The organism is Vibrio sp. R12-SG2-ISO1 (assembly GCF_059834045.1).
Window position 1 is genome coordinate 1 of sequence record NZ_JCBDGO010000021.1, and the last position, 57671, is coordinate 57671.

At 47.7% G+C, this 57671-nt stretch carries 50 protein-coding genes, 1 tRNA gene, 3 pseudogenes and 1 riboswitch (1 of these 55 running past the window's edge); of the genes and pseudogenes, 25 read left to right on the plus strand and 29 right to left on the minus strand.

From position 1 onward, the window contains the following. Positions 1–1119, minus strand: a 1119-nt coding sequence (locus tag AC6R10_RS14825; protein WP_500672710.1) for an ABC transporter substrate-binding protein, incomplete at its 3' end; no start/stop codon positions are given. A 402-nt stretch (positions 1120–1521) separates the two neighbouring features. Between AC6R10_RS14825 and AC6R10_RS14830 the strand changes: the two genes are divergently transcribed. Together AC6R10_RS14830 and AC6R10_RS14835 are read left to right on the plus strand one after the other, a co-directional pair. Then, positions 1522–2559: a LacI family DNA-binding transcriptional regulator gene (locus tag AC6R10_RS14830; RefSeq protein ID WP_487903481.1), complete on the plus strand. Its 1038-nt coding sequence runs from the start codon at positions 1522–1524 to the stop codon at positions 2557–2559. Positions 2560–2577: 18 nt separating this feature from the next. Further along, positions 2578–4278 carry a glycoside hydrolase family 13 protein gene (locus AC6R10_RS14835; protein ID WP_500672711.1) on the plus strand — a complete coding sequence of 567 codons (1701 nt, stop codon included), beginning with the start codon at positions 2578–2580 and terminating at the stop codon, positions 4276–4278. 79 nt (positions 4279–4357) lie between these two features. Here the strand turns inward: AC6R10_RS14835 and AC6R10_RS14840 are convergent, their stop codons facing one another. The 3 genes from AC6R10_RS14840 to AC6R10_RS14850 all read right to left on the minus strand — a co-directional run bounded on the left by AC6R10_RS14840 (position 4358) and on the right by AC6R10_RS14850 (position 8204). Then, a complete protein-coding gene (locus tag AC6R10_RS14840; RefSeq protein WP_500672712.1) occupies positions 4358–6067 on the minus strand; it encodes an RluA family pseudouridine synthase in 1710 nt (569 codons plus the stop codon). Between the two features lie 73 nt (positions 6068–6140). Continuing rightward, on the minus strand, positions 6141–6989 hold the full coding sequence (fghA, locus tag AC6R10_RS14845; RefSeq protein ID WP_500633554.1) for an S-formylglutathione hydrolase: 849 nt from the start codon (positions 6987–6989) through the stop codon (positions 6141–6143). Between the two features lie 66 nt (positions 6990–7055). Next, on the minus strand, positions 7056–8204 hold the full coding sequence (locus AC6R10_RS14850) for an S-(hydroxymethyl)glutathione dehydrogenase/class III alcohol dehydrogenase (protein WP_500672713.1): 1149 nt from the start codon (positions 8202–8204) through the stop codon (positions 7056–7058). Between the two features lie 179 nt (positions 8205–8383). Between AC6R10_RS14850 and AC6R10_RS14855 the strand changes: the two genes are divergently transcribed. Beyond that, on the plus strand, positions 8384–9274 hold the full coding sequence (locus AC6R10_RS14855) for a LysR family transcriptional regulator (protein WP_500672714.1): 891 nt from the start codon (positions 8384–8386) through the stop codon (positions 9272–9274). On the opposite strand, the gene AC6R10_RS14860 is transcribed toward AC6R10_RS14855, so the two are convergent. Beyond that, a complete protein-coding gene (locus AC6R10_RS14860; RefSeq protein WP_500672715.1) occupies positions 9275–10042 on the minus strand; it encodes a siderophore-interacting protein in 768 nt (255 codons plus the stop codon). Between the two features lie 172 nt (positions 10043–10214). Beyond that, complete coding sequence (locus AC6R10_RS14865; RefSeq protein ID WP_487903488.1) at positions 10215–10799, minus strand: LysE family translocator; 585 nt, start codon at positions 10797–10799, stop codon at positions 10215–10217. A 106-nt stretch (positions 10800–10905) separates the two neighbouring features. Here AC6R10_RS14865 and AC6R10_RS14870 point away from each other — a divergent pair, with 106 nt between their 5' ends. The 3 genes from AC6R10_RS14870 to AC6R10_RS14880 all read left to right on the plus strand — a co-directional run bounded on the left by AC6R10_RS14870 (position 10906) and on the right by AC6R10_RS14880 (position 14030). Then, positions 10906–11346 (plus strand): Lrp/AsnC family transcriptional regulator, encoded by a 441-nt coding sequence (locus AC6R10_RS14870; protein ID WP_487903489.1) that lies wholly within the window; start codon positions 10906–10908, stop codon positions 11344–11346. Positions 11347–11552: 206 nt separating this feature from the next. Further along, positions 11553–12530 carry a porin gene (locus AC6R10_RS14875; protein ID WP_500633558.1) on the plus strand — a complete coding sequence of 326 codons (978 nt, stop codon included), beginning with the start codon at positions 11553–11555 and terminating at the stop codon, positions 12528–12530. Positions 12531–12986: 456 nt separating this feature from the next. After that, complete coding sequence (locus AC6R10_RS14880) at positions 12987–14030, plus strand: GMP reductase (RefSeq protein ID WP_334551741.1); 1044 nt, start codon at positions 12987–12989, stop codon at positions 14028–14030. An 84-nt stretch (positions 14031–14114) separates the two neighbouring features. Here AC6R10_RS14880 and AC6R10_RS14885 read toward each other — a convergent pair. From AC6R10_RS14885 to AC6R10_RS14900, 4 genes and pseudogenes are all read right to left on the minus strand, one after another. Beyond that, positions 14115–14393 (minus strand): annotated as a pseudogene (locus tag AC6R10_RS14885) (tyrosine-type recombinase/integrase); the annotation flags it as partial. Positions 14394–14634: 241 nt separating this feature from the next. Next, positions 14635–16089, minus strand: a complete 1455-nt coding sequence (locus tag AC6R10_RS14890) for an ATP-dependent nuclease (RefSeq protein WP_500672716.1) — start codon at positions 16087–16089, stop codon at positions 14635–14637. Continuing rightward, positions 16076–17257, minus strand: a complete 1182-nt coding sequence (locus AC6R10_RS14895) for a GmrSD restriction endonuclease domain-containing protein (protein ID WP_500672717.1) — start codon at positions 17255–17257, stop codon at positions 16076–16078. Before AC6R10_RS14895 ends, AC6R10_RS14890 begins: the two co-directional genes overlap by 14 nt. Positions 17258–17305: 48 nt before the next feature. After that, complete coding sequence (locus AC6R10_RS14900) at positions 17306–17932, minus strand: phage repressor protein CI (protein WP_500672718.1); 627 nt, start codon at positions 17930–17932, stop codon at positions 17306–17308. 89 nt (positions 17933–18021) lie between these two features. Between AC6R10_RS14900 and AC6R10_RS14905 the strand changes: the two genes are divergently transcribed. The 3 genes and pseudogenes from AC6R10_RS14905 (at position 18022) to AC6R10_RS14915 (ending at position 20021) form a co-directional block, all read left to right on the plus strand. Next, positions 18022–18234 carry a hypothetical protein gene (locus tag AC6R10_RS14905; protein ID WP_500672719.1) on the plus strand — a complete coding sequence of 71 codons (213 nt, stop codon included), beginning with the start codon at positions 18022–18024 and terminating at the stop codon, positions 18232–18234. Positions 18235–18348: 114 nt separating this feature from the next. After that, positions 18349–18621, plus strand: a pseudogene (locus AC6R10_RS14910) (phage regulatory CII family protein); the annotation flags it as partial. Positions 18622–18833: 212 nt separating this feature from the next. Further along, positions 18834–20021 carry an MFS transporter gene (locus AC6R10_RS14915; RefSeq protein ID WP_500672720.1) on the plus strand — a complete coding sequence of 396 codons (1188 nt, stop codon included), beginning with the start codon at positions 18834–18836 and terminating at the stop codon, positions 20019–20021. Positions 20022–20151: 130 nt separating this feature from the next. On the opposite strand, the gene AC6R10_RS14920 is transcribed toward AC6R10_RS14915, so the two are convergent. From AC6R10_RS14920 to AC6R10_RS14945, 6 genes are all read right to left on the minus strand, one after another. Then, positions 20152–21219, minus strand: coding sequence for an SO_0444 family Cu/Zn efflux transporter (locus AC6R10_RS14920; RefSeq protein ID WP_500672721.1), 1068 nt, complete (start codon positions 21217–21219; stop codon positions 20152–20154). 1 nt (position 21220) lies between these two features. Beyond that, positions 21221–21640, minus strand: a complete 420-nt coding sequence (gene zntR / locus AC6R10_RS14925) for a Zn(2+)-responsive transcriptional regulator (RefSeq protein WP_334551744.1) — start codon at positions 21638–21640, stop codon at positions 21221–21223. A 131-nt stretch (positions 21641–21771) separates the two neighbouring features. Further along, the gene (locus AC6R10_RS14930) at positions 21772–22764 is read right to left on the minus strand and encodes a CobW family GTP-binding protein (RefSeq protein ID WP_500672722.1); all 993 of its coding nucleotides are present in this window, start codon (positions 22762–22764) and stop codon (positions 21772–21774) included. A gap of 14 nt (positions 22765–22778) precedes the next feature. Further along, complete coding sequence (gene ylqF, locus AC6R10_RS14935) at positions 22779–23723, minus strand: ribosome biogenesis GTPase YlqF (RefSeq protein ID WP_487903378.1); 945 nt, start codon at positions 23721–23723, stop codon at positions 22779–22781. Between the two features lie 390 nt (positions 23724–24113). Further along, the gene (locus AC6R10_RS14940; protein WP_500633563.1) at positions 24114–24305 is read right to left on the minus strand and encodes a hypothetical protein; all 192 of its coding nucleotides are present in this window, start codon (positions 24303–24305) and stop codon (positions 24114–24116) included. 297 nt (positions 24306–24602) lie between these two features. Then, positions 24603–24920 carry a DUF1289 domain-containing protein gene (locus AC6R10_RS14945; protein ID WP_500672723.1) on the minus strand — a complete coding sequence of 106 codons (318 nt, stop codon included), beginning with the start codon at positions 24918–24920 and terminating at the stop codon, positions 24603–24605. Between the two features lie 124 nt (positions 24921–25044). Between AC6R10_RS14945 and AC6R10_RS14950 the strand changes: the two genes are divergently transcribed. Next, positions 25045–25302 carry a hypothetical protein gene (locus tag AC6R10_RS14950; RefSeq protein WP_500672724.1) on the plus strand — a complete coding sequence of 86 codons (258 nt, stop codon included), beginning with the start codon at positions 25045–25047 and terminating at the stop codon, positions 25300–25302. A 20-nt stretch (positions 25303–25322) separates the two neighbouring features. On the opposite strand, the gene AC6R10_RS14955 is transcribed toward AC6R10_RS14950, so the two are convergent. Then, positions 25323–26276, minus strand: a complete 954-nt coding sequence (locus AC6R10_RS14955) for a DMT family transporter (RefSeq protein ID WP_500672725.1) — start codon at positions 26274–26276, stop codon at positions 25323–25325. Positions 26277–26418: 142 nt separating this feature from the next. Here AC6R10_RS14955 and AC6R10_RS14960 point away from each other — a divergent pair, with 142 nt between their 5' ends. Continuing rightward, a complete protein-coding gene (locus AC6R10_RS14960) occupies positions 26419–26874 on the plus strand; it encodes an Lrp/AsnC family transcriptional regulator (RefSeq protein ID WP_500672726.1) in 456 nt (151 codons plus the stop codon). 35 nt (positions 26875–26909) lie between these two features. Here AC6R10_RS14960 and AC6R10_RS14965 read toward each other — a convergent pair whose 3' ends face one another. Continuing rightward, a complete protein-coding gene (locus AC6R10_RS14965; protein ID WP_500628347.1) occupies positions 26910–27386 on the minus strand; it encodes a MarR family winged helix-turn-helix transcriptional regulator in 477 nt (158 codons plus the stop codon). 426 nt (positions 27387–27812) lie between these two features. Here AC6R10_RS14965 and AC6R10_RS14970 point away from each other — a divergent pair, with 426 nt between their 5' ends. Further along, on the plus strand, positions 27813–29390 hold the full coding sequence (locus AC6R10_RS14970) for a BCCT family transporter (RefSeq protein WP_500625245.1): 1578 nt from the start codon (positions 27813–27815) through the stop codon (positions 29388–29390). Between the two features lie 94 nt (positions 29391–29484). Here AC6R10_RS14970 and AC6R10_RS14975 read toward each other — a convergent pair whose 3' ends face one another. The 7 genes from AC6R10_RS14975 to AC6R10_RS15005 all read right to left on the minus strand — a co-directional run bounded on the left by AC6R10_RS14975 (position 29485) and on the right by AC6R10_RS15005 (position 39859). After that, entirely contained in the window at positions 29485–30204 is a 720-nt protein-coding gene (locus AC6R10_RS14975; protein ID WP_500625246.1) for a 3'-5' exonuclease, read from the minus strand. An 8-nt stretch (positions 30205–30212) separates the two neighbouring features. After that, positions 30213–32102, minus strand: a complete 1890-nt coding sequence (locus tag AC6R10_RS14980; protein WP_500672727.1) for a putative nucleotidyltransferase substrate binding domain-containing protein — start codon at positions 32100–32102, stop codon at positions 30213–30215. Between the two features lie 129 nt (positions 32103–32231). Further along, on the minus strand, positions 32232–33980 hold the full coding sequence (locus tag AC6R10_RS14985) for a formate--tetrahydrofolate ligase (RefSeq protein WP_500672728.1): 1749 nt from the start codon (positions 33978–33980) through the stop codon (positions 32232–32234). 259 nt (positions 33981–34239) lie between these two features. Next, positions 34240–34428: a hypothetical protein gene (locus AC6R10_RS14990; RefSeq protein ID WP_500672729.1), complete on the minus strand. Its 189-nt coding sequence runs from the start codon at positions 34426–34428 to the stop codon at positions 34240–34242. Between the two features lie 38 nt (positions 34429–34466). Further along, the gene (locus tag AC6R10_RS14995) at positions 34467–36824 is read right to left on the minus strand and encodes a fatty acid cis/trans isomerase (protein WP_500672935.1); all 2358 of its coding nucleotides are present in this window, start codon (positions 36822–36824) and stop codon (positions 34467–34469) included. Between the two features lie 64 nt (positions 36825–36888). Beyond that, positions 36889–38526, minus strand: a complete 1638-nt coding sequence (locus tag AC6R10_RS15000; RefSeq protein ID WP_500672730.1) for a VRR-NUC domain-containing protein — start codon at positions 38524–38526, stop codon at positions 36889–36891. 100 nt (positions 38527–38626) lie between these two features. After that, positions 38627–39859: an L-lactate MFS transporter gene (locus AC6R10_RS15005; RefSeq protein ID WP_487903392.1), complete on the minus strand. Its 1233-nt coding sequence runs from the start codon at positions 39857–39859 to the stop codon at positions 38627–38629. Positions 39860–40288: 429 nt separating this feature from the next. Between AC6R10_RS15005 and AC6R10_RS15010 the strand changes: the two genes are divergently transcribed. From AC6R10_RS15010 to AC6R10_RS15020, 3 genes are all read left to right on the plus strand, one after another. Continuing rightward, positions 40289–40828 (plus strand): DUF3332 domain-containing protein, encoded by a 540-nt coding sequence (locus tag AC6R10_RS15010; protein ID WP_500672731.1) that lies wholly within the window; start codon positions 40289–40291, stop codon positions 40826–40828. Between the two features lie 227 nt (positions 40829–41055). Then, positions 41056–43056 (plus strand): methyl-accepting chemotaxis protein, encoded by a 2001-nt coding sequence (locus tag AC6R10_RS15015; protein ID WP_500672732.1) that lies wholly within the window; start codon positions 41056–41058, stop codon positions 43054–43056. A 207-nt stretch (positions 43057–43263) separates the two neighbouring features. Continuing rightward, positions 43264–44637: a transporter substrate-binding domain-containing diguanylate cyclase gene (locus tag AC6R10_RS15020; RefSeq protein ID WP_500672733.1), complete on the plus strand. Its 1374-nt coding sequence runs from the start codon at positions 43264–43266 to the stop codon at positions 44635–44637. A gap of 42 nt (positions 44638–44679) precedes the next feature. Here AC6R10_RS15020 and AC6R10_RS15025 read toward each other — a convergent pair whose 3' ends face one another. Further along, positions 44680–45201: a DUF2058 domain-containing protein gene (locus tag AC6R10_RS15025; protein ID WP_487903396.1), complete on the minus strand. Its 522-nt coding sequence runs from the start codon at positions 45199–45201 to the stop codon at positions 44680–44682. A 238-nt stretch (positions 45202–45439) separates the two neighbouring features. On the opposite strand from AC6R10_RS15025, the gene AC6R10_RS15030 reads away from it, so the two are divergent. Further along, positions 45440–45514 (plus strand) — tRNA-Gly (locus AC6R10_RS15030). A gap of 217 nt (positions 45515–45731) precedes the next feature. Here the strand turns inward: AC6R10_RS15030 and AC6R10_RS15035 are convergent. Together AC6R10_RS15035 and AC6R10_RS15040 are read right to left on the minus strand one after the other, a co-directional pair. Next, a complete protein-coding gene (locus AC6R10_RS15035) occupies positions 45732–45806 on the minus strand; it encodes a helix-turn-helix domain-containing protein (protein ID WP_500672936.1) in 75 nt (24 codons plus the stop codon). A gap of 185 nt (positions 45807–45991) precedes the next feature. Continuing rightward, positions 45992–46987, minus strand: coding sequence for a LacI family DNA-binding transcriptional regulator (locus tag AC6R10_RS15040; RefSeq protein WP_500672734.1), 996 nt, complete (start codon positions 46985–46987; stop codon positions 45992–45994). 280 nt (positions 46988–47267) lie between these two features. Between AC6R10_RS15040 and AC6R10_RS15045 the strand changes: the two genes are divergently transcribed. After that, positions 47268–49046, plus strand: a complete 1779-nt coding sequence (locus AC6R10_RS15045; RefSeq protein WP_500672735.1) for an FAD-dependent oxidoreductase — start codon at positions 47268–47270, stop codon at positions 49044–49046. Positions 49047–49067: 21 nt separating this feature from the next. Beyond that, positions 49068–50531 carry a sodium:solute symporter family transporter gene (locus AC6R10_RS15050; RefSeq protein ID WP_500672736.1) on the plus strand — a complete coding sequence of 488 codons (1464 nt, stop codon included), beginning with the start codon at positions 49068–49070 and terminating at the stop codon, positions 50529–50531. Positions 50532–51038: 507 nt separating this feature from the next. Here the strand turns inward: AC6R10_RS15050 and AC6R10_RS15055 are convergent. Further along, positions 51039–52179 (minus strand): IS3 family transposase gene (locus tag AC6R10_RS15055; protein ID WP_500672737.1). Its coding sequence is split into 2 segments (ribosomal slippage): positions 51039–51927 and positions 51926–52179, totalling 1143 coding nucleotides; the frame shifts between segments, so codons are not numbered across the junction. A gap of 79 nt (positions 52180–52258) precedes the next feature. Between AC6R10_RS15055 and AC6R10_RS15060 the strand changes: the two are divergent. The 7 genes and pseudogenes from AC6R10_RS15060 to uca all read left to right on the plus strand — a co-directional run. Further along, positions 52259–52489 (plus strand): annotated as a pseudogene (locus AC6R10_RS15060) (P-loop nucleotide/nucleoside kinase family protein); the annotation flags it as partial. Between the two features lie 209 nt (positions 52490–52698). Beyond that, positions 52699–52796: riboswitch (guanidine-I (ykkC/yxkD leader) on the plus strand. Positions 52797–52860: 64 nt separating this feature from the next. Beyond that, positions 52861–53934, plus strand: a complete 1074-nt coding sequence (locus AC6R10_RS15065) for a putative urea ABC transporter substrate-binding protein (RefSeq protein ID WP_500672738.1) — start codon at positions 52861–52863, stop codon at positions 53932–53934. Between the two features lie 33 nt (positions 53935–53967). After that, positions 53968–54798, plus strand: a complete 831-nt coding sequence (locus tag AC6R10_RS15070; protein WP_500672739.1) for an ABC transporter permease — start codon at positions 53968–53970, stop codon at positions 54796–54798. Further along, positions 54791–55597 (plus strand): ABC transporter ATP-binding protein, encoded by an 807-nt coding sequence (locus AC6R10_RS15075; protein WP_500672740.1) that lies wholly within the window; start codon positions 54791–54793, stop codon positions 55595–55597. The genes AC6R10_RS15070 and AC6R10_RS15075 overlap by 8 nt, the downstream gene beginning before the upstream one ends. A gap of 10 nt (positions 55598–55607) precedes the next feature. Beyond that, on the plus strand, positions 55608–56372 hold the full coding sequence (locus AC6R10_RS15080) for an urea amidolyase associated protein UAAP1 (RefSeq protein WP_500672741.1): 765 nt from the start codon (positions 55608–55610) through the stop codon (positions 56370–56372). An 11-nt stretch (positions 56373–56383) separates the two neighbouring features. Next, entirely contained in the window at positions 56384–57022 is a 639-nt protein-coding gene (locus tag AC6R10_RS15085) for an urea amidolyase associated protein UAAP2 (RefSeq protein WP_500628335.1), read from the plus strand. Between the two features lie 108 nt (positions 57023–57130). Further along, positions 57131–57671, plus strand: the 5' portion of a protein-coding gene (gene uca / locus AC6R10_RS15090) for an urea carboxylase (protein WP_500672742.1). Its footprint extends 3050 nt past the window's final position; 541 of the gene's 3591 nt are visible here — the first part of the coding sequence; the start codon lies at positions 57131–57133; its stop codon lies beyond the right edge, outside the window.

Genomic DNA, 57671 nt, shown 5'->3' on the forward strand with positions numbered 1-57671 from the left:
AGACTGAGCCATCCAAATTTCATGCGCAATCGGCGATTGGAGGAACTCCATGAACGCGCGAGCCGCTTTGGAATCTTTGGTGATGCTCCACATGGTGCCGGCACCCAGTACCGGTTTACCTAAGTCTTTCGACTCATAAGCAGGGAAGTAAAAGAAGTCCGCATCCGCGCCCAGTTCCGTTCCTTCAGGGAAGAAGCTTGGAATGAATGACGCTTGACGGTGCATGTAACATTTGGCCGGAGAGGTAAAGAGACCTTTTGGTGAATCCCTAAAGTCAGTCGCAGCGACCGCACGCGCGCCGCCATCTACGTAGGCGTCGTTACGAACAAACCAGCCGAACTCTTCAATTGCGCCGACCACTTTCGCGTCGTTGAATTTCAGCTCGTTGCTAACCCATTTGTCGTAATCTGCGGGAGATTGGGTGCGCAGCATCATGTCTTCTACCCAGTCAGTGGCTGGCCAGCCGGTTGCGCCGCCAGAACCTAGACCGACACACCAAGGTGTTTCACCATCTTTGACGATTTGATCGGTAAGCGCTTTAAGCTCTTCCATGGTTTCTGGTACTTCGTAGCCTGCGTCTTCAAAGTTTTCAGGCACATACCAAACCAGTGATTTCAAATCGACTTTATAGAAGAAGCCGTAGAGCGCTTCTTTGCCATCTTTGCCGGTAAATGTGCCCAGGTCGACCCAGGATGAGCCTGCCGCATAGTTATCATTAATCCAGTCGGCCATGGAGGGCTCAAGTGGCGTGAGGAAGCCTTTTGAGGCCAAATCAGCCGCAAGACCTGGCTGCGGGAAGATCGCAATGTTTGGCGCACTACCTGCTTGTACATCGATGGCGATTTGCTGCTCAAACGAGTCTGAGCCAGAGTATTTCACCACGGCGCCTGTTGCCGCTTCGAAGTAGGCGATAACGCTTTCCACCAGCTCCTTATCTTCGGTCAACCAAGGGCCGAATACGGTGACGGTTTCACCTTTTAAATCCATATTTTTGAGTGCTTCGTAGCTCTGCCAATTAAAGCGAGCGTCTTCACCCGGTGCGTACTTCAGTTCGGCGGCAAACGCGGAGGTAGCAGAAATCGCGACCGCGATTGCACCAGCAAGTAGAGAGGTTTTCATCAGTAAGACTCCATGTATTCGCTACCCTTTACCTTCAATGGGTTAGGGTGGGTTCAGATACTTTGTTTCATTGTTATAATTGATGTTATTCCCTAGACTTAACCCATCAAGATTCTATAACTTCTATAAAGACCAGAAATTTCTTAATCGATTAAGCTATCAATAAACAACATAAGACGTTATTTCAAATTCGCCTGTTTTTCTGCTCAATCTTGTGGTTTTGATCAAATTTTTCTCTGGTTTGCTGCTCACTCTATGACCGCTGTCAAACTAATCAATTTTTAGTGATTAAGTGAGTTCCTTATTTCTTCTTAATCGATTTAGAATTGTGACATATAACCCTGATCTATCGACGCCGTTGGTGTGGTTCACTCAGGGAGTCAGTGAAGGAGTGGTAGTGCGATGAGCAGTGAAAGGCGAAAACCGACGTTGAAAACCGTGGCGGCCCATCTTGGGGTCTCGACCGCGACGGTGTCGAACGCTTTCAATCGTCCCAACCAACTCTCCCAGTCTCTGCGTGAGAAAATTTTGGCGGAGTGTGAAACGCTCGGTTACACGGGGCCAAGCATTACGGCGCGCAGTTTAAGAACGGGGAAAACGGGCGTGATTGGTGTATTGCTGGCAGACAGCCTGGCGTACAATTTTACCGATCCGGTGGCGACCGAATTTCTCGCGGGAATATCAAAAACCTTGGACGCAGCACACGTCAATATGCTGCTGCTGCCCTCCAATCACGAGAACTACCAAAATACGCAGGTGGAAACCATACCGGATAGCTTTATCGTCTATGGTAAGCCGATGGACCCGAGCGTGATCAATCTGATTTTGCGTCAACACAAGCCGGTGGTGTCGGTGGATTTTTCCCTCCCTGATATTCCTTCCGTGAACGTAGATAACTTCACCGCGTGCTATGAGATCGCTAAACACGCCATTCGTAGCCCGGATGACAATGTGTTGATTCTCGGCCTGCGTCTAGAGCCGTCGACGTCAATGTCGCTGGCGAACCTGAGCTCACTTTATACCAGTGAAGAGTCCGTCTCGCGTTGTCGTTTTGAAGGTTATAAAAAAGCTTTGGCAGAAAGCGGGATTGATTTGGCCTACGAGAACGTCTGGCAGATTCACGACCTTGACGAAACCAGCCTGAAAACCATGCTGCGCGGCGCGTTGGCCAACCCGAAAAAAGTCGATGTGCTGCTCTGTATGAGTGACAAAATCGCGCTTGCCGCGCTGGATGTGGCCAATGAACTTAGTCTTTCTATGCCCGATACACTGCGCGTTGTCGGCTTTGATGGCATTCCGAAAGCGGCGCAAGCGGGCCTGACAACGATTGCTCAACCGATTATGAAAAAGGGCCAAGTGGCCGCGCAAATGGCGCTTGGACACATCCCTTACGAAACCGTCCAACTGGACACAGAGCTGGTGGTTGGCACCAGCAGTTAACTTGCTAAGGAGTCTCCCATGACGACGGGACAACTGGAAAAACGCTGGTGGCACGATGCCGTGGTGTACCAAATCTACCCAAGAAGCTTTAATGATTCTAATGGGGACGGTATTGGCGATATTCCGGGCATCATCGACAAACTGGATTACATTCAAGAGCTCGGAGCCAATGTGATTTGGCTCAGTCCTGTCTACAAGTCACCGATGGATGACAACGGATACGACATTTCAGACTATCAGCAGATCGCACCAGAATTTGGCACCATGGCGGACATGGACAGGTTGTTGGCAGAAGCGGACAAACGCGGCATCAAGATTGTGATGGATCTGGTGGTGAACCACACCTCTGATGAACATCCTTGGTTCATTGAATCGAAAAGCAGCAAGGATAACCCTAAGCGCGATTGGTACATCTGGAAAGATCCCAAACCCGATGGCAGTGAGCCCAACAACTGGGAGTCTTTCTTTAAGCCCAAAGCGTGGACACTGGATGAGAATAGTGGCCAGTATTACTTGCACCTGTTTAGCAATCGCCAGCCGGATCTCAACTGGGCTAATCCAGAAGTGCGTGAAGCCGTGTATGAGATGATGCATTTTTGGCTCAAAAAGGGGCTTGGCGGGTTTCGCATGGATGTGATCAACATGATTGGTAAGCCGTCTGATTTTCCCGATGCGACCATTTTTGATGCCGGTGTCGCAGGCTGGGAACATTGGTCCAATAACCTGTTGGTGCACCAGTATTTACGTGAAATGCATGAGAAGGTACTTCAGCATTACGATGTGTTGACGGTAGGAGAAACGCCCTTCACGACGACCTTAGATGGCCGCTACTATTCGCACCCTGATCGCAAAGAGATCAGCATGATTTTCCAATTTGAGCACGTCAGCATTGATCGCGAAGAGCATAACGCAGTGAAAAAGCCGTTCGATCTGGTGCAGTACAAGGAGATCATGGCACGTTGGCAAGACGATTTGTACCAAAAAGGCTGGAACAGCGTCTATTGGAGCAATCATGATCAACCGCGTACTGTCTCTCGCTACGGTTGTGATTCGCCGCAATATCGAGTCATCAGTGCGAAAATGCTCGGTACGGTGCTGCACATGATGAGCGGTACGCCCTACATCTATCAAGGCGAAGAAATTGGTATGACCAACAAGCATTTTGCCAGTATCGAGGAATTCAACGATTTGATGGCCAAGTTCCATTATCAAAAAATGATGGAGCGTGGCATGACCGAGCAAGACGCATTGGCGTTTCTCAATGACTTCTCACGCGACCATGCCCGAGTTCCTGTGCAGTGGGAAGATGCGGCCAATGCGGGATTCACCACCGGGACACCGTGGTTGCCGGTCAATGACAACTATCCAGAGATCAATGCGGCGCAAGCGGTGCTTGATCCTAACTCGATTTACCATCACTACCGCGCCTTGATTGCGCTGCGTAAAAGTGAAGAGTTTGGTGATGTGGTGGTGTATGGCCGTCACACATTGCTCGACCCGCAAGACAGTGAAGTGTACGCCTATGTGAGGCAAGATGAGCAAAGCGGTCGCGCTCTGTTGGTTGTGGCGAACTTTACTGATCAAACCTTAGAGCGCCGCTATCCTTATCAAGCCAAACAAGTGCTGATCAACAACTATCCGCAAGCGGAATTTAACCTTGATGGATTAACCTTAGCGCCGTATCAAGCAGTGGTGATGGAGATTACGCCAAGCGTTTAAGTGGGTGTTTAGCGCCCTCATTCTCACTGCCATAGCATGAGTTCATAAGCCGCATAGCATCAACACTATGCGGCTTTTTTTAAAACTCACACGGCGCTTCGAAGATGAGCGGCTCTTTAGTGTAAGGATGCTCAAACTCCAATCGCTCAGCATGCAAATGTAGGCGATCAGCTTTATGGCCGTAGAGCGCATCACCGACAATCGGGATGGCGAGGCCAAGGTGATGGGCACAGTGAACGCGCAATTGATGGGTGCGTCCTGTTCTTGGGTAAAGCCGTAACTTGCTGCGCCCATCGCGTTGTTCAATCAATTGCCAATGGGTTAACGCCGGTTTTCCGTGTTCAAAGCAAACCAGTTGGCGCGGTCTATCTTCTGGGTCGCCTCGCAGCGGCAGCGAAATCTCCCCTTCATTGCCAGGCACTTGGCCATCGATTAGCGCGATGTAGCGTTTTTGTACTTGGCGAGAGATAAACTGTTTTTGCAGGCTTTTGTTCGCACGGCGCGTGAGAGCGAACACCAAAAGCCCAGAGGTCGCCATATCTAATCGATGAATAACAAACGGCCCTTCACGCTCAGGGTAGCGCTCAATCAAACGCGTATAGGCGGAATCTGTGATGGTTTTACCCGGGACTGAAAGTAGGCCAGAAGGCTTATTGACCACCACCATGGCGTCATCTTCATAGATAATGTCGAGGGGCAGGTTTTCGGCCCAGTTTTGCTCAAGTGGATTGTCATCCACCTCTAGCCCTTGCAGCATGTGGCCGAGAATCGGTTGACACTTACTGTTGCACGATGGATAAAAATGTCGGTGCTGGCGAATTTCCGATTTGGGTGACACTCCCCACCAAAACTCCGCCATAGCCAGTGGCGTATAACCATGCTGATACGCGTAGTGGAGCAGTTTCGGCGCAGCGCATTCGCCTGCGCCAGCAGGAGGCGTCGGGGTGGTGGTTGGGGCGAAAATTGCATTGAGTGAGCGCGATTCACCGCGTGCATTGAGAAACTGATAGTGGTCAAACAACTTGTGTTGCAGTTGGTTTGAGAGCGTTTTGCGCTTTTGTTTTAACGCGTCTAACTGCGCTTGTTGTTCGTCAATGCGTCGCTGTAATGCGGTCGTTTTCTCTTCCCACTCCAGTTTTAGATACTTGAGGCGGTTTTTATCCGCGACACTCTGTTTTGCTAATTCATCGAGGCGCGCTTGCTGCTCAGCGCTGTGTGGCTCGCTTTGTAGGGTTTGACGCTCTGCTTTACGCTCAGCACGGCGCGAGATCATGGTTTGTCTCAGAGCGTGCTCCTCTTTGGCGAACGTTTGATTGAGCGTGGTGAGCGCCTCGATGAGCGGTGTCAGATCGTGGTTTTGCTGCCAAGTGGTGACTTGCGCATTAATGTCGGTGATTTGCGCTAATTCTCGGCGGAAAAAGCTCTCTTCCGCGAGCATATCAAAGACGGGCGGGACAAAACCGGGCAGAAGGTTTTGGTCAGCAATTTTGCCTGAAAAAGCAGAAAAGAAACCAATCTCACCTTGCGGTGAGCGCACTAACAGCACACCAAACATTTTTCCACTAGAGTGTTGCACGGCCGCAGAATCCCTCTTCAGAGCGCCGTTTGGCGAAACACCAAAGTCATGCTGCCACTGGGTTTGGCTCATCAAGTGTTGCTGCAACTGCGCAGCTGCTGCCACGCACAGCGGATGCGGCTGGTAGTAGAAGGGGAACGTGAACTTCTCAGGTAGTGTGCGGGTATCTATCGCTGGTTCAAAGCGAGTAAACAGCGAGTCCGGTTGGTGCATGGCTGGCATTCATTCTTGATTCAATCTGGCGCCGATTGTACCGAATTAACGTTTGAATGCCAGCGAGAGCGTGTTACGCATCAATCAAAGCGAGGTGCTTGGCGTGAAACTCGAGATGTTCATCAATAAAGCTCGAGATGAAGAAGTAGCTGTGGTCGTAGCCACTTTGCATGCGCAGTTCCAAATGGCTGTCATGGGCTTTTGCCGCGGCAAACAGCATCTCTGGTTTGAGTTGATCGTTTAAAAAGTTGTCCGCATCACCTTGGTCGACAAGGATAGGCAAAGGTGATGGCCCAGATTTCAATAGCTCACACGCATCGTATGGCTTCCATGTTTCGACATCTGAACCGAGATACGCCTGAAACGCTTTTTGTCCCCAAGGGACATGAATCGGATGACAAATCGGACTAAAAGCGGAAATCGACTGGTACAGGTGCGGATTTTTCAGGCCAATCGTCAACGCGCCGTGTCCGCCCATGCTGTGGCCAGAGATGGAGCGCAGCGAGGAGATAGGGAAGTGCGATTCAATCAGGGTCGGCAACTCTTCGGTGATGTAGCTGTACATCTGATAGTGCTTTTTCCACGGTGGCTGTGTGGCGTTGAGGTAGAATCCGGCGCCTTTGCCTAGGTCGTACTCCGGGTCATCGGCGACCTCGTCACCTCTCGGGCTGGTATCGGGTGCGATGATTGCTAGGCCAAGTTCGGCCGCTTTTTTGAACGCACCGGCTTTTTGCATGAAGTTTTCGTCAGTACAGGTGAGGCCAGATAGCCAATACAAAGCGGGGACAGGCGAGGTGGCACTGGCATTGGGCGGCAAAAACAGCGCAAAACGCATGGTGCAGTTTAGCACCTCAGAGTCATGGCTATATTGCTTGTGCCAGCCTTGGGCCACTTTGGCTTGCGATAGGTTAGTTAAGGTCATCGTGTGCTCCTAACGTTGGCTGCCGCCACAGTGTGACGGCAGACGAATGATGAGTGTGCGGGCGGGTTATTTGTCCATGTGGATGACAGAGCGAATGCTCTTACCTTCATGCATCAGATCAAACGCGTGGTTGACCTCATCCAGGCCCATGGTGTGCGTGATGAACTCTTGCAAGCCAAATTCACCCGCTAGGTAGCGCTCAACAATGTCGGGCAGCTCAGAACGGCCTTTAACGCCGCCAAAGGCACTGCCGCGCCATATACGACCTGTCACCAATTGGAATGGACGGGTTGAGATCTCTTGGCCTGCACCAGCCACACCAATGATCACTGACTCGCCCCAACCTTTGTGGCAACACTCGAGCGCAGAGCGCATCACATTGACGTTACCAATACACTCAAAAGAGAAATCGACACCGCCGTCCGTCATTTCGACGATCACTTCCTGAATGGGGCGATCAAAGGATTGTGGATTGATGACATCGGTCGCACCCAGTTGCTTGGCCAAATCAAATTTGCTCTCGTTGATGTCGATACCGATAATACGACCCGCACCCGCCATACGTGCACCGATGATCGCCGATAGACCAATACCACCGAGGCCAAAAATCGCGACGGTATCGCCTTTTTGTACTTTCGCCGTATTTAAAACCGCGCCCATACCTGTGGTGACGCCACAGCCGAGTAAGCACACCTCTTCAAGCGGCGCTTCTTTGTTGACTTTCGCCAGTGAAATCTCTGGAAGCACAGTGTATTCTGAGAAGGTTGAGCAGCCCATGTAGTGGAAAATAGGCTCGCCATCTTTGTAAAAGCGCGTGGTGCCATCAGGCATCAAACCTTTGCCTTGTGTTTCACGTACCGCTTGGCACAAGTTGGTTTTACCCGAGGTACAGAACTTACACTCACCACATTCTGCGGTGTAGAGTGGAATGACGTGATCGCCGACGGAAACACTCGTTACGCCTTCGCCAACCATTTCGACAATGCCGCCGCCTTCATGACCGAGAATCGCGGGGAATACCCCCTCTGGATCGTCACCTGAGAGCGTGTAAGCATCGGTGTGGCATACGCCCGTCGCCACGATACGCACCAACACTTCGCCTTTTTTCGGCAGTTGGACGTCCACTTCTTCCATTTTCAGTGGCTCGCCAGCCGCCCAAGCCACAGCGGCTTTAGACTTAATGAATTCCTGACCGGGTTTAATATCAAGTGCCATCGGGTATTCCTCTTTTTTAGCAGTGGGCAGACGCTCTAAGCCTAGCAACAATAGCGAAAGCTGCAGCGTCCTATTTCATTACTACCTTATACTGTTTCGCTTTTGTTGATAATGAGGTGGATTTGCAAATGATTTTTACGTATATGTAATAATTGGCAAGTTTAAATGAGGAGAGAGTCATGGCGAATTGGGAAGGGGTGAACGAGTTTGTCGCAGTGGGTCATCATCAATCGTTTACTGTCGCGGCGAAAAAATTGAATACCTCTGTGGCGCAAGTCAGCCGTAAGGTCGCTGCGCTTGAAGAGCGGCTAGCGGTTAAACTGCTTAACCGCACTACGCGTAAAGTCTCGCTCACCGAAGCGGGTCAAGTGTACTTTCAGCGCTGCAAACATCTGGTCGAAGGGCTTGAGTTGGCAGAGCTCTCTGTGACGCAAATGCAATCGAGCCCCAAAGGTATGGTGAAAATCACTGCGCCAGTGGCTTATGGTGAGTCGCATGTCGCGCCGATCCTCAATGAGTTTTTGGAGCACTACCCGCAAGTGGATCTGGACTTAAATCTCACCAATCAAACGTTGGATTTGATTGAATCAGGCGTTGATATCGCCGTGCGTCTTGGTCGCTTACAAGACTCCAGTTTGATTGCCAAGCGGCTGTCATCTCGGCAAATTCATGTTTGTGCCTCGCCGGCTTATTTGGCGCGTTATGGCGAGCCACATACCTTGTCTGAACTGGTGAATCACAGCTGCTTGGTTGGATCACTGGATCATTGGCGGTTTGTCGAAGGGACGCGAGAGCGAGCGATTAAAGTCTCGGGTCGCGTGCGCTGTAACTCTGGTTTTGCGCTGCGCAGTGCGGCAAAGCGCGGCCTTGGTTTGATTCAACTGCCCGACTACTACGTCAAACAGGATTTAGAATCTGGCCAATTGGTTGAAGTGCTCACCGATTATCGCGTTGACCGAGAAGGCATTTGGGCGCTGTATCCCCACAATCGAAATTTGTCGCCCAAGGTTCGCCTTGTGATTGATTTTCTGGCAGAGAGGCTCGCACAGCGCGAGCCGGTTAGTGAGTAACTAGGCGAGGCTATCGGCGTCTTGCTTTTTAATTTGCTTGTGGCCATCTTCTGAGACACCTTGCTTCCAATAACTGCTGATGTAGATGAAGTCGCGGTCCACCTCTTTCTCATTTCTAAAATACTGGCGCAGTTGGCGCATCGAGTCAAACTCACAGGCACACCAAATGGACGCTTGACCTGCTAACCAAGGTTGCGCTTTGACATGCTCAGCCAAAGGCTTGCCTTCGGTGACCCAAAGTACATTAAAGTGACTGGGTATCGTTAAGGCTTGTTTATCTTGCTCGGATTGAACCTGAATCACCGCATAACCGCGTGCGTCCTCAGGCAGTTGTTTGATTTTGGCCGACAGAGCAGGGAGCGCAGTCATATCGGCGACCATAAAGAACCAATCGGCATCTGAGTTGATGGGCGCAATGGTGCCAGGGCCGGCAATTGAGATGGTATCGCCCACCTGAGCGGACATCGCCCAACGAGCCGCAAAGCCGCAACTTAAGTCGCGAGTTTCGTGACGAACAAAATCCACCTCAAGAGTGCGTGAAGCCGGGTCAAAGTGACGAATGGTGTAAGTACGCATGATGGGGCGCTGACCTTCTTGTTGTGTGAGATCGGTGCCACCTTCTGCGTTAAACAGTAGTTTAATGTAACCGCCATCGCAGTCATGGGGAAAGTCACTTAAGGCGTCACCGTGTAATACGATGCGCTGCATATTGGGCGTGATGGTCTCTGTTGATACAACAGTAAGCAGTTTTGGTGAAGGCTTCTTCATAATGAGGACTCTTACAATCAGGTTGAGCTCGACAGTTGTTGTCGATAATTATTCTTTTTCGCATTTAAGATTAACAGCTCAACCTCGTTAATGTCAGTCTCTTTAACTAAATTTACATTCGAAAGATGTAAATTAGCCAAAAGCACATCCGCACCAACAGCGTTGAGATGAATCACAGCATCGGTAAGGTAGAGGCCACCAACAGCAGTGCCATCGTGATGTTAAACATGCGCACGCGCGTGGTGCTGGTTAACCAGCGTTGCATCTCTTTGCCTGCCAATACCCAGAAGGAGCAAGAGGGGAAATTCACGAGCATAAATGCGCTGGAGATCACCAACAGTTCCCATACACCTCCTCCATTACTATAGAGGGTGACCGCCGTCAGTGACATTGACCAGCCTTTGGGATTGACCCACTGAAACCCGGCGGCATTGAGAAAAGTCAGCGGTTTATACGCCTCTTGACTGGAGACTTGTCCGCTCAATGCAATTTTTACCGCGAGGTAACCAAGGTAGATTAAGCTGAGCCACTTTAACCCTTGATGAAGCGCTGGATAGGTGATGAAAACTTGCGTCAACCCGAGCCCAACTAGTAGCACCATAAACGCAAAGCCGAACACCACACCTGCGATATGCGGCAGCGTTCTTAGATAGCCGACGTTGGCGCCACTGGTCATTAACATGACGTTGTTGGGCCCCGGGGTAAAGGTAGAAACGAACGCGAACAGAGTCAGCGCAACCACTTGATCCAGTAACATGAAGCAATCCTTAATCGAGAAATGAATCCTTATCGTATGTTGTCGTACGAGCAATTGTGTGTTTTTATTTGTGTAAATTCGCCACCAAAAGACATAAATTATCAAGATGGATAAATACGACGACAGAATATTGCGTGAGTTAAAAAATGACGGAAGAATATCCAATGTAGAGCTATCTGAGCGAATTGGGCTCTCAGCCTCAGCAACCTTGCGACGTGTGCAAGAGTTGGAAAAAAGAGGGGTGATCAAAGGGTATCGCGCGGTGCTCGATAATGGGCAGTTGGGTGTTGGCTTTGTCGCCTACGTGTCGATTGGGCTAGCCAGTCATCGCAAGCAAGCCCAGTTGGAATTTGAAGATCATGTCAGGTTTGTTGATGAAGTGGTGGAGTGCCACAACATCACAGGATCGAACGAATATCTGCTTAGAGTCGAGACGAAAGATCTGCCCAGTTACAAAAAATTTCACGCGGATGTACTGGGTGAGTGCCGACAAGTCAACTCCATATCCACCATGGTGGTGATGGACTCTCCAAAAGATGAACGATAGCGGCTATTTTTTAATCTAAGCCTGCGTTTTTCTATTCAATCTAAATTAATTGACTGATTTTAAATAAGGTTTTGTCATTATCATTACATAGAACTGCCACTAAAGTGTCATCAACGAGCCATGAAACCTTCATAGAGTCTGACTAACTTAGTCGCCATTGAATTGGTTTGAGCAATGAAGCTCTTTGATTAAAAAAGGTAAGTAAGATGAATAAAGCAGTTCTAGCATCAGCAGTGTTGGCGGTTCTCACTTCAGGTTCCGCATTGGCGGCAACAGTTTACAAAGCTGACGGTACTGAATTTAAAGTGGGTGGTCGTGTTGAGTTTCGTGGTGATTTCATTGGCAACGACGACGGTGAAGAGATTCCGGGTACTATGGAAGATTCTTCACGTGCTCGCCTTAATCTTAAAGGTAAAAGTGAAATTCAAGACGGCATGACGGCGTTTGCTGTCTACGAAGCAGAACAAAAAGTAGATTCTGACTTCAAAAATCGCTACATGTACGCTGGTGTCGACTTTGATGGGCAAGCTTTCTCCGTAGGTAAGCAAGACATGGCATCAGTCATCGTATCTGATATGACGGATATCACTGAGTTTTCTGGCGTACAACAAGCGATTGATGCGTCTAGCGATAAAGCGAGCAGTGTGATCGCCTACCGTGGTGGCTTTGATTCACTACAACTTGAAGTCACCTACCAAGCGAACAGCGAAAAAGACGCAGACGGCTACAGCCTAGCAGGTTTGTATTCTGCACCTATGGGTCTAGACATCGGTTTAGCGTACTCGGCGGCGGAAAGCGGCAATCTAGATGATTCGCAAGTGCTTGTTGGTTTGGGTTACACCTTAGATAACCTGTATTTAGCGGGCACCTATTCAAAAGGTGACAACGAAATTGATGAAGGTGCTGGCTCTGAATTCACGGCCTACGAACTCGCGGCGCAATACAAGTTTACCAAGCAATTCTCAGCGGCGGTTCTGTACACTTATCAAGAGAACGAAGCGTCTGACGGTACAAAAGCCGACGCGACCGATGGCGTAGAAATTGCGGGCTACTACAAATTTAACAGCAACTTCCGCACTTACGTTTCTTACTTCATCAATGGCATCAGCGAAGAGAAAAACGCAGACGGTCTAGTTACCGCGGGTGAAGATACACTTCGTCTAGGCGCGCGTTACGATTTCTAATCACAAAACAACGTCAGTTTTGTCTACCCATTTGGTCAAGCTTCGTGCTTGGCCATTTTTTTTGCCTGAAATTTGAGCGGAAAACGCCGTCTGTTTTGAATACCCGTCGCTCAGGGTGTGAGTGGATAAGGTGAAATAACCCAGATGAGTGCGCTGTAAATGAGCGAGCGATAAAAGCAAACGTTTGGCTGGGTGTTGGTAACTGTCTGATTAATGATGAAAAGTTAAGAGGAAATTTGAAGGGTAGGGAATTTAGGTATGCAACTTAACCGAACTGTATCACAAAAAATCTAACAATATCAGTCTTGCAGGAAACAAATCACAACCTATAATGCTGAAAACCGGAGCGTCTGCCAACGCTCCGGTTTTTTTGTGTCCGAAACTCAGTCACGCTTCTGCCAAAGCGTACCGAAAACGCACCGACACTCCGATTTGAAGAGAAAGGAATGGTAATCCATGCGTATCGAACAAGAACTTAAGCTAGGCTTTAAAGATGTCCTGTTTCGCCCGAAACGTTCTACCCTAAAAAGTCGTTCTCAAGTAAATTTAACCCGCGATTTTACATTCAAGCATAGTGGCCGTCAATGGTCCGGCGTGCCTGTGATCGCTGCCAATATGGACTCTGTCGGCAGCTTTGAAATGGCAACCGCACTTGCTGAGCACGGCGTGATGACGGCAATGCACAAGCACTACTCTGTTGAGCAGTGGGCAGAGTTTGTCGCCAATGCCACACCAGAAACGCTCAATAAAGTGTTTGTTTCAACGGGTACTTCACAGCGTGATTTCGAAAAGACGCAGCAAATTCTAGCCCTCAGCGATGATTTGGAATTTATCTGTATTGACATCGCAAATGGCTACTCTGAGCATTTGGTGGAGTTTGTCCAGCAAGTGCGCCAAGCATTCCCAACGAAAACCATCTCTGCGGGTAACGTCGTCACAGGCGACATGTGTGAAGAGTTGATTCTAGCCGGTGCTGACATCGTCAAAGTGGGCATTGGCCCGGGTTCGGTGTGCACCACTCGCGTGAAAACCGGTGTCGGCTACCCGCAGCTTTCCGCCATCATCGAATGTGCGGATGCAGCGCACGGTCTTGGCGGCATGATCATCGGTGACGGTGGCTGTTCTTGCGCTGGTGACGTAGCCAAAGCGTTCGGTGGCGGTGCCGATTTTGTCATGCTCGGCGGTATGCTCGCGGGTCATGAAGAATCAGGCGGTGAGCTGGTAGAAAAAGACGGCAAAACCTTCATGAAGTTCTACGGCATGTCTTCTCAGTCAGCCATGGACAAGCACTCAGGCGGCGTTGCACAGTACCGCGCAGCGGAAGGAAAAACCGTGCTTCTACCATTCCGCGGCAGTGTTCACGGCACCATCTCTGACATCCTAGGCGGTGTCCGATCGACGTGTACCTACGTAGGCGCAGCAAAGCTTAAAGAGTTAACTAAGCGTACGACGTTTATTCGTGTACAAGAACAAGAAAACAACGTATTCGGGAAAGAGTAATCTGGCGATTATTCGGAAAATACGAATTATTGAGGGCCGCATTTTGCGGCTTTTTTTGCCTGAAAATTGTCAAGTAGCGACAAACTACAGATTATTGATTGGATTATGAGTGGTTGCTTCTGAAAGGTGATCAAGTGTGAAGTGTGCATAACGCATCGTCACGCTGATATTGGCATGGCCTAGAATGTCTCTCAGCACAAGAATGTTGCCAACATTCATCATCAAGTGGCTAGCGAACGTGTGGCGCAACACACGAGAGGCTTACCCTGAAGGCAACTCGATACCCAATTTGTTCTTCAGAATGTAGCAGAACGGCGTATAGCACTCTTCAAATAGTTTTCCTGATATTGGTTTATAGATTTTGATGGTACTAATCTCGGGGAAAGGTCACGTCGATTCAATGTATGAGTTAACCCTTCTATTCAATTTCTGATATTCACTTATAGCGTCGGTGATATGAGAGCGAGTAAGGTGTTTTGAGGTAGTAAGAAGCTGAGTTATTCTTCCGTTTTTATTTAAGCCTAATGCTATAGGTTTTATCTTTTTCATATCAAGCAATACTCAATGAATATTGCTTGAGTTCTGTTTTTTCTAGAAGTAATTTTTAATTTGTACCAATGCCATCAATAACTTTAATACATTCTTTAATCGCTTTGGTATTTTGATGTTCTTGAAGATAATGTTCAACCAATAGGTCAAAGGCCGTCGTAACCTCTATTTGAATTGATGAGAAGAACTGGGTAAGGTAGTCATGAGCTTCAAGCCCTTGAATATGGTCTACAGCTAGTTCAATTCGAGATTCGCTTCTTGCAAAAACCGAGGACTTTACTTCAGTACTTAGGCTATCAAAGTATGGGATTAGTAGCTCTTCAGGTGACCCACTTCCTGGCAAATACCCATACTTTTTATCAGAAAAAGCACTTTTATTTCTCTCTCTACAATCACCGTCGAACAACCCAAAGAACTGAAACCTTTCAATATCTTTTGGTAGGAATTTCAGGATATTTTCTATGTCACCATTAGAACCAGAAATATGGTAGTAAAAATTATCTACTACATGACTATTTGAAAGAGAAACCAAATGTTTGGCAAAAGCTAAAGCTGCATTATCTTCGCAAAAAATAATGCCTTTTTTTGTTGCTACTAACCCTAGAGATTGGAGCGATTGAAAGTCGGAGTTCGCGTTAAATGGCTTCAAACTATTCCCAACTCTTCTAACACTAATAACTTGACTTCGATCTATACGACTAATTATTGCATCAGAATGAGTGCAAACAATTGGTTGAATAGCATATTTATCTGCTAGGAATGCTACGATATTTATCAGCCTATTTTGTATAGAAGGCGGTAAATAGCTTTCTGGTTCTTCCAGGACAATTAACTTACATCCATCAGAAATAGCCCTCTGAATTAGCCAGTCAAAATAGAATAACGAAAATTCTCCAAGCCCCATAGATTTAGAATCGTATGTCACTCCATGGCGATTTGTTACTGTGAAGAACGGCATCTTTGATAAAGGAAATGTTGAAAACTCATCGTCTACGTCTGTACATGTAACTTGTTGATAGGAGTGGTTGGTTAAATAATTTAACCTCGCAAGGCGATCTCCTTCATAGTTGTAGCTACCATGTGCCGTTAGAACATCATCTAAGTCTGCTAGGTCTTGATAGAACCGCTGTAACAAAGGGGCTATGGTGCAAGGGTCAAATAGAGATATATCAAGATCATGTTCTGTGTCATGTCTAACTTTTAGCTCTTGGCCGTTATGGGTAAGTGTAACCTCTAGATTTTCATTCGTTACATGCTCTAAATTAAATGCAGCTCTTCCGCCCGTATTTTCTTCTTTATTGCGTAAGCTATTAAATAGCATTTTGACCAAAGAACTCTTACCAATACCATTTGCTCCGCATATTGCTAGCACCCCTTTATCTAGTTCTATAGATAGATCCATTAATGTAGGACAATTATCAAATTTAATCTTCTTTATTTGAGTGGGAAACCGTCTATTGTTAGCCGCTCGCCAGTAGTCACTAATAGTAGCTAATCTAAATGAAGTCATAGTTAGCTCCCCAGTTCAAATTCTTTATTATTTGATTTAGCTCGGCTTCATAGTCAGGGAATTTTCCTGATGATAAGTAATACAGACTGTCTCTAACTCGAGCATTATTAGGTGCAGATGCTTCGAATGACTTTGGTGTTGTGGTGAATATGGCCCAAAGTATAAAATCTCGAAGTTTTACGCTACTGATATCTGCTACTCTAGAGCTAGCTCGATCATGGTAGATCTTCAACAAGGAAGTAATGGTGTGTTTTGTCATCTTCGGGGGAATAGAAATCGCATCTTCCGAAACTCTAATGCTTTCAAAGTAGGTAATGAACGAGGTGATTGCTCTTTCATTCAATTTATGCTGTTTTAGTCCAGTACACACGAAGAACAACCATGAATATAGGGTTGACTTGTTTAGTTTTACTCTACCTAAACTTTCTTCAATTGCATGTATTACTATATGCAAAGCGCGTTCTAACAACCGAGTGTTCTCTGGTGAAAAACCATTTGAATCACGGTATCGTTGAGTAACTAAATTGGCCGTGATTTTTTGGTTTAGTGTTTCACTTTCCAGAGACAGAAGAACTTTTGCAATGATGTCGTCATAGGCCATCCTTGAGTTACTAAATCCAATAGTGTCATTGGCGTAACCAAGTTCTTCCATCAAGTCAGATAGATCTTTTACTTGTTGGCGGGCTTCACCAAAGTACGCATTTCTTTGCTCAGCTGAAGTCAGGTTTGTCGGTTGGTTTAGGCGGTAAAAGAGTTCACCAGGCTCTCCTGGATTGTAATCCGAAATAGTGATGATTCTTATCGTAAAATCATCAATTTGACTTTGTAATTCATCACTTAGTTGTTCGTACAATAGACCTTCGATTGGTTCAAAAGCGGGATTTTTCGGCTCGAAGCTAGAGTTGAAAGCAAACTTACCATTTACAAAATCTCTAATAGCGGCAAGTCTTTGCTGGCCATCAAGTACTTCCTGTTTGGGAGAGTTAGGGACTTGAATCACATGAATTGGAGGGATGTGCCATCCCCTTAAAATTGAGTCAATTAGCCGTTGCTTTTTTTGTAACCCCCAAACTTCACCTCTTTGGAAGTTAGGTTGCAAATCTAGTCGCTTTTTCTCAATTTTTTTTACTAGAGTAGATAAATCAGGATCTGACGGTGATAAATGCATGATTTCTGTACCTGTAATAATAGGTTTTTTAATTTATTAGGAAGTGAATTATTGGTTATTCATCGTTAATGCAACTCTACCAACGACCCTTACTTCATCTTCCTCAACAGTCAGAGTTGAGCCATTAAAGCTGATCGCCAGTTTCTTACCTGGTAGGTGTTGGATTTCGTTGAGCGATAGTAGGCCGTCCATATTGACAAGGTATGTGCCGCTAACTGCTTGACGAGATTCTTTGTTTATCAGGAATGTGCTTGACTCGCCTTTTAATACCATCACGTTAATAATGCTGAGTTCTTTAAGAAGGGACTTATCCAAGGCGAGTGTTCCTTGATTCACTAACTTACCTTCCTCAATGCGAAAGACGTCAGCATCAAAGATCTGTTTGGGTTCGTTCTTTTTTGAAATATGGGTGAGCTCACTTGGGCTCTCGTAAGGCTCGCCTTGACCGAGAGTTAACCACATTATGGATATCCCCGTTTCCAAATGCAATCGAATTACAATTTCGTACGGGACTAAGTTTCTATGTCGCCATGTGCCAACGGTTGATTTAGGTAAACCAAAGGCATCGGCTAACGCTTGGTTGGAGCTGGTATTTGTGTTCTGCATCAACCTTTCGATAACTTCTTTCCCGCCAACGTACTCGGGCGGTCGAATTGGGAACTGGCAGGATTCCATGTGCGATCAATAATTCCAAATGAAATAGGGCGCGAGCTGCAACTCAATCACCCGAATCTAAACAATCAACAACTTACAAGGATAGCATTATGCTTTCATATCAAGTAGTCCTAAATACCCCTTTCATGACGTATGACCAATATTCCCAGATCCCTGCTATGTTTAAGCGCACCATCATGGATTGGGTGGCCGATGGTCGCTTACCTATTAAAACTAAAGCAAAAGGTAAAGAAACACCGCTGATCAACATGGTGGCGTTACTTGAAATTGCTACGCGTGAAGCGATGGAAAACTTGGGGTAGGTGATCATGCGCTTATCTTCCTTAATTCCAACCAAAGAGCGTTGCCCGTTGTGGCTTAACATCCTTGGTTGGGGTTTCGTTTTCGTACCGTTTTTCTTCAATTGAGTATTCGCTATGAACGATAATGACTCAATGTGCGAATTCCGTGGCTCTAAACAAAAGGCATTTAACGAAGCGTGTTGTGCATTTGCGAACTCGGAGAACATGACCAAGTTAGCAAAAGCCGTAGGAATGAATGCCACCATGCTGCGCAATAAGCTCAACCCGGAGCAGCCGCACATCCTAACTAACGTAGAGCTTGTGCTGATCACCGAAGCGAGTGGCAACTACACCATTCTTAATAGCCTTTTGCGTGGTCTCGGCGTGGTGACGGCGCATATCCCAAGTGCCCCGAAAATATATCTACCAGTTAATCGGCCGCACTTTAGATCATTACCACTAGTTATCATTTTCAAAGACCCATCTATCCGGCTTGAGGTTTTATCTAGGATACGCTGCCATTCTCAATGCGCATTTTGTTCGTCTTCTGGCTATTGCCAGTTAAAAGCGTAAGATAAGACATTTCAACGTTACCTCTCCTGCTAAAAAGTTTGAAACCGATGTTCAAATCAAAAACTACGACTTTGTTGATGATTAGCGTGCTGCTGCTGTCTATCAATTTACGCGCACCGTTTACCAGCTTAGCTCCGCTCATTTCGCAAATTATGGACTCGTTACAGATTTCAGCGGTCAGTATGGGTGTGATTACGTCAACGCCGCTGATCATGTTTGCGTTGGCGTCTCCTTGGTGCCCCAAGCTTGGCAGCAAGTTGGGTTTAGAGAAGTCGATTTGTTTTGCGTTAGTTTTGATCGCGGTTGGGGTAGTATCCCGCTCTTTTGGGCACTTTTATTGGTTGTTTATTGGAACAACGCTGATCGGCCTTGGTATTGCAATCGGCAATGTGTTGGCACCGGCAATCATCAAGGCGTCGTTTCCCGGCCGAATTGCGACAGTGACTGCGTTGTATGGTATATCGATGGGTATTGGCTCAACACTGAGCGCTTCGGTCATGGTACCTGTCACCAACGTTATTGATGACGCCTCTATCGGTTGGCGAGTCGCATTGGCGGGGAATTTGATTTTTCCTGTGCTCGCTTTGGCTTTTTGGTTGCCAAGGTTAGCGGAAAGCAAAACTCGCAGCACTGCGAGTAGCAAAGAGTATTACCCGTTAAACAAGCTGATGCGCCAGCCTATTGCTTGGTACTTCACGTTTGCGCTTGGCTTGAACTCTTTTATTTTTTACACGTTTGCAGGCTGGCTACCAAAAATTCTCGCGGCTCTAGGCTATAGCGAGTTAGAAGCGGGGTATGTGTATGGCTTTTTGCAGTTTTCGACTATGGTTCCGGGGTTGCTGCTCATTCCTATCATGGCTAGAAGCAAAAGTATTGCTCCTTTATTTGTCGGTGCTGCGCTTTTAAACGGGGTAGGTGTGACAGGTCTAATGCTATTTCCTCAGTGGGCTATCTTCTGGGTTGGTGTGTTTGGTTTGGGCAACTGTTCTACCTTTATTCTCGCTTTATCGATTTTGGGGCAGATATCCGGGACCTCAGCACAAGCGGCGACGTTGTCAGGTATGGCCCAATCAATAGGTTATGCTCTTGCGGCGGTTGGCCCCGCTATTGTTGGCATGATTTACTCTCAGACTCAAACCTGGTCATTGTCACTCACCATTATCGCTTTTGCGGCCTTTTTATGTGCGCTATTTGCTCTTCTAACGACCCGCAAAGGATGTTTGGTTGTGGATTAAGTGAGCGTGCTTGTTTGAATAACAGAATTAAGAAAGAGAGCCACACTACAGCGGCCCTCTTTTCGGTCACGGTATGAGTCTAAAAAACTGACTCTAAATCTATCGTCACAAAGACCCACAGGATGAATCTTCAGCCAGCGGTTTGTTTGTTTAACGGCTGAAATCGCTTGTAGATGTCTCTGAAGATCGCAATCAACAATACGATGGCGCTTAACCAAACGAGGCTCTCTGGGATAAGCTGACTGCTGCTGTCGAGTTGCGCTTGGATGTCGATAGCGAGTGTATTCACTAACGCGTTCGTCATATATCCAAAAACCATTGCCACGCCCACAACACCAATCAGGTAGCTCACTAGAACGCGCTTGCCTAGCTGGTGATAAACCACACCCAATGTCGCCATGTTGGTGGCAGGGCCTGCAAGTAAAAAGACAAGCACGGCGCCAGGGGAGACACCCGCAAGCATAAAGCCTGCTGCGAGAGGTGTTGAGGCTGACGCGCAGATATACATAGGGACGCCAATCAGAGCCATAACCAGCATCGCCCAAGGGCCGCGACTAAGTTCACCGAGAGATTCAGGAGGAATAAAGGTCACGACTAACGCGGACATCGTTAGCCCTATGATTAACCAGATAGAGAGATCGGCAATCAAGTCGGTAAAGGCAAATCGCTGACCTTGCCAAAACCGCGTTGTCCATGAGGCAGGGGTTTTCTCCATTGGCTTACTGCTACAGCAGCTTGATGAGCAATGATTGTTGCTTGGCTGAGAGGGTGTCACGGGTTGCGTTTCTTTGTCTGTCACTAGCACGAGTATCGCTGCGACTAACGCAGAACTCATTGCGGCAATAGGGCGGATAATGGCTATAAATGGCCCAAGTAACGCGTAAGAGATGGAGATGGAGTCAACACCCGTTTCTGGTGTCGAGATCAAAAAGGCGACGGTCGAGCTTTTGGAGGCGCCAGCGCGTCGAAGGCCCAAAGCCGCGGGGATCACGCCGCATGAGCACAGAGGCAATGGCGCGCCTAATACTGTCGCTTTTACCGCAGGCCACAAGCCAGAACCTCTGAATAGCAGCCCCAACTTGTCTGTGTTCATCAAGCTTTTTAGGATGCCCGCGACGATGAGGCCGACAATAATCCAAAAGGCGGAGTCGAGCCATAAATCAAGCAACGTCATGAAAAAGGTATCAAGTCGGCTCATGCTATCTCTCCTCGGGCTTTGTATGCGCAAGCGCTGTGAGTATGGTGCAGTGTGTTGCCGCATGGGCGCCGCCACAACAACGCTGATTGATCACTTGCAGCGCATCGTGCATGTGTTGCAGGCGCTGTATCTTTTGTTCAATATCGTCCAGCTTAGCTTCCGTAATACTCTTTACCTCTTGGCAGGTATGTTGCTCAGGCTTGATATGGATGGAGAGCAGCTCTTGGATGTCCTCTAGTGTGAACCCCAACTCTTTTGCGTGCAGAATAAACGAGAGCTTGGCGACGCAGTCACTATCGTATTGACGATAGCCGTTGGCGGCACGTTGTGGCTTTAGTAGCCCTTGCTGCTCATAAAATCGTATTGCTTCAATGGTGATGTTCAGCTGTTTGGCCAACTGACCGCGGGTTAACCGTTCCATGTTGATAAGCCATGTTGAAGAGATCATGGTGTGATTATAAACCCTGTAGTTGCCTACAGGGTCAAGAGGTTTATTCTAGGATGAGCTAACGGTGAGGATAGGCCACCAGCGTCACCACTGGCAGCGACTCGTTATGCTTGGTTGAGGCTTGAGATACTAACCAAGACGTTTTCAAGTTGTTGCCAAGGTAATAACTGGCTGTCGATGACTTCTAGGCGGCTTTCAAATCCCTCCAAACTGACTTGATTGACGGAAACCACGCCATTGCTGACGTTAAATGCGAAGCTACCATTGTTGGTATTCAACACGCCTTTGACGCGCTCAGCGGTAAGATCTGACAGCACTGAAAAGAGATCATCAAAATTAAAGGTGACTTCAGCACCGAAAATCCAGCCGCAGCTGTAGTAACCTTGGCCCTGGTTTTCTTTGCGAGCCATCACTTGATCGGGGGCAAGGGCGAATTGAGGCTCTTGCTCGGCATGTTCATGGTGATGAGCGTCCATCGGCGCGCTCGACGGTGCTTTACTGCGGCGCTGGCTATCGAGCAACTCAATCGGGAAGCGACCTTGTTTCACCAACTGACTGTAGATTTTCGGTGGTGTCTGAACCGTGACCCAATCGTTGAAGGCGTCTACATCACTGACCTGACATTGATCAACCTTGTTGCCAATAATGATGTCGGAAATGGCCAGTTGGTCAATAAAGTTCTGATTACTGGTGTATTTATCCTTAGAGAGATTGCGCGGATCGACCAGCCCGATGGTCGCTTTCAAATCGATATAGTCAGCGAACTGCGCAGAGGTGAGGGTAGCCAATACTTTGTGTGCGTGCCCAAGGCCCGTTGGCTCAACGATTAGCCTATCTGGTTGGGTACGCAACAGTGCCGTGACCGCCACTGACATCGGCACGCCAGCGGCACAGCACATGCAGCCGCCGGGGACTTCTTTGATGAGTGCGCCTTGGTCTGTGAGCAGTGCGCCATCAATCCCTATCTCGCCAAATTCATTGACCAATACCGCCCAATGCTCGTTTGCCGGTTTCTCTTTGAGCAGGTTCAAAATGGCGGTGGTTTTTCCTGTGCCCAAAAAACCGGTAATAATATTCGTGGGGACTCTCATCGACACTCTCCTAAACGGCCTTAGCGTTTGTTTTTCAAGTAACGCTTACGACGCTCTTCTTTCTTCTTCGCTTTCTCTTCTGCTTTGCGGGCCGCTTCGATTTCGACTTCGATCAACTCTTGGGTGATCATCTCTGGGCGTTCCAGAGTCAATTGACCCAGTGTTCCGCCGCGCAGCTCATGCAAAAGGATTTCTGAGCATTTGTGCAGATCCACGCGCCCACCTGTGCGTAGTGCGCCGCGGCGTCGACCGATCTCTTCCATCAGCTCAATATCGGTTTCTGGTAACTCTTCAATTTGGTAACGCTCTTTTAGGCGCTCTGGATACGCTTTGGCTAAGTACTCAACGGTGTAGAATGCGACTTCATCGTATTCCATTGCTGTGTCTTTTACTGCGCCCGTTGCGGCGAGTCGGAACCCACTGTGCGGGTTTTCAACTTTCGGCCACAAAATTCCCGGCGTGTCTGACAGCACGATGCCATTTTGCAAGTTGATGCGTTGTTGGCGTCGAGTCACGGCAGGCTGGTTACCGGTTTGTGCAATCACACGACCAGCCAGTGTGTTGATGATGGTCGACTTGCCGACGTTGGGAATACCCATGATCATGGTGCGAACGTTTTTGCCGATCTCTTCACGATGTGGCGCCAGCTTGCGACAAAGCTCGAGGATTTTATGAACTTCTTGGGGATTTTGTGTGGTGATGGCCATCGCCTTCACGTTGTGCTCTTTCTCAAAGTGCTCGATCCACAATTGAGTAAGCTCAGGATCGGCAAGATCGCGCTTGTTGAGCACTTTAACCACAGGTTTCTCTCCGCGTAGTTGAGAGATCATCGGGTTTTCGCTGCTAAACGGGATACGAGCATCGAGCACTTCAATAATGACATCCACTTGCGGAATGGCTTCTTCGATCTCCTTGCGCGCTTTGTGCATGTGGCCAGGAAACCATTGAATTGTGTTGTTAACCATTTGAATACCTTGTAATTACTCTTTTGTGCTTGAGCCAGATGAGAAATGAGTCGCCCCATTAATCTTAAGTTTGCCGCTGATACCACGGGCTAGCGATGTGTCTGCTTGCTCAATACACACTTATCTATTGGCGCGATGTTACCATTTTATTCTTCTTAGCGTTATGGCTACCGAGCTGATTAGAGGACAAAAAACAGCAGCAGTGAGTGAAAGGACGTGAATATTGGTGGATTCGCAACCGCCGGCGAGCTGGGCGTTAGTGAGGTTCTTACTGAATCGGGATGTGGAGTGCTACAAAAAGTCGCGGCCTATTTACCGCGACTTTTAGAGCCTGAGTGCTTACCTGGGGGAGGTCAACACGTTGGCGGAAGTAGGGGAGCTCTGAAGTGTTTAACTATCGAGTACGGCGAGTGCGCGCGCGTTAGCTGAGCGATCAAAATGGACTTGAATTTTTGTGCCCAAGCGTTCGAAGATCACTTGGTCAAAGTCGGTGTCGATAATCTTGAAACCGTTCATGGCAAATAGACTTGTCACTTGGGTACGCTGTTTGAGTTCCAGTGCTGAAGCGAAGAGTTTTTCCATAGGTAAGCCCTCATTATGTCGTTATTTTAGTCATCCTAGCGCGTGCGAATCCTCGACTCAAATGACGAAAAAATAGCAATTTGACATAGTTTGCTGTCTATTTATTGATCAATGATGACAGTGAATAGTGCTGAAGGCTTTTAGATGAATTTCATATACATTAACGCGGTTTTTGTGAACTCAGTGCAAGTTGTTTAATAGTGTATGGATTCATTTTTGTCGTGAATGACAAGCTTGGTTACAACTTTTTTGTTCGATAGGTCGATTTTTTATCTTACCCCTAAAATTGTGGGCGTTTTAGGCCAACGGCAGTGCACTAAGGCAACGGCGACATAAGCAAAGATCACGAGAAGTATCGTCATTGAGCGTCGATTTGTCGCGTTCTTCGAGCGAAAAGCACCAACATGTTGATTTGCCTAGGCTAATGTCACACTGAGTAGGGCTGGCACACTGAGGACACGTGTGTGTGCTCTGTTGCCCGCTGAGTGAGTCCATGATGTGATCACGTTGTTCATCAGAGTGCTGAGACCACTGAACGATTTCGTCCATAGTACGGTGACAACCGCTACAGATTCCGCCATTGTTTTTACATGCTGCAATGCAAGGTGTTTTCATAAATCGCTAGGTGTTAGAAGATTGGTGCGCAGAGGATAGCACGTTCGAATCGCGCGTAAAAATGACTTGTTTTTGATAATGGTTCTCATTAATATTTAATCCAAATCATAATAAAGAGTCACCTATGTTGTCTTTGCTTGCTGCTCTACTTTTCTCACTCGCGCTCGGGTTAAAACTGCACTTACCGCAATGGTTTATTATCAGCTATTTGGTGGTTATCGCTTTAGTTGAGCAATGGGCGCCGGGCAGCGCCTTGTTGGTACTGATTGGCCTGTTTGTCTGCTCACCCGTACTCATTCATCAAAAAGGTCGTTGGATCCCTTTATGGGTCTATGGGCTGTGTGTGATCATTCCCGCCGCGTTTATCAAACTTTCTGTCTAACGCTTGTCCACTAAGGTGCATTAAGGTTGTTTGGCGTTCGCTGCCTTCGGTTTGACAGTATAGGGTTTGACAGTAAAAGCGACCGACTGATCATTTTTTAAAAAGACATTGCTGGCGATAATACTGCCAAGCGATATACAGCCGAGGGCGAGCAAGCTCACCGCGTTGGCACTTTCTTGCAAGAAAAACCAAGCTAAGAGCGTCGCGATAACAGGTGTCGTCGCTGCAAACGCCGCGCTGCGTTCAGCGCCAAGGTGAGCAATGGCATGAAGGTAGGTAAAGGCGGCAATAATGCCCGCTCCAACGCCTTGCAGTAAAAGGTGGCGGAGTAATTCATCGTACGGCCACAGGGTGACGTCGACACTGGCTAAGGTGCTCGGCACGACCCCAGTCCCTATCAAGAGTGCTAACGTCAAGCTTGAAAGCAATGATACCCATCCTGCGACGGCTAAGGCGTTGAGCGCGGCGACTCTGGCGCAAATCGTAAACACACTCCACATGAAACTCGCCACAAGCAAGACAAGGTAACCATTAAGCTGATGGTGGCCCGCACTGGCCCCATAATGCAGAAATATCGCGATGCCAACCACAATCAGGCATAAGCCTATCACTCTATGGTAGCTCAGTGATTGACGATAAACCAACACCGCAAGCGCCGTGACAAACAGAGGTAAGGTGCCTGGGATAAGTGCGCTGCCATCGGAAACCGGCGCAAGCTGCATTCCATTACCCGCGACCCATAGATAGGGAAGGCCGCACCCGACCAGTAAGCCTAGTTTCAGCCTCCAAGGCGTATGTCGAATTGCCGCTGTGTGTTTGATGACAAAGGGCAATAGGACAATTGCGGGCAGCATAAAACGCAGCAGCGCAATATCAGCCAGAGTCAATGTAGATTGAGCGCCCATACGGAGCGAAAGAAAAAAGCCTGACCACATCAGGAGGGTTGCCAGCATGGCAAGATAGCCTGTGAACATAATGCTTTAACATTTAATTATCATTTGCTAAGTATGAATCGTATGATGGGGTTAAAGATGGCAAAGTGAGTGGGAATCTACTTAATGTGTGCCAGATTTTGCTAATGATAAACCATTTTTTGAGTGATATAGGCAACGTAGTATGGATCGAATTGATAAACACATTCTCTCGCTATTGCAGCGAGATTCGCGTCAATCTGCGGCGCAAATAGCGGAGAAAGTCGGACTGTCATCGTCACCTTGTGCGAGGCGAATTAAGCGCTTAGAGGAGAGTGGGGTGATCAGCGGCTATCATGCAAAGTTAGACACGGGGCATATTGGGGTTGGAATGACAGTATTTGTCGAAGTGAGCTTAAACAACCATCAGGCGAGCTCTATCTCCAGTTTCGAACAAGATGTGATTGAGATGGAAGAGGTGGTGAGCTGTCATGTGGTGTCGGGGGCGTACGACTATCTACTTGAGGTTGCGGCACGCGATTTGAGTGGCTATGAAGCATTTACACGCAAGTTACAGACTCTCAATCATGTGAAAGACATTCACACCCATTTATCGATTCGCCAAGTGAAAGCATCGAGTGAGTGGCCAATCTACCGTTAGCCACTCACCTTGATCACGGTAAGCAACGCGGCGAATTATTCTGGCTTGATGATGCTACCCAGCTCTAGCACTGGCGCCGCTTCGATGTCTTCGGCATTCATCATGGCGGAAATGCGTTGGACGGACGAGAGTAACAACGACTGTTCCCACTCCTCGAGCTTTTGAAACTTATTGATGAAGCTTTGCTGCAGTGGCATTGGTGCTTCGCTAAGCACTTGACGGCCTTTGTCAGTTAAATGAGCGTGTACCTTGCGTTTGTCTTGCACGCTGCGCACGCGCTTAACCAGATCATTGCGCTCGAGGCGGTCAAGGATGGTAGTGGCCGTCGCCTGACTCATGTTGGTGTGGTTAGATAGCTCACGAATGGTCACTTCACCGAGTTCTCGAATCGAGCGCATGAGTATTAATTGTGGCCCGGTTAGACCCGACTCTTTACTCAGTTTCTTCGAGTGCAAATCAATAGCGCGCATGATTTGGCGGAGTGAAACCAAGACTTCTTCGTGCTTATCCAACTTGATACCTCTATTAACGTCGCGATGGAGCGGGGAAAATACCTTAATTAGTGAATCATTTGAAGTGTAAAGATCACTGTTCTTTCAGGCGTTTGACTGACCACCCATCGTGTAAATTATCATTAAGAAGAAGTGTAGTGAGGAATTTAGTAGAGTTCAAATGTTTAGAATTCAAACAAAAATATGTCAGCATTGAGTGAGGGTTTTGTTTAAAAATTGAACTTCTGCTAACCTTTTTGAGTAAAAAGTGAACGTTTAACCGAGGTTTAATGGAACATTTTATATGGGTGAGTACAATGTGTGCGTTCGCGACGAGCTTGAACTTCGTTAGCAATGCGTCGTAAAGCGCAGGATATTAGTTTTACGACTAATGATTTTTATGTCAACAAGCTCGAACACACGCACTAATCATCTAAGAGAGGAACGATGACTAAGGGTATAGATAAGTACAGTATCGATAGCACCGACTACACTGTCGGGCAAGATAATGTGCAGAAATGGGGGTTTGATGTTCACAACCCTGTTTTTGGGATCAGCGCGGGTTTGATCGCGTTGTTCTTGGTAGCGACGCTAGTGCTTGATGCGGAGTCGGCTAAATCTGCGTTAGATGGCCTAAAATGGCAAATCATTGGCAGCTTTGATTGGCTGTTCATTTGGTCGGGCAACATTTTCGTGATCTTCTGCTTGGCGTTGATTGTCTCACCACTTGGAAAAATCCGACTGGGTGGTCAACAAGCGACGGCGGACTATTCGTTCATCTCCTGGCTGTCTATGCTGTTTGCTGCTGGTATGGGTATCGGACTGATGTTCTGGAGTGTGGCAGAGCCCGTTGCGTATTTCACCGGATGGTATGAAACGCCACTGGGTGTGGAAGCCAACACAGAAGCCGCCGCCAAACTGGCTATGGGCGCAACCATGTTCCACTGGGGTCTGCACCCGTGGGCTATCTATGGCGTGGTGGCACTGTCACTTGCGTTCTTTGCATATAATAAAGGCTTACCGCTCTCAATCCGCTCTATTTTCTATCCACTTCTGGGCGATCGCGCTTGGGGCTGGGCAGGTCACGTGGTGGACATCCTCGCGGTTTTGGCGACCTTGTTTGGTTTGGCCACGTCTCTTGGTCTTGGCGCGCAACAAGCGGCCAGTGGTATTCACCATGTCTTCGGTATTGATGCCGGCCTAGGGCTACAGATTGTCGTGATTACTATTGTGACATTACTGGCGGTGGTATCGGTTGTTCGTGGTATCGACGGTGGCGTAAAAGTGATCAGTAACATCAACATGTTGGTAGCGTTCGTGCTGCTGATTTTGGTGGCTCTGATTGGTTATGCGGTTACGTTTGGCAACATCGGCACAACGCTGATGGCGTACGTTGAAAACATCATCCCGTTAAGTAACCCGCATGGTCGTGAAGACGTTGCTTGGTTCCAAGGTTGGACTGTTTTCTACTGGGCTTGGTGGATTTCATGGTCGCCATTTGTCGGTATGTTCATTGCTCGCGTTTCTAAAGGTCGTACTGTGCGCGAGTTCATGACCGCAGTATTGCTTGTCCCTACCGCCGTTACCTTGCTTTGGATGTCGGTCTTCGGTGGCATTGCGATTGATCAAGTGGTCAACAACATTGGTGAGCTAGGTGCCAACGGCTTGACGGATGTGTCGCTAGCGATGTTCCAGATGTTTGATGTGCTGCCAATGGGCACGATGCTCTCTGTGATTGCAGTGGTACTGGTCTTGGTGTTCTTTATCACCTCATCGGACTCAGGCTCACTGGTTATCGACAGCATTACCGCTGGTGGTAAAGTGGATGCACCTGTCCTGCAACGTGTATTCTGGGCCTTCATGGAAGGGGCGATTGCGGTTGCGCTACTCTGGATTGGTGGTACGGAAGCGATTCAAGCGCTCCAAGCGGGTGCGATTTCAACCGCGCTGCCGTTCACGATTGTCCTGCTGTTGATGTGTGTCAGCTTGATACTCGGTATGCGTACTGAGAAATACAACCAGTAACTTATTCCATCAATAAGTGAAAATAAAACGGGAGACTCGAAGGTCTCCCGTTTTTTATGCCTCGCTAAAATCGAAATCCACGACTTAAAGCCAATTAAATCCACAGTTTGCCAATGGGCGTTGAAGGTGCAAAGCGATAGGCGATTTGCGCTTGAAGAAGCTCAGCAGTTGCGATCGCATCGGTCAGGGCATGATGTGGCGTGTATTGTGGCAGACCGTAACGTGTGCGACTGGCCGCTAAACGGACCGATTGTGGTTTTTTGCCTTTAATCCGATTGATGATGCCCTGGGTCTGTTTCTTCTGCCATTCGATTTCAAGTTGCATGGTGTCGACCACCGGAAACTCAATGCCTTCATTAATGCGAGTGCGCAGCGCTTGATCGAAAAATTCGCGTTCGATTTTTTGATAGTGAACCACGGTGATCTTACCCGCCATTTGCTCTAATACTTGATCAAACACAGCAGACAAATCCGGAGCGTCCAGCACATCTGAGTGGGTAATGCCATGAATGACCACCGACTCTTCCGCTAACTGCTGACGGGGACGAACGGTCCAATGCTTGGCCTGATTCATGTAGATTCGATTAAGATCAAAGGGCACAGTCCCTATGGTGATGATGTCATCTTGATTGGCATCAAGGCCGGTGGTTTCAAAATCCATCGCAAGAAACTTCACCTCGCTAATTGGGGTGTCGAGCGCAGGCACACCCGCTTGGTAGTAGCGCAGCAGTCGCTCATCTTGAGTCAGTGCGAGCTTTTGTTGGAACTTGTTCGGCCAGTCTATACTGCCAGCGAATTTGAGTCGATTTAGCATAGTGTCGCCTACTTAAAGTTGTTGCTCGCTTGATAGCGGAACTTGAGGAAGTTCTGCGCATTACTCAATATCTGAAACGCATCTTTGAGGTTGCGTCGTTCAAAATCAGACAAGTGCTCAGGCTCGATGTTGTTGTCTGGTTCAATCTCATTTTCCACATCATAGGCTTGGTGGCGGATACGTACCATGGAGATAAATTCCAACGCGTCACGCAAATCTCGCGCTTTGCCTTTTGGCAAAATACCCGCTTCTTGAATGTCATCAAGACGTTCGAATGAATTTCTTGAGCGAGAGCCAACCGCCAGTGCATGCACACGGATAAGGTCAGCGAGTGGCGCGGTGCCACGACGTTTTAAGTTGATCGAGTTTTTGTGCTGACCGTCTTTTTCCATCACAAAATCTTTAAAAAAGCCAAGTGGTGGGGTGCGGTTCATGGCATTGCGCGCCAAACACGCGAGAAAACGGTTGTTCTTACGGGCGCGGCGGACGATAAAACCATTGAGCTGCTCAGCGAACTTGAGCCTGCCATACACGCCATCTAAGTCAAAGAAAATAGAGGCATTGAGCAGCGCCTTAGGGTTTGGATCGTCAATCCAATCGGCAAAACACTCTTCCCATTCGGTGCGTGTCATTCGCCAGTCGGGGTTTGTCGCCATAATGTCGCCGGTGCAGTATTGGTAGCCGCAGCGATCAAGCCCATCACAGACCCGTTTGGCGAGCTGTGCAAAATAGTCATCGTGCAGATTTTTATCGAAACTGTTATCGAGAATAATGGCGTTGTCTTGGTCGGTAACTAATAGCTGCTCATCCCGCCCCATCGATCCCAGTGCGACAAAGCAATAGGGAATGGGCGCTTCGCCGAGCTCTTCTTCCGCCAACTCGATGATACGCTGCTTAAAGCTACGACCAATCACCGACATCGCGCTGCCGACCATGTGCGAGTTGGCGTCTTCGTTCACCAGACGGACGAAACTGTCCTTCACTTGTTGGGACAACACCGCCAATTCATCAATGCTTTGTTGCTGGAAGATGGTGCTTACCAGTAGCAGAGAGTTTTGCGACTCGTAGCGAACGATATCGGTAGCCTCAATGATGCCTATCGGTTTTTTGTCTTTTAGCACAGGTAAATGGTGCACGTTGTAGCGCAGCATGGTGAGCATGGCTTCATAAACGTAGGCGTTGTGATCAAGGGAGATGAGTTCGGTAGTCATCACGTCCGCCACTTGGTCTGCGGGGTTAAGACCCTGCGCGAGCACGCGTGTGCACAAATCGCGGTCGGTAATGATCCCGACTAATGGGTTGGTGTCTTCTTCATCGCTCTCGACGATATCAGCATCATAAATCAACAATGAAGAGACGTTCTCATCGGCCATCTTGATTGCCGCATTTTGAATCGACTCGGTTTTGTAGATGTACGGTGCTTCACCGGTCAGCAAGGTGCGCACCTTAGACGTGGTGAGATCGTTTTGCTCGGTTGAGGTGGAAATCGCATGGCGCAGACGCGCACTGTCTTGTACTTCAACAAAATCGGCAAAGGATTCGTAGTTGTCGTAGAGGTGCTGGAACACCGCTTCGGGAATGCAATAGAGTAGGGTGTCGGTGATGGCTTTGGCCGGGAAGCGGACTTTGTTGTTGGTCAGTAGCCCCATTTGGCCAAATAAGGCGCCCTCATCGATTCGGTTATAGAGCTCCCCTTTGCGGCGGTAGACTTCAATGACGCCACTGCGCACCATATACAGGTCGTGAATTTCATCGCCAAAGTGGATGACAGGCGTATCTTCACGAAAATAAGAGATTTCTATGCTTTTCGTGACGGTGTTGAGCACCTCATCTTCGAGTTCATCGAAAGGCGGGTGTTGGGCGAGGAAGTTTTTGATTTCGAGTAGTTCGGCTTCCATGACGGGGTCCACTGTTGGCTGACTGAGTGTCAATGGTACAACATCCAGGATGAAAAGTGGCGCAGTGGCTTAAAAAATAAAGGCTTAGGCACAGTGCCTAAGCCTGGTTACAATCTAACTCGCTAAGGTTTAGCTCAGCCCGATGATGTTGCCGTCATCGTCGAGATCAAGGTTCATAAACGCCGGTTTATCAGGGAGACCAGGCATCGTCATCACGTTGCCACACAGGGCGTAGATAAAACCGGCACCTGCACACAGCTTGAGTTCACGTACTGGCACATCAAAGTGACTAGGCGCCCCTTTGACTGCGCCATCAGTCGAGATGGACATGGGCGTTTTTGCCATACAGACGGCAAGGTGATCAAAGCCTTGTTGCTTGAACTGGACCAGTTGCGCTTTCGCCAGCTCACTGAGCGTGATGGACGCAGCGCCATAGCCTGTTTCTGTTACCGCCATCAGTTTCTCTTCCAGTGATTGGGAGAGTTGATACAGTGGCTTAAAGCTCGCGTTCGTCTGCGTTTGTTCCACCATCTTGGCGGCAAGCTCACGAGTGCCTTCACCACCAAGGGCAAAGCCTTCGCTGATAGAAATGGCGACATTGTTTGGCAGAGCTTCGATCAGCGCTTTCAGCTCGGCGAGCTCTTGTTCGCTGTCTTGCGGGAATCGGTTGATGGCTACAACGGCCGGCACGCCGTACTTGTTGACATTGTTGATGTGCCATTTGAGGTTTTCAAATCCAGCGTGCAGCGCGTCTTTATCATCATGGAATAGGGCGTCGGGCAAGGCTTGACCCGGCTTTAAGTCGTAACAGCCAGAGTTGGCTTTAAGTCCGCGCAACGTTGCCACAATGACGGCGCAATCGGGAGCCTTACCAGAGAATTGCGCTTTGATGTTGCACGCTTTTTCAAAGCCCATGTCTGAGCCAAAGCCGCCTTCGGTGACCGTGAAGTCGGCCAACTTGGTGGCGATATTGTCTGCGATGATGGATGAGTTACCGTGAGCAATATTGGCGAAAGGCCCTGCGTGGATCAAGGTCGGCACACCTTCTAGCGTTTGCATTAACGTGGGTTCGATGGCGTCTTTCATACACACCGCCATTGCGCCGGCGACTTGCAAATCTTCTGCGGTCACGGGCTGCCCATCGAGATCATAAGCCAGTACGACGCGGCCGATACGCTGGCGTAAATCGCTCAGGTTGCTGGCAAGGGCTAGAATGGCCATCAGTTCAGATGCGGCTGAGATGTCAAAGCCATCTTGGCGCTCAAACCCATTGATGGTTTTACCTGGCTCGTTCTGACCCACGCTGATCATGCGCAGTGCACGGTCATTATGATCCATTACGCGTTTCCATACGATGCGCTCTGGATCAATACGCAGCGCTTTGAGTCCACTGCGCGTTTCGAAATCGTCATAGCCGTTGCGCTGTTCATGATACAGACGCGCGTCAATGGCGGCCGCCGCGAGGTTGTGGGCAGCGCTCACAGCATGAATATCGCCAGTGAGGTGTAAGTTCAACTCTTCCATCGGTGCGACTTGAGAGTAACCGCCGCCGGCTGCTCCGCCTTTGACGCCAAACACGGGCCCCATAGAAGGTTGACGAATGCACGCCATTACTGAGCGCCCCAACTTTTTCAATCCTTGCGCAAGGCCAATCGTGGTGACGGTTTTGCCTTCGCCAAGAGGGGTTGGAGTAATCGCGGTCACGACGATTAGCTTGCCTGTAGGTTGATCATCGAGCCTTTTCAGTGTGCTCAGTGAGATTTTGGCCTTATATTTTCCTTGGCTGTGAAACTCTGATTCCGTTAATCCAGCGTTAAGCGCAACCTGATCGATAGATTGCAGTGATGTCGTGCGACAGATTTCAATATCGGACAGCATAAAACCCTCAAAATACAGACTAAAAAAGTGAGGCAAACGTTTGCGCACGAATGATAGCGTGTAATACTGCGTTGTAAAGCGCTTTTTAGTGATGGATTATTTTAGCGGATTGGGCTAAGAACGCCTACGAAAATTGGGTTGGACATGTAGGCCAATAACTCAACGAACAATGTTGGAATGAACAGAGCGAGTGACAGAATAATAAAACGCCCTGCAAGGCAGGGCGAGTGAGGCGGCCCAGTTGACTGAGCAACTATAGTTAGTACCAGTCGTCTTCCGGATAGAGCTTCCCTTCGGTTGCATAAGGGGAGTCATCACGGGTGTGGGATGACCGGTTTCTCAAGCTGTCGAGTTGGTGCTCTAACATCTGTACGGTGTCGTAATCACCTTCGGAGCACGCGACATAGATTTGTTGCTCCAATGCTCGGATATTGTCTTGAAGTCCCATAACTACCTCCGATAACACGTTAAACCCAATTAAAGCGTTTATCTGTTTTCAAAACGATTATAGTCCAGCAATCCAAATTCGATCGGTTGATCCGCTTTATACCACTCGTGCACGCGGTCACTGAACGGCCAGAATTCATCAGAACTGCGGCGAATCGCGAATTGATCCAGTATCTTAATGTAATCGTCTTCGGTTCGCAGTGCTTCTAATGATTCGACCAACTGATCGACCTCAGATTCCTCCAACGATAGGTACGCAGCCGGATAGCTACCGATCACTCCGCGCACTAAGGTTAAATCATCATTGGCGAAATCACGGTTACTCTCTTCATTAAACAAGCTAGAAATATTGGTGTGAGCGTTATTGTGTAGCAGAGTAAACAACTGCTCTTGTCCGCTTGGCGCGCGCACCATGATCATCAGGCTTTGTGGCAAATGGACCAGACCTTCACCTTGTATTGCATCGATACGTCTCAGGCTTGCTTCACTGCGCTCACTTAGGCCTGTTTGCTCAATCTTGAAACGGTTGGACAGTACGGGGGCGAGTTGGGTTTGGAGAATGTCATACAGCTCCGCTTTCGGATCATCGCTGGCATAGCGCACTTGCGTTGGTTGGTTGAAGGGTTCGACGTTGCGCTGTAAGAAATCACTCAACTGAGCGCTCTGATCTTGATACCAGCTCGAATGCTCTTGATGACGAACCTCTTGAGGAAGTAAGGCGACAAAATTACTTTCTCCCTCTAGGCGCAGGAAGTCCATAAACATGCGCGTCATCAATTGGTGGCCAAAGTTGCCATAGACATCAAAGCCTGCCACAAGGAGGTAATGAATGCGCTCTAACAAGGCATAATCAAGCACCCAGGCGGTTTTTGGTGGCGTGCCGACTAACCCTTGGACCACCGACGCACTATCAAAATGGCGAAATACCGTGAGAGCGGCATTGGGGTTCGTGCCACCGCCTGTCCAGATGATATCGGTGGTCAGGTGTTTGCCGTCTTTAAACCACTGATTGGTGAACTCAGATTTCGCTTTCAAATAGCGCGCTTGCTGCTTGGAATAACTGACCCAATTGGCAATCGGCAGCGTATTGCTTTCCAGCTCAGCGGGAAGTTTTAGGTTGTCGGCTTGCGAGCGATAAAACTCATTCACTTGCGGAATATCCGATTTATCGGGATCTAAGAAAAAGACCCAAAATCGGTCATTGATGACATTGAGCGCCAATTGTCCTCGGCATACCGGCCCTTTGATGAAGGCGTTGATGGTATTTTGTGCGTTGTCGAGCAAGTAGTTGAAGCGCGCTTTGACGGGTAGATCGATAAAGGCCGTCATGGGATTCGCCGCGACATCAGGCTCATAACTGGGTAAGGTCGCGACGTCATACTCAACATCAATAAACCAGCTTTTCCAGTTGTGGTAGCGCTGCTGATTAAGCGCATAGGGCATGTGCGTCTTATCGACAATAGTGCCTTCCTCAGGGATCAAGCGGTAGTATACGCGCGCCACGCCCGGATCATCGTACGGCCTGCGAGTGGCAATGCGCTGAACCGGCTCGCCCGGTGGGGTTGCTGAGCGTACGATAGTGAAGAATCTCGGCTTCGCATCGTCTATCTCAGAGAAATAAAGATGGAAGAGAAACAGATGCTCATAGAGATAGCGCGCAGTCAACTGACCTTTACGAGAAGGGAGATTAAGCAGCGCTTCATACTGATCAACATGTTGCTGCTGCTCGAGGCTAAGCGGCAGCGGAGCGCTCATCGTCGCGCCGCCTTGCAACCAGGCCATGAGAGTCGCGTATTCCTGTTGGGGTAAATTCGGCATGCCGTAGGGCATTCCCCAAGTTGGGTGATCCGCTTGGTATTGCTCAAACTCATCCATGGTTGGGCACACTTGGCTTCGGTCAATAGCAAAATCAAAACCTTCAAGTTGAACTTGTTTGGGTAGTGGGTGCGCCTCTTTTTGCAACAACATTTTCGCCATCAAGCCCGCCTCTAGGTTGGCGGTTGGCGTTTGATTGCGCTCGTTTAAAATCGGGTGAAAGCCGAGCTCGCGCCACTGCTGTGTGGTTTGCGCGTCTTCAAACAGACGCGTCGGGCTTGCGGCAGTCAATCGCGTACCTTGATAGACCAGTTCCTTGCTGCCACCTCGTTCTATTCCTTCAACTGACGACATCTTGAGCTGGCAAGGGGCGTCGTAGCAGGCGTGGCAAACCACACAGCGTTTATCAAGAATAGGTTTGACTTGAGCATGAAAGAAATCGTGTCGTGTATCGCTCGCGTCGACTCGGCGCTCGCGCACTTGCTCTATGCCAAACAGCTGATCGTAATTCAGGCCAGCATAGGTGGCACAGCCGGCAAACAAGAGCACGGTAAGTAGGCTCAAGATCTTTTTTGGATTCATGATTTGGATGATTCCGCTGGTCAGTGATAGATGAATTGCAGCAAAAACTGAGCGATAGTGCAAATTAATGCGCATTTTCGCTCGAATAAGGTTCCGCCTGGTGCGTGACATAACAGACCGAAAAAGGTACTTCAAGCCGTGTGAAGTGTTTAATCCAGCGCCATTGGTTATCTTGCAGTTTGTCACCGGGTCCTTTGACTTCTATCCATTGATATTGACCCTCTTTAAAGGCAATCAGATCCGGCTGGCCATTGCGATACAGCTTAAGATCGCTCAATAAAATGCGAAACAAAGCGATCAGTGTGGGTGTTGGAATGGTGTTTAACGCTAGACTAAGCAGTGCTTCGTCCAATAGCGACCACTGTACAAACGCATTGTTGGTGGCGTGTTTGTCCCGATAGGTCGTGAGCAGTGCTGACCAGTCGCGCCCTTGTAGAGTTTGCATCACATGCTCAATCTCTTCGCGGCGTTTGCTTGCGAAATCTGAATGGTAGAGATCAAGCGGGCGATATTGGTAAGCATTGATGAATGCCCCTTCGACGGGCGCAAAGATGGCAGGCCAAAATGCCAAACCAAATAAGCCATTGAGGAGCGCATTTTCACAAAAATAGACCTGCCAACCTTGCGCTTCTAAGTGAGCTTTCACCGCCAACTCAACCCGTTCTCGAGAGAGGTCAAGCGCAACGTGCATCGCATCGTGCGCAGGCTTTTGCGCCCTGGGTACGCGCTCTCCCTGCTTGCGCTTTAATCGTTGTTGCAACTTGAGCGCGACTTCGTACTCAGCTTGGTCTCTTGGTGTATGTAACATTTTAGTGACAACGTCACTAAAATCTCTATTCAACTTATCTAGAATGCGCGCTTGTCGCTCACGGGTGGGAGGAAGATCTGTTTGCTGATACAGCGTCAGCGCATCGTCAAGACGCTGGACGCGCTCAAGATCACGCGCGATATCATTGATGAGGTGTTGACGTTTGCGCTCCACGTAAGGGTGAGTATGCGAAGTGGGGATCTGATCGGCTAGCGTGACCAGTGTGTCGGCGCATTTTCTGTCGCCTTGTTGGTATTGCTTACTCAACTGACTGAGTTGCAGCAGACTATCGACATCGTCTCTGATTGGAAAAAAGCGCCGCTCGCGGCTCAGAGGATAGGGTTCGTAACGATGAAGGCCCAAGTCATCAAGGACAAATTGACTTAAATCTTGGTGGGTATTGGCGAAAAACAGCGTGAGAAGCAGATCGAGCATGCTGCCTTGCTCAAGCTTGATCCAGTCAAAATCTAACGCGGAAGCGGTGAGAAAAGGCTCGCGGGGCAGCTCAGCCACCAAGGCTTCTTTCTTTTGCTGCTTATTGAGCGGTGAAAACAGAGCGACGATTTCGGGTTTGGTCAGCAATGACGCGGCTAAGGTTTGCTTATCAATCGGACCATTAATAAGGATAAAACCGTGTTGCTCGAGTGTGCTTAACGCCTCGGTGATACTGCTGATTTCTGGATAGTGTAACTTATCACTGCGAAACCATTCGCCTTTACGGCTCAGTAATCGAACCAGCAAGCACTGAGCATCGCGGCTCTGCATATTAAAGCGAGCCAACCACGCTTGCTCGTCCTCATGCAGCAGGTCGCTGTACCACTGCTGAGCATGCGAAGTGAGCTTGATAAAATTGTCGAGGTAATAATGGGGCGCGAGCGTGGGTTGAGCGTCCATAACAATCTGTCTCGTCCTACATTACGTTGAGTTAAAAAAAGACGTCAATACAAAAAAGGCTTACCGAACAGGGTAAGCCTTTTGCAAAACAAATCAATGTTTAGGCATTTTTCAACTCAGCAACTTTCGCTTCAGATAGCGGTTTGGTCACTAGCGCTAGCACGATACAAACCCCCATCATGACTGCTGAGATGGTGTAGGCAAGGCCGTATGCTTCGCCGTGCGTCATCGAGAAACCAACGACTGCCGCACCAATTGCACCGCCGATACCCCATGCAGTGTAGAGTACGCCGTAGTTCGTGCCGTAATTTTTCAGGCCGTAGAATTCCGCTGTCAAGGTTGGGAATACCGCTAGCAGTGTACCGTAACCCACCGCTGCTATCGCCGTACCGATGATCAGTGTGAACTCTGATTTGAAGGTAGCGAAAAGCACCATGTTGATGCCTTGCAACACGAATGCGAGAAGCAGAGTGCGCACACCACCAATTTTGTCAGCCAAGATACCCGCAGCAACACGACCGCCAGAGTTAAAGACCGCAAGGATAGACGCTAGGTAAACCGCATTTGGCAGGTTTGCTTGAACACTTGCGATGGTGGTGATGTTACCAATGATCATCAAACCTACAGACGCGGCAAACGCGTACATAACCCAAAGCGAGTAGAACTGAGGCGTTTTCAGCATTGCTTTCCAAGACAAGTTCTCAGAAGTTTTTACTGCTTTTGGCGCCGCGCCCGCTTTTACTTTTGGTTCTGCTGGCGTGTAGCCTGCTGGTGGGTTGTTGATGGTGGCTGCAAGAGGAACCGCAATCGCGAGTACACCGGCACCAAGCACCATAAAGCTGGTCTGAATGCCCATGCTGTCAATCAGCGCAGACGTCACAGGAGCAAGATAAATCGCTGCCAAGCCAAAGCCTGCCGCGATCAAACCATTAACCATACCTTTCTTCGAGGAGTGGAACCACTTCATCGCCGATGGAGACAAACATGCATAACCAAAACCGATACCGGCACCGGTAATCACACCAAAGGTGATGTTGAGCATCAGCGGCGTGGTTGCAAAACCAGACGCAATCATACCTAGACCAGTCAGTACTGTACCTAGAATTAGGATCAGACGTGGACCCATGCGATCTTGAAGAATGCCCGCAACTAAAAGACAGATAGAGAAAGTGATGGTTGCAGTGGCATAAGGGGCAGAAGCTTCAGCGGCGCTCCAGCCTGCTTCTGTGACGAGTGCCTTGTTAAATACGCTCCAAGCATACAAGATGCCAAGGCAGAGGTTGATACAGAAACCTGCTAGCAGGATGCGTGATGCTTTATCAATCTTGCTCATTATTCTTCTCTGTGAGTCTCTTCTGGGGGAAGAGGCGGGTTAATGGCGGAATACTCAAATTTTGTTTGCGTTTATCAACATAAGACGCAACGGGCGCGAATTATAACCAATCTATATGTGATTGGAATCTCTTTTTGGGACAAAACGGAAAATAAACATTGAGATGTTAACTATTTGTTTTGTTGTTAAAAATGGTGCAACAATTCATGCCTGTTCTGGTTACAATTTGCGCGGTTTATGTCCTAAGTTGTCAGTGGGTTATTGGTGTGGCGTGTAGGATAAGGGCTAATCATCTTGTCGGAATGATAGAAGTGCTGAGTAATTAGACACTTAACATGTCAGCATTCGGTAAAAAACTGAGGCGATCTCTTTCAAACCGATGACTCTGTCGTTAGCATGCGCGCCATCATCAACAATGGAACGACAATAATGAAATCAAGCAAAGTAAAAGTCGCGGTGATTGCCGCGTTAGGCGTTAGCACACTGACGGGTTGTATGGGACAAATGGCGACAACTGGGCTTGTCACTAAATTCAACCTAGAAGCGGTAGATAACCGCTACGGCCGCGAAGGTTTGTTTGTTTTGCTGTCACCGGTTTACGGTATTGCCAGTGTCGCTGACCTGTTTATCGTCAACGCGGTGGAGTTTTGGACGGGCACTAACCCAATCACTGGGAAGTCTCCTGCGGTAGTGGATACGCCAACCGACAACTACATCAAGGTAAACGATAAGTTGGACAAGTCTCTAACGGATGTCCCGCTTTCCAGTGCGAAAGAGATTGAAAGCACAACGATTCAATCCATTGACGCCAATACCGTACAAATGGACATCGCTTACCTAGATGGAACAAGCAAAACGATTACCGGCGTCAAAGGTGATGAGAGTGTGGCGTTTTACTTGAATGATGAGTTGATCACAACTGTATCAAACCAAGAATTAGAACAGTACGTGGTGAGCACGCACATCTAATCGAGTCTCGCCCTAGAATCTTCTGGGGCGATTTTTGTGTTCTATCACGTCTATAAGTCTATTATCCGAGTCAACGCCTGCCACACTGGTCCTCAGATTTAACGCCTTTTCGATCGCGCATCACTAATCCCACCTAAAACGAAAGTAGTAAGTTTTTGTTCACTATTGTTTAACAATCCGGTTGAACAGGATATAGTTGCAGCGAAACTAACTTTAGGAGTTTAAGGATGAAACTCACGATATCAGGGAAGTTACGTCTTAGTTTTGTGTCACTTGCAGTACTTTTTATCGTATCCGCTTTGTTTATTTTTCGCAGTGTTAACACTGTCGAACAGCATACCGATTCGCTGCTATCGACCGACCTTCCGACTGTCGATGCTGCGCGTTCCATTCAGCAATCACTTCAAGCCACCGTATCGACGTTACGTGCCTATATGCTATTGGGTGGGGACGAGCGTGTTGGAGAGCAACAATCCCAGCAACTACAGCAAGCGATGGAGGGACTTAATAACGCCTTGCCTACACTTGAGCCGTTAGTGAGTGAGGCGCAATACCAGCAGATCAATGCGGCTTGGCAGAACACCAGCACACTGTTTTCACGTATCGCCCAACTCAGTCACAGTGACGAAAATTTACCTGCTCACTCTTTATTTATCTATGAAGCGGCACCGATTGCCGAAGTGGCCTTGGATCAGTTGCAGGGCCTGATTAACGATGAAGCGGGCAATAAAGAGGGCGGAGAGCGCAAGCGCCTATTCCGCTTGTACGCAGACAGTTATACCTCATTTGCTAATGCGCTGTCGGCGATGCGAGATTTTCTCCAATACGGTAAACAAGAGCACTTAGACAAGTACCATGAGTGGCTTGACCTGCATGCCAAACCAGTCAATGAAATTGAATCTAAACTCACCTTACTGTCGAGCAGTGATCAAGGTTTGTGGGAGCTGTTTAAAGAGATGCAGCAGCTCTACTATCCATTAGCGGATCAAGTGGTTGCACTGCGACTCTCCACCGATTGGAACCAGGCAAACCAAGTGATGGCCAACGAGCTGATTCCTGCGGTGGATGATCTAGACCGTCAGCTTGAAGCCTTGATCGAGATACAACAGCAAAAAGCGGACATAAGCGGTGAGGGGATATTTACCTCCGTGACGACAGTCATCAGTGTTTTGGTTGGTTCAATCATTGCTGTAGTGATTGTGGCGGTGAGCTTGTCACAAGCGATGGGCAATAACATCGGCCGCCGTTTGAAAATTGTTTCCAAGCGCGCGCAGGCCATAGCCTCGGGGGATGTCTCTCAATCCCCATTGCGTATCGAAGGGAGCGATGAGCTCGCGAGCTTGATGCTATCAATCAATGCCATGAACACGGCGCTTAATGAAATAGTTCATGGTGTATCAAGCAAGGCTCAGTCGGTCAACGACAGCATGAATGACCTGCTCAAAGCCAACCAAAAAACTGCGTCTCAAGTGGCGCTGCAAAAAGAGAAAATGAGCGATGTTGGCAATCAACTTGCCGATGTCAGTGAAAGTGCCCAAACCACTTCAGTTCAAGTGCAGCAATCGGCTGAGAGTTTGGCGAAATCACGCCAGCAGATTCGACTTGGCGGTGAAGCACTCGAACACAATCGCACCACAGTGGATGAGCTGCACAGTCGTATTGAAGCGGCCAATCAGCGAGTTGCTGAGTTGAGTAAAGAGAGTGAAGCGATTGGTCGCGTAACAGAGGTGATTGAAGGACTCGCGGAGCAGACTAATCTACTGGCGCTGAATGCTGCGATAGAAGCGGCGCGAGCGGGTGAGTACGGGCGCGGTTTTGCTGTAGTGGCTGATGAGGTGCGTTTGCTTGCCTCAAGAACCACGGAATCGACCTCTGAAATCAACGCTATCGTCAATGCGATTCAGACGTCGACCTCTCAAGTGGTCAGTGAGATTGAACAAAGCCGCCACTTAGCGCAACAAGGCGCCGCGCAAACCCAGCAAGCCTATGGGACGCTCAGCCAGACGACCGACCAAATCGAACAGGTGAGCCAGCAAATGAATGCCTTGTTGGATGCCGCGCAAAGACAATCATCAGCAACGCAAGAGATACAGTCGATCATGGCGCAGGTGATCGCATCCGCAGAAGACGTGGCGACGATTTCTGTGTCGTCCTCACAGGTCACGGATACCGTCAAGCAAGGCATTTCTGATCTTAATGGCGAGATGCAGCGTTTTAAAACTGAGTAATAGACGCGTAGCGCAAACGTGGTGGGGTAATGCCCCCACTTGTTTAGTGAGATCCAATTCTCAATTATGTGTATTGTTGCACTAAGTTTGTGGGTAATTCACGATGGGCGCAGGAAAAGCGTGCTGACGTCGTCTATACATTAACCGTTGAGTGAAGTATTGAAGCTCAAGCAATGCATGCTTGAGCTTTTTCGTTTAGGGGATGATGTGCGTCAGTTATTTGTACTGCTTCTGGTGTTGGTGGCTAACTCGGTGTATGCCGACCATGCGGAAACGATAGTCGTGACCAATTCCAAAGCCTGGAAGCCTTTTTCCTTTCTCAATCAGAAAGGGGAACCGGATGGGATCTTGGTTGATTACTGGCGCAAATATGGTGAGTTGAATAAGGTCAACGTCGAGTTTTTACTCGTGGACTGGCAAGCCTCTTTGGATGCGATGAAAAGCGGTGACGCCGATATCCATGCCGGTTTGCTCTGGTCAGAAAGTCGAGATCAGTATCTTGAGTATGGCCCGAGTATTATGAAGATCGATACTCAACTCTATGTCCATCAATCGCTCATCACTCAAGATATTGATGAGTTTATGCGTGGTGACCACAATTATCGCGTGGGTGTGGTTGCCGGTGGTTACGAAGAGTCTTTTACCCGACGTGAGTTCCCTGGCTTAGATGTCGTCAGTTTTGCCAACAACCAACTGATGATTGATGCCGCGTTTAATGGCCAAATTTCCGCCTTTGTTTCTGATCTTCAGGTCGCGAATTTTTATCTCTACAGCAGCGATGAACCTCACCGCTTTATTGGTGTTCGTCATCTTTACTCCGGCGACTTACGCCCTGCCGTGGCGGAAGGGGAGCGCGACCTCTATGACACAATCATCAGCAACCTCAAGCGTTTTAGTGAGGACGACAAAAACCAAATATTACAGCGCTGGATGTACGTCAGTACTGTCTACCCTAAATATTTGGTGCCGCTGATTGTTTTTGTCTGTACGTTGACGGCGCTTGGCTACATTGTGCTACTTAAAGTGACGGTGAAGCGGAAAACGGTGCAGCTGGAAGCAGCCAATCGTCGGTTGAAAAAGTTGAGTGAACAAGATGAGTTGACTGGGATCAGCAACCGCCGTCATCTTATCCGTGAGTTCAACCGCGCCATCAGTCGAGGCCACCCACTGGCGGTCATCATTTTTGATATTGATGACTTTAAGCAGGTCAACGACACCTTTGGTCACCAAATAGGGGACTGCGTGATCCAAAATGTGGCGTGGGCGGCGCGAGACGCCATTAGCAAACATTGCTTGCTAGGCAGGATCGGCGGAGAAGAGTTTGCTGTGTTGGTGTTTGGTGAAACGTCGAATAAAGTTCGGTTAATTGCCCATCAGATTTGTGACAATGTCCGTCTTGTTGACTGCTGTATCGAAGGCGCACGCCACGTGACTGTGAGCGTGGGCTGCGCAATGTACCCGAAGACCTACAAGGGCATTACTCTATCCGATGCGGACCACTTAATGTATGAGGCAAAAGCCAAGGGTAAAGACTGTGTTGTCAGTCGAACGATAGAGGCGTCGACCACTGAGCAAGAGTAGCGAACTCACGATGGGCAAGTTCGCTGTTTAGGTTGGCGTTAATTACCACATTAAATCATCAGGGACGACAAATTCTGCATATGGGTCGTCTTCTGCGATGGTTTCTTCATCCGCTTCTTTTTGATCGACGATGACACTCTCATCACGCTGAGCAATTTTGTTTGCAACACTACTTGGAATCACAACGTAAGACTCATCTTCGCGTACAATTGCAAGAATGCCTTTACTGAGCTGGGTTCGCACCAGTTCCGTCACGTAGAGAGATTTGACCAATGTGCCATCAGTAAAGTTGTACTTAATTTCACCATCGCCCAAGTCTAGTTTGTTCATCTGGATCAGTTGTTTCACTTGGGCACGAATCTCTTTGCTTAAGCGCTGTTCGTTTTGTTCTTTGCTGAGCGCTTTATCACGTTCAACTTGCGCTTTTTTTTGCTCTTCGACGGCGGCTTTCACTTCACGTGCTTGAACACGCGATTTTTTTGAGCCTTTCTTGGCTTTCTTGAGTTTCTTCTCATTGACTAAGCCAGCTTTGAGCATTTGCTCTTGAAGGGTGAGTTTTGCCATGGCAATCAGTTCTCGGATAGCTATCTAAAATTGGCGTTATTCTAGCGAGCAAAACACGACAAATAAAGGATACCGACCGAATTGGGTGAGCCACCCAACGCAGAAAAAGGGCAAAGAGACGATGCGTCGATGAAAGTTTGCCCGTTACGTACAAAAAGCGTCCGAACGAGCTAAATAACTGGAAATTAGGCTTTTCTTTTTCATCGGATATGGCATAGTAAACACGCTTTCCGAAGATGCGTACTTCGTATAATGGCTATTACCTCAGCCTTCCAAGCTGATGATGCGGGTTCGATTCCCGCAGTACGCTCCAATCTCTTATCTGATTACTCCCCAATTTAACTGATTGAAATAGCACGCTTTATTGCGTGGTTTTTGTGTGTTTTTCATTCCTGATTATGAGATTTACTTTCGTTTTAAATCGAGTTTGAGACCATTTTGAGACCAAATTGAGACTGATTTATAAAAGAGGCATTCACTAATACCTCGCTCATAAACCTTTCAATATTATCAGCTAAATATTACGTTTTCTAATCCAATTTTTGTTCTTGCTGCACTTCTAGCAGTTCTCCAACGGTACAGTCTAAGTACACACAGATTTTGATATGTTATCTGACTTCCTGCTCAAATGCATGATTGAAATTTTTTTGAGTTACCTTTGGGATGAGGGACACTTAAAACAGCAAGCGATGTCACGTGCGAACGAGCAAACCGCTTTTTTGATCGCGCCCTATAAAGCAATTCACTCGCCAAACTAAATCGGCGAGCCCTGGGTGAGTGGTGCGTAATATTAGGTCGACTGCCTGACAAGGACTTTTGCATCAAGCTTGATAGTCCTAGTTTCGCAATTCCCTTTAATTAGTCCGATCAACATTTCCACCGCTTTGGTGCCAAGTTGTTCGATTGGTGTATCGACGGTTGTTAAACTTATCGGCAAAAAATCAGAGTTGGGTATATTGTCAAAACCAGCGAGGGCAACGTCTTGAGGGATCTTGACCCCTTTTTCCAACAAGGCTTTCATTGCACCAATGGCCATCATATCCGAACCACAAAAGATAGCTTGATAATCAAAGTCAGGGTAATGTTTGATAATTTCATACGCACTCTCCTGATAATAATCCGCCTCCATTGCCCAAGTTTCATCAAATTCTATCTGATTATCTACCAACGCTTGCTTGTAGCCTAGATATCGATCTCGTGCCGCTTTCGTCGTATCTAACTTGCCCAAAAACATGATCTTTTCATACCCTTGATTCAACAGGTGTTGCGTCATCTGATAGGCGCATTGGTAATGTTCAATGGTTACAGAGTTCACCTTTTGTTGCTCATCATCTCTGGCGATGGAAACAAGCGGTGTTTTATGAGTGAATAGTTTTTGAAAGTCTGTATCGATCATGCGGGTACCCCATACTAAGATCCCGTCATAGAGCTTTGAGTTTAATTCAGAGAGGATAAATTCGTATTCGCTTTCAGACGTGGTCATTCGAATGGTTAATTCATAGCCCAATTTGTCCAATAAACACTTAACGCTTGTAACCAGTTTATAAATATATGGGTTGCTTAGGTATTCGTATGCGGGGCCTGACACCACTAAACAGATTTGCCGAGATGCTTTACCTGCTAAAGTTGATGCCGCGCGGTTGGGGACATAATTCAGTTTCTTAGCCGCCTGTAACACCTTTTCTCGCGTTTTTTCACCGACTCTATTTTTGTTGTTGAGAACATATGAGACGGTAACAACTGAAACACCAGCAAGTTCAGCAATATCTTTTAGCCTCGCTGCCATATCTAACCTTTAGTTAAGTCGCTGACAATAAAAGGAAGTTTACTGTCTGTTTTTTAAGAACTTTCATTATATCTCAATCTGATACGTCGCGCACTCATGGAAATAATTTGCCGGAGTGGATCACATTCTTGTTAGACCATTATGTATTTATAAAGATATTTCACCTATATTTTTGCTTAAGCGTTTAAGCATGATGGTTCATTTTGCTTGTATGCTATTTTTTTACTTTTGTTGCTTAAGCGTTTAAGCAGTTTAGATCTTGTCATTGTGAGAGAACAAAATGAGCAGTAATTCGTTTGTATTTGAACAGATAGAGTATGACGTTGTCGTCGTTGGCGGTGGTATTTCTGGTGTGTGTAGTGCAGTTGCTGCCGCTCGAAATGGTGCTCGTGTTGCACTCATTCAAAATCGCCCGGTATTGGGTGGAAATGCTAGCTCTGAAGTACGCATGCATATTTGTGGCGCTGATTACCATGCTAGTAAGTCCAACGCGCGTGAAACGGGTATTGTTGAAGAACTCCTTCTCGATAATCGTCTCGTCAATCCACAGCATTCGTTCTCAGTTCTTGAGACCGTACTTTGGGAGAAAGTGACCTTTCAAGCCAACTTAGATCTGTTTTTAAATACACATATGACGGACGTCACCGTCGAAGATGGGATCATTCGTGCAGTTAAAGCAGAACAGTTGACGACGGAGCGTCGGTTCGAGTTTAAAGCTTCTCACTTCGTGGATACCTCTGGTGATGCAGCCTTAGCGTTTAGAGCAGGGGCAGACTACAGAGTGGGCCGTGAAGCTAAGCACGAATACGATGAGGAGCTTGCACCAGAACACTCAGACGACGTGATGATGGGAAATACGCTCATGTTTGAGAGTAAAGACATGGGCTACCCTGTACCTTTTAACAAGCCAGCTTGGGCAAATACATACACAGAGGAAGACCTCAAAGATCGCAGTCATCGTGATATTACGGCTGGATATTGGTGGATTGAGCTGGGTGGAGCGGAGTTAAATACCACTACTCACGGTGAAGTGATCCGAGATGAGCTACTTAAAGCGGTCTATGGTATCTGGGACCATATAAAAAATGGCGGCGATCACGGAGCTGAGAACTATGCGCTCGATTGGGTAGGTATGTTGCCAGGAAAGCGAGATAGCCGCCGTATCCTCGGTGACTATGTTTTAAATGCCAATGACCTCTTTTCCGCTCGTGTTTTCGAAGATGCAGTAGCGTATGGCGGCTGGCCTATGGATATGCATGTAAAAGACGGGCTGAAAAGTAAAGAGTCACCAACTAACTGGATAGAGACAAACGATCTTTATTCTATCCCATATCGCAGTTTGTACTCTCGAAATATCCAAAACTTATTTGTCGGTGGACGTAATATCTCGGCCTCTCATATGGCGTTCGGTTCTACCCGAGTCATGGCTACTTGTGGCGTGATAGGTCAAGCAATTGGTACGGCTGCTGCCATCGCCGTTCGAAAGGGCATTTCACCAAGAGATGTAAACCTACATATTCAAGAGCTTCAGCACCAGTTGATTAAAGACGATTGTTATCTGTTCGGTATTCAAGACCAGAACCCAAATAACTTGGCATTAAGTAGTGTAGTCACTGCTAGCTCAGAACAAACCAGCGGCTTAGCGAGTAATGTAATTAATGGCTACCAACGTAGTATTGGGCAAGATACGAATTTATGGGTTTCTGAGCCGCTAGATGGAGGCGAGCAGCACATTACATTAAGTTTTGACGAGCCTGTATCCATCTCTGAGTTGATCGTCAATTTTGACTCAAACTTGTCGAATGAAATTATGATCACTATATCAAAGCCAAATAAAGCAGCGCAGCGAGAAGGCTTTCCTACGGAATTAGTGAAAGACTATCGAATTGATTTCATTCGCAACAATGCCACTGTCTACAGTCAATACGTGAGCGATAACCATCTAAGACATAATAAAATTACGCTCGGCTCTGCCCTACTCTGCGACCAAGTAACACTGACTGTTCTATCCACACACGGTGATTCGTGTGCACGAATCTTCGAAATTAAAGTATTCTAATAACTCAATAGGAATGAATGTATGAACATTTTAGACGTCCTCGTACTCTTAGGTTTTTTAGCCGGTATGATTGCTATCGGTTGCATCTCCTCGAAAAAAATGACCAGCAGTAAACAAATGTTTGCCGCGGGGGGGAAATCCCCTTGGTGGATGTCAGGGATATCGGCATATATGACGATGTTCTCTGCTGGTACTTTTGTCGTCTGGGGTGGGGTTGCTTACCGCTTAGGCGCAGTAGCTATCACCGTTTGCGTTAGTATGGGTGTCGCTGCGTTGGTGGCGGGTTACGTATTTGCGGGTAAATGGAAAGAATCGGGTGCAAACTCGGCCGCAGAGTTTGTGGGTGATAAATATGGTCAAGGCGTGTTGCAAATGTACACATGGCTTGGGATCACAACCCGTATCATTGCTGTTTCCGTGGCACTCTATTCTGTTTCTGTCATTGTTAGTTCACTGATCCCTGTGTCTCATGACAGTTTTTTTGCTGATGAAAATGGGTTCTTTAGTCTGAATTGGCTTATCGTCATCGTGGGGGTGGTGATTGTTCTGTATACCTTTATGGGTGGACTGTGGGCGGTACTGATCACCGATGTCACTCAATTTGTGGTACTGATGTTATCTGTCTGTTTGATTGTACCTATGATCATCAGTTTAGGTGGTGGCAGTGAGCAAATCATTAATAACCTACCAGATGGACATCTCGCCTTCTTCAACAGCAGCTATACACAACTGTTCATTGCGGGTTGGATTTTTGTTCATATCTTTAAAGTTGGGGGTGAGTGGGCATTTGTTCAGCGTCACCTTTGCGTTGATTCACCAAAAGAAGCACGAAAAGCGGCGTATCTTTTCGGCGGTTTATATGTTGTTACACCAGTACTGTGGATGCTGCCTCCAATTATTTATAGCACAATCAACCCTAATGCTAACCCAGAACAAGCGTATATATTAGCGGCACAATCTGTGCTGCCTGCCGGTATGCTTGGTTTGGTAGTGTCATCGATGCTGGCAGCGACAGCGAGTATGGCATCATCGGAGTTGAATGTGTTCTCCGGTGCGCTGACGACCGAGTTTTATGGAAAGCGTATTAACCCTCAAGCCTCTGAAAAACAGATTATGAACGTTGGTCGTTACGTGACAATTTTCCTTGGTTTGTTGGTGGTCGGGATCAGTATTGCTATCCCATATATGGGAGGAGCGGAAAAAGTGATAGTTAGTATTACCAGTCTTTTTGTTGGACCTATGGTGATGCCAACTCTCTGGGCTCTGTTTGTTAAAAAAGTGACCAAGCTACATGCTTATTTGACGGTGGGAGTAACTGCTGGTTGTGGTTTCTTATTACAATTTGTCTTTAACTCTATGCCTTGGGTATCGGAAAACATAGCGGTGTTAAACCAGGCAGTAGGATTATTAGTGCCATTAGCCATGTTGCTCTTCGCAGACAAGATGATTACTCGCAGTAATGTCATCGGTGTTGAACAAAACTAAAAATAGCTATCTATTAGAAATCAAGAGGTTCATGCGTAATGAGCCTCTAGCTACCTTTATATGATGGTTACTTCCAAATATTCGATAATACCATGGAAAGCATTAATCACCTCTTAAGCTGCAACCATGTAAAAAAGAAACAATTCACGGATTAACAGCTTACTAAAGTATCAACAATGTCTGACTTAATTAATAAGGTAAAAGCATCTTTTACTCGTTCTTATGGCTATCGACCAAGCCATATAATTCAAGCCTCTGGTCTATTAGAGGTACTTTAATGTATAGATATGAGCTATGAGTGTCGTAACTTCAATGCAATTAGGAATAGTTTAAATATGGTAATTCTCTAAAGTTGATTGAATTATCAATCAGGTCTGGAGTGTCAATCATATGTATGAGAGTAATAAGGCAAGTAAACTTTGACAAATAATATGTCGTTCAATGCAGTGTCCAATCTGACTGAAGTAGAGAAGTGGACCCCAATGGTTGGACACATAAGCTAACTTCTTAAGTGGTTGATCCAGCCCATGCAGCGTATCTCTGCCTACCAAAGTAGACTTCATCAGGGGTGAGGTCATTGAGTCCCTGATGGTTACGCTCCTCATTATAAAACACCATGTAGTGGCCGATTTCAAGCTCTGCTTCTCGGGGCGTGGTGTAAGCTTTTAAGTAAATCTCCTCATATTTCAGGCTTCTCCATAATCGCTCGATGAAAACATTGTCGACCCAGCGTCCTTTCCCATCCATACTTATCCTGACTCCATGGTCGATTAGCTTCTGTGTGAATTCGGTGCTGGTAAACTGACTGCCTTGATCTGAGTTGAAGATATCTGGCGGTCCATAATGTTTAAGCGCGTCTTCAAGGGCTTTGATACAAAAGCTCGTGTCCATCGTGTTGGATAGCCGACATGACAGCACCTTTCGGCTATACCAGTCGATAATGGCGCCTAAATACAGGAATCCCTTAGCCATCGGGATATACGTGATGTCAATCGCCCAAGCTTGGTTCGGGTAAGTGACTTCGATATCACGCAAAAGGTAGGGATAAACCTTGTGTGCTCTGCTCGCCAGGGTCGTTCGAGGCTTGGGATAAATAGCCTCAATGCCCATGTCTCGTATGAGCCGAACGACACGTTTACGATTAACGTTGTGGCCTTTTTTAGCCAACTCATTTCGAATGCGTCTACTCCCCATGAACGGATACTGAAGGTGAATTTCGTCAATCATGCGGCGTAGTTCAATCTCTTCAGCAGAGAGTCCTATGGGTTGATAGTAAGCAGTAGAGCGAGCAATACTGAGAAGCTCACACTGGCGCTTTATTGGCAATTGGGCGGATTTAACCAGCGAGCTCTTTCGCTGGGCTCGGTCTAACGACCGAGCACTTTGGCCAAAAAATCATTTCCATGGTCAATTGACCAATCTTGGCGTGCAGTTTGTCCACTTCTTCAGAGCTGCCCTTTCCTGACTGGCTTTCAGAGGCAAAAATCATGGCTGCATTTTCGAGAAGTTCTTTTTTCCATGTAGAGATTTGGTTAGCGTGAAGGTTGTATTTCTGAGCTAACTCAGCGACAGTTTTATCACCTCTAGCAGCATCAAGCGCCACCTTAGCTTTAAATTCGGGAGAGTGGTTTCTACGTTTTCTAGTCATAATCTGTTCCAGTATTTTTAGGTACTATACAAACAGATCAATCACTTAAAGTCATGTCCGAAAATTGGGGGCCACTTCTGCTTTTATTCGCTGGGCATCAGAAAAGGGGGTTGAGAGTGAAGTGCATTACCTTGACGTACCTTTTGAAACATGTCGGCAAAGGGCGCTTTTGCGCAATTCAAATTTGGATGCCAAGTCGTATGAAATGACACCTGAAATGTTGGAGTTGTTCTGGTCTTGGTTTGAAATACCATTATCGGATGAAAATGTTGTTTGGGTTTATCAGGATACTCAACCATGCATGGAATAGGTCGTTAAAGAGTGACCGGATTGTCAATGCACCCATGTAGGGCTTATGCACCAATATGATCTCATTTAGAGAGGTTGAGTGAAGTTAATCGATTTTAAGTTGTTGATTTTATATATCTTAATGGTTGGCATGAGTTTTGTAGTACTCTATATAAGTTCACAAGAGCGCATAGTTAGCGGTTAATGTTGTCTGGCTAACATACAATTTGGAAAATAGACATCTAGGGTTCCGGCTGTTGAAACAGTGTCTGGGTCAAGAGTTGTCAACCTCGTAAGAGGTCACACGGAGGGATAGAAGCCCGGGAGATTGAACCAAACTTATTGGTTGCGTCTCTTGTGTTGATATTCAGTGACCTCATGGAGGAGATTCAAATGAAAGCTCAAATCAAAAAACACCTACTCGCATCGGTTGTCGGCACTTCGCTACTGGCATCCGCTTTTTCACCTATAGCACTCGCTCAAGAGAAAGAGAAATTTACGCTGGCTTGGTCCATCTACGTTGGTTGGATGCCGTGGGATTATGCCGATCATGCTGGGATCATAGACAAATGGGCAGACAAATATGGCATTGACATCGATGTCGTGCAGGTGAACGACTATATAGAGTCGATCAACCAGTTCACGACAGGTCAGTTCGATGCCACTGTGATGACCAATATGGATGCATTAACGATTCCCGCTGCAAGTGGTGTGGACTCTACTGCTCTTGTGGTCGGTGATTTTTCCAATGGGAATGACGGTATTGTCCTTAAAGGGGACAAGCAACTTGAAGACCTAAAAGGCCAATCGATCAATCTTGTCGAGTTGAGTGTGTCTCACTACTTGATGGCTCGTGCATTAGAAAGTGTCGGCTTGAGTGAGCGTGATGTGAAAGTGGTGAACACCTCTGACGCTGATCTTGTTGCTGCGTTTAGCACAAGTGAAGTGACATCGGTTGTGACTTGGAACCCCCTTCTTAGCGAAATTACTTCTCAGCCAGACACCTCTTTTGTTTTCGACTCATCTGATATTCCTGGCGAAATCATTGATCTACTCGTCGTCAATACAGAGACGCTACAAAGTAACCCCGCACTAGGTAAAGCATTAACGGGCGCATGGTATGAGATCATGTCAATCATGCAATCACCTGAACAGGGCGATGAAGCCAAATCATATATGGCGCAAGCGTCAGGGACAGATCTTGATGGCTACAAGTCTCAGCTCCAAGCGACCAACATGTTCTACTCAGCAGATGAGGCGGTCAGCTTTACGCAAAGCCCTAAACTGGCAGAAACGATGCAAAAAGTCAGTGAGTTTTCGTTTGAACATGGATTACTTGGCGAAGGTGCGCCTGATGCGGGCTTCATTGGTGTAGAAACACCAACGGGTGTGTTCGGTGACCCTAGCAACGTCAAGCTCCGATTTACTTCTGAATACATGCAGATGGCAGCGGACAACACGCTGTAACCTCACCATTCGGTCGTTGTAATTGGAGTCATTATGACCAAAGTAATTAACCGTCACCCGTCTAAACTTGGGCGGGTTATGCTCGGCGTGATGCCTTTTCTTATCCTGCTTGCCGTCTATGTGACGGCGTCGGATGCGAGATTGGCGGCGAACTCCGCAGACAAATTGCTGCCAGCCTTTAGCAGTTTTGCTGATGCCATTGATAGAATGGCCTTTACCCCAAGTCGAAGAACGGGCGAATACCTGATGTGGACGGACACCTTTGCAAGCCTTGCACGGCTGGGCTGGGGGATTGGTCTCAGTGCCCTTATCGGTCTGTCATTGGGCATTGCGACCGGGATCATTCCTTTAATGCGCGCGTCGCTATCACCGGTGATCACGGCCGTATCACTGATACCACCTATGGCGATTTTACCGATTTTGTTTATTTCATTCGGAGTGGGTGAATTGTCCAAGGTCGTGCTGATTGTCATCGGTGTGTGTCCAATCATCATTAGGGACATTCAACTTCGAGTGCAAAGCTTGCCGGATGAACAGCTCATAAAGGCTCAGACTTTAGGTGCGAACAGTTGGCAAATAATCGTGCGAGTGATCCTTCCGCAAATTATGCCCAAACTGATTGAAGCGGTTCGCCTAACCTTGGGTAGCGCATGGCTGTTTCTGATTGCTGCAGAAGCGATAGTCGCTACCGAAGGCTTGGGCTATCGTATCTTCTTAGTACGCCGTTATCTATCGATGGATGTGATTCTGCCGTACGTGTTGTGGATTACTCTCTTAGCTTACAGCATGGACTGGTTGCTGCGTCTAGCATCAAAAAAGCTCAGCCCTTGGTATCACCAGTCACAAGGAGAGAGCCATGGTTAACTCGACGACGAACAAAGAAAACACCCCTCCGATCATTCAAGTCAAACAGGTCTGGAAAGAGTATGGCGACAACATTGTTTTAGAGCGTCTAAACCTTACCGTTCATGAAGGGGATTTTGTCAGTATTGTAGGAGCCTCTGGGTGCGGTAAAACCACATTCCTCAATATGTTGCTCGGTACCGAAACACCCTCAAGAGGACAATTACTATTGGATGGCGAACCTTTGACACAAGAACCTGGAGTCGAACGAGGCATCGTTTTCCAAAAGTACTCTGTATTCCCACACTTAACAGCACTTGAGAATGTCATGCTCGGTTATGAGTTTGAGTCGAATAGTCTTTCTAGCCGCACGCTGGGACGACTGTTTGGCTCGAAGAAGCAGCAGGCCAAAGAGCAGGCATTAAAGATGCTCGAGCAGGTTGGCCTTGTAGCGGCTCAAGATAAATACCCGCATGAGCTATCGGGTGGTATGAGGCAGCGACTCTCTATCGCTCAGGCGCTGATAAAAAGACCAAGAATTTTGTTGTTGGATGAACCGTTTGGCGCGCTGGATCCGGGGATTCGAAAAGATATGCATGTGTTAGTGAAGTCGCTGTGGAAAGAGCAAAATTTAACGGTGTTCATGATCACGCACGACCTGAGTGAAGGCTTCCATCTGGGGAACCGTTTATGGGTGTTTGATCATACTCGTCATGATGAGCAAGCGCCGGAGCGTTTTGGCGCGCAGGTGACATTTGATATCTCAACCGAGCAGTTGGACAACACGCCGCCAGACCAACTTTTTTGCAAAATTGCATAAGGAATAAAACATGTTAGCAAAACAGGATGTGATTTTTTCAGACACTCTGCCAGGGGCCGCGCATTGGTCAATGGTGGTACCCAAAGGGCGAACCGTACGCTTCATAGATATCGAGGGTGGTGCGAATTTGAGTGTGCTGTTCTACAACCCGGCTAATCTACTTGAGCGCTACAATGCGCCCGATACCTTGAAATGCCAACATACGTTTAAGTTAACCCAAGGCCACTGTTTGTACTCTGATATGGGACGCATCTTCTGCTCGATTGTGCGCGATGATACTGGCTGGATTGATACGGTGTGTGGGGTCAGCAACAAACAAAAAGTGGCAGAAAAATGGGGTGAACGGGACTACCAAGCCCAACGCAATCAGTGGAAGCAAAATGGTTATGATGCGCTGTTGGTCGAGGTGGCTAAATACGGTTTAGGTAAGCGTGATTTGGCTGCGAACTTAAATCTATTTAGCAAAGTCGCCACCGATGAGGAGGGTAATCTTAACTACGACCCACAACACAGCAACGCGGGCGATAGCATTGAACTGCGATTTGAAATGGATACGTTGGTTGTGATGACTACTTGTCCACATCCACTTAATCCATCAAAAACCTACCCATACCAGCCCGTTGAGGTTTCGGTATGGGAATCTGAGCCAATGCAAGATGACGATGCCTGTCTCACTCACCGGGAAGAGAACGAGCGAGGCTTTGAAAATAACCGCCGCTATGCAGCAACGGCAAGTCGAACGTTTGAACCATCAGCCACCCGCCAATGTTGCTAAAGGAGCAAAACATGATTGTAGAGAGCCAATTACCACTTAATGAAGCCCTATATCGTGACACCGTGCCAGCGGGTGATTACTACATGAAAGTCGTCAAAAAAGGGCAGACGGTGCGCATTCTTGATATTGAGGGTAACCAAGCCGCAGATACGCTGTTTTACAACGCCAATGATCCTTCAGAGCGTTACAGCGCGATGGATACGATTCGAGAGCAGGGCAATGTTTATCTAACCGCAGGCACGAAGATTTTATCTGATCAAGGCAATGTAATGCTTGAAATAGTGGCGGATACCTGTGGTCGACACGATACCTTGGGCGGCGCATGTGCGACTGAGAGCAACACAGTACGCTACTCAATAGACAAAAAGTGTATGCATGCTTGTCGTGATAGCTGGTTACTGGCGGTGGCTGAAAATGAGCAGTTTGGTATGTCGAAGCGCGACATCACCCATAATATTAACTTCTTTATGAATGTCCCCGTGACAGCCGAAGGCGGTCTGACTTTTGCCGACGGTATCAGTGGTGCAGGTAAATACGTGGAGCTAAAAGCTCACATGAACGTCATTGTGTTGATGTCAAACTGCCCACAATTGAACAATCCATGTAATGCCTACAATCCCACCCCCGTTGAGGTCATTATCTGGGAATAAAGGTTTTGGCGATAACGTCAGCAAGCACGCTGTCGAACATGAGCAAGGGACGACCCTAACGAATGCTCTTTGTTGTTCCGGGACGACCCGGATTTTAGGGACGAAATTATGTTTAGTAAGGTATTGATTGCTAACCGTGGAGCCATTGCCTGTCGAGTTATCCGCACGTTAAAACACCTCAATATTGGCAGCGTTGCGATTTACAGCGAAGCCGATTCACACAGCCTCCATGTCGTCGGTGCTGATGAGGCGTTCTCTCTAGGACAAGGGGGCGCGACCGAGACCTACCTTGACCAAGATAAAATACTCTCCATCGCTAAAGAGTCGGGCGCGCAAGCGATTCATCCTGGCTACGGTTTCTTGAGTGAAAATCCAGAGTTCGTTGAACGCTGCGAACAAGAAGGATTGGTCTTTTTAGGGCCCACAGCAGAGCAAATGCGTGCGTTCGGACTGAAACACTCTGCACGCCACCTTGCCACCCAAGCCGATGTGCCGCTTCTCCCTGGTACGGGGTTGCTTAACGACAAGCAGCAAGCACTGCGTGAAGCGGAGAACATTGGTTACCCAGTGATGCTCAAAAGCACGGCGGGTGGTGGTGGTATCGGCATGCAGTGTTGTTTCACAAGCCAAGAGTTGGATGAGGCTTACG

Bases quoted from the DNA above. Each gene is read 5' to 3' on its own strand.
- AC6R10_RS14875 (WP_500633558.1), top strand. From the start codon at position 11,553: ATGAATAAAGCAGTTCTAGCATCAGCAGTGTTGGCGGTTCTCACTTCA.
- AC6R10_RS15010 (WP_500672731.1), top strand. From the start codon at position 40,289: ATGAAATCAAGCAAAGTAAAAGTCGCGGTGATTGCCGCGTTAGGCGTT.
- AC6R10_RS14860 (WP_500672715.1), bottom strand. From the start codon at position 10,042: ATGAAGAAGCCTTCACCAAAACTGCTTACTGTTGTATCAACAGAGACC.
- fghA (WP_500633554.1), bottom strand. From the start codon at position 6,989: ATGACCTTAACTAACCTATCGCAAGCCAAAGTGGCCCAAGGCTGGCAC.
- AC6R10_RS14945 (WP_500672723.1), bottom strand. From the start codon at position 24,920: ATGAAAACACCTTGCATTGCAGCATGTAAAAACAATGGCGGAATCTGT.
- AC6R10_RS15085 (WP_500628335.1), top strand. From the start codon at position 56,384: ATGATTGTAGAGAGCCAATTACCACTTAATGAAGCCCTATATCGTGAC.
- AC6R10_RS14955 (WP_500672725.1), bottom strand. From the start codon at position 26,276: ATGTTCACAGGCTATCTTGCCATGCTGGCAACCCTCCTGATGTGGTCA.
- AC6R10_RS14990 (WP_500672729.1), bottom strand. From the start codon at position 34,428: ATGGGACTTCAAGACAATATCCGAGCATTGGAGCAACAAATCTATGTC.
- AC6R10_RS15040 (WP_500672734.1), bottom strand. From the start codon at position 46,987: ATGGCAGCGAGGCTAAAAGATATTGCTGAACTTGCTGGTGTTTCAGTT.
- AC6R10_RS15050 (WP_500672736.1), top strand. From the start codon at position 49,068: ATGAACATTTTAGACGTCCTCGTACTCTTAGGTTTTTTAGCCGGTATG.
- AC6R10_RS15065 (WP_500672738.1), top strand. From the start codon at position 52,861: ATGAAAGCTCAAATCAAAAAACACCTACTCGCATCGGTTGTCGGCACT.
- AC6R10_RS14940 (WP_500633563.1), bottom strand. From the start codon at position 24,305: ATGGAAAAACTCTTCGCTTCAGCACTGGAACTCAAACAGCGTACCCAA.
- AC6R10_RS14840 (WP_500672712.1), bottom strand. From the start codon at position 6,067: ATGCACCAACCGGACTCGCTGTTTACTCGCTTTGAACCAGCGATAGAT.
- AC6R10_RS14980 (WP_500672727.1), bottom strand. From the start codon at position 32,102: ATGGAAGCCGAACTACTCGAAATCAAAAACTTCCTCGCCCAACACCCG.
- AC6R10_RS14900 (WP_500672718.1), bottom strand. From the start codon at position 17,932: ATGGAATCCTGCCAGTTCCCAATTCGACCGCCCGAGTACGTTGGCGGG.
- AC6R10_RS15075 (WP_500672740.1), top strand. From the start codon at position 54,791: ATGGTTAACTCGACGACGAACAAAGAAAACACCCCTCCGATCATTCAA.
- AC6R10_RS14905 (WP_500672719.1), top strand. From the start codon at position 18,022: ATGCTTTCATATCAAGTAGTCCTAAATACCCCTTTCATGACGTATGAC.
- AC6R10_RS15025 (WP_487903396.1), bottom strand. From the start codon at position 45,201: ATGGCAAAACTCACCCTTCAAGAGCAAATGCTCAAAGCTGGCTTAGTC.
- AC6R10_RS14995 (WP_500672935.1), bottom strand. From the start codon at position 36,824: ATGAATCCAAAAAAGATCTTGAGCCTACTTACCGTGCTCTTGTTTGCC.
- AC6R10_RS15045 (WP_500672735.1), top strand. From the start codon at position 47,268: ATGAGCAGTAATTCGTTTGTATTTGAACAGATAGAGTATGACGTTGTC.
- AC6R10_RS14850 (WP_500672713.1), bottom strand. From the start codon at position 8,204: ATGGCACTTGATATTAAACCCGGTCAGGAATTCATTAAGTCTAAAGCC.
- AC6R10_RS15080 (WP_500672741.1), top strand. From the start codon at position 55,608: ATGTTAGCAAAACAGGATGTGATTTTTTCAGACACTCTGCCAGGGGCC.
- AC6R10_RS15005 (WP_487903392.1), bottom strand. From the start codon at position 39,859: ATGAGCAAGATTGATAAAGCATCACGCATCCTGCTAGCAGGTTTCTGT.
- AC6R10_RS15015 (WP_500672732.1), top strand. From the start codon at position 41,056: ATGAAACTCACGATATCAGGGAAGTTACGTCTTAGTTTTGTGTCACTT.
- AC6R10_RS14985 (WP_500672728.1), bottom strand. From the start codon at position 33,980: ATGCTGTCCGATATTGAAATCTGTCGCACGACATCACTGCAATCTATC.
- AC6R10_RS15070 (WP_500672739.1), top strand. From the start codon at position 53,968: ATGACCAAAGTAATTAACCGTCACCCGTCTAAACTTGGGCGGGTTATG.
- AC6R10_RS14870 (WP_487903489.1), top strand. From the start codon at position 10,906: ATGGATAAATACGACGACAGAATATTGCGTGAGTTAAAAAATGACGGA.
- AC6R10_RS14895 (WP_500672717.1), bottom strand. From the start codon at position 17,257: ATGCATTTATCACCGTCAGATCCTGATTTATCTACTCTAGTAAAAAAA.
- AC6R10_RS14830 (WP_487903481.1), top strand. From the start codon at position 1,522: ATGAGCAGTGAAAGGCGAAAACCGACGTTGAAAACCGTGGCGGCCCAT.
- AC6R10_RS14880 (WP_334551741.1), top strand. From the start codon at position 12,987: ATGCGTATCGAACAAGAACTTAAGCTAGGCTTTAAAGATGTCCTGTTT.
- AC6R10_RS14975 (WP_500625246.1), bottom strand. From the start codon at position 30,204: ATGCTAAATCGACTCAAATTCGCTGGCAGTATAGACTGGCCGAACAAG.
- AC6R10_RS14960 (WP_500672726.1), top strand. From the start codon at position 26,419: ATGGATCGAATTGATAAACACATTCTCTCGCTATTGCAGCGAGATTCG.
- AC6R10_RS14950 (WP_500672724.1), top strand. From the start codon at position 25,045: ATGTTGTCTTTGCTTGCTGCTCTACTTTTCTCACTCGCGCTCGGGTTA.
- AC6R10_RS14970 (WP_500625245.1), top strand. From the start codon at position 27,813: ATGACTAAGGGTATAGATAAGTACAGTATCGATAGCACCGACTACACT.
- ylqF (WP_487903378.1), bottom strand. From the start codon at position 23,723: ATGGTTAACAACACAATTCAATGGTTTCCTGGCCACATGCACAAAGCG.
- AC6R10_RS14915 (WP_500672720.1), top strand. From the start codon at position 18,834: ATGTTCAAATCAAAAACTACGACTTTGTTGATGATTAGCGTGCTGCTG.
- AC6R10_RS14890 (WP_500672716.1), bottom strand. From the start codon at position 16,089: ATGACTTCATTTAGATTAGCTACTATTAGTGACTACTGGCGAGCGGCT.
- AC6R10_RS14865 (WP_487903488.1), bottom strand. From the start codon at position 10,799: ATGTTACTGGATCAAGTGGTTGCGCTGACTCTGTTCGCGTTCGTTTCT.
- AC6R10_RS14835 (WP_500672711.1), top strand. From the start codon at position 2,578: ATGACGACGGGACAACTGGAAAAACGCTGGTGGCACGATGCCGTGGTG.
- zntR (WP_334551744.1), bottom strand. From the start codon at position 21,640: ATGGAACGGTTAACCCGCGGTCAGTTGGCCAAACAGCTGAACATCACC.
- AC6R10_RS14920 (WP_500672721.1), bottom strand. From the start codon at position 21,219: ATGAGCCGACTTGATACCTTTTTCATGACGTTGCTTGATTTATGGCTC.
- AC6R10_RS14855 (WP_500672714.1), top strand. From the start codon at position 8,384: ATGGCGAATTGGGAAGGGGTGAACGAGTTTGTCGCAGTGGGTCATCAT.
- AC6R10_RS15000 (WP_500672730.1), bottom strand. From the start codon at position 38,526: ATGGACGCTCAACCCACGCTCGCGCCCCATTATTACCTCGACAATTTT.